The 55,990-nt window shown below is 70.8% G+C and carries 55 protein-coding genes and 1 riboswitch (1 of these 56 only partly in view); of the genes, 20 read left to right on the top strand and 35 right to left on the bottom strand.

Annotated elements, in window-relative coordinates:
- The 4 genes from ABGA98_RS25250 to ABGA98_RS25235 all read right to left on the bottom strand — a co-directional run.
- On the bottom strand, nt 1–58 hold the 5' end (the start) of the coding sequence (locus ABGA98_RS25250) for a hypothetical protein (RefSeq protein WP_347620868.1). 335 nt of this gene lie to the left of the window's left edge; 58 of the gene's 393 nt are visible here — the first part of the coding sequence; the start codon lies at nt 56–58; its stop codon lies off the left edge, out of view.
- Nucleotides 59–151: 93 nt separating this feature from the next.
- Nucleotides 152–1,300, bottom strand: a complete 1,149-nt coding sequence (locus ABGA98_RS25245) for an ArsA family ATPase (RefSeq protein ID WP_347620867.1) — start codon at nt 1,298–1,300, stop codon at nt 152–154.
- A gap of 1 nt (nt 1,301) precedes the next feature.
- Complete coding sequence (locus ABGA98_RS25240; protein ID WP_347620866.1) at nt 1,302–1,739, bottom strand: SRPBCC family protein; 438 nt, start codon at nt 1,737–1,739, stop codon at nt 1,302–1,304.
- 58 nt (nt 1,740–1,797) lie between these two features.
- Entirely contained in the window at nt 1,798–2,565 is a 768-nt protein-coding gene (locus ABGA98_RS25235; protein WP_347620865.1) for a metallophosphoesterase, read from the bottom strand.
- A 119-nt stretch (nt 2,566–2,684) separates the two neighbouring features.
- Here ABGA98_RS25235 and ABGA98_RS25230 point away from each other — a divergent pair, with 119 nt between their 5' ends.
- The gene (locus ABGA98_RS25230) at nt 2,685–4,433 is read left to right on the top strand and encodes an AMP-dependent synthetase/ligase (RefSeq protein WP_347620864.1); all 1,749 of its coding nucleotides are present in this window, start codon (nt 2,685–2,687) and stop codon (nt 4,431–4,433) included.
- 76 nt (nt 4,434–4,509) lie between these two features.
- On the opposite strand, the gene ABGA98_RS25225 is transcribed toward ABGA98_RS25230, so the two are convergent.
- A complete protein-coding gene (locus ABGA98_RS25225; RefSeq protein ID WP_347620863.1) occupies nt 4,510–5,640 on the bottom strand; it encodes a hypothetical protein in 1,131 nt (376 codons plus the stop codon).
- A gap of 287 nt (nt 5,641–5,927) precedes the next feature.
- Here ABGA98_RS25225 and ABGA98_RS25220 point away from each other — a divergent pair, with 287 nt between their 5' ends.
- Complete coding sequence (locus tag ABGA98_RS25220; protein WP_347620862.1) at nt 5,928–6,248, top strand: hypothetical protein; 321 nt, start codon at nt 5,928–5,930, stop codon at nt 6,246–6,248.
- A 132-nt stretch (nt 6,249–6,380) separates the two neighbouring features.
- On the opposite strand, the gene ABGA98_RS25215 is transcribed toward ABGA98_RS25220, so the two are convergent.
- On the bottom strand, nt 6,381–7,178 hold the full coding sequence (locus tag ABGA98_RS25215; RefSeq protein WP_347620861.1) for a DeoR/GlpR family DNA-binding transcription regulator: 798 nt from the start codon (nt 7,176–7,178) through the stop codon (nt 6,381–6,383).
- 185 nt (nt 7,179–7,363) lie between these two features.
- On the opposite strand from ABGA98_RS25215, the gene ABGA98_RS25210 reads away from it, so the two are divergent.
- Genes ABGA98_RS25210 through ABGA98_RS25200 form a run of 3 tightly spaced genes read left to right on the top strand, consistent with a single transcriptional unit; the run spans nt 7,364 to nt 10,430 of the window.
- Nucleotides 7,364–8,644, top strand: coding sequence for an ABC transporter substrate-binding protein (locus ABGA98_RS25210; RefSeq protein ID WP_347620860.1), 1,281 nt, complete (start codon nt 7,364–7,366; stop codon nt 8,642–8,644).
- Nucleotides 8,644–9,516 (top strand): sugar ABC transporter permease, encoded by an 873-nt coding sequence (locus ABGA98_RS25205; RefSeq protein WP_347620859.1) that lies wholly within the window; start codon nt 8,644–8,646, stop codon nt 9,514–9,516. Before ABGA98_RS25210 ends, ABGA98_RS25205 begins: the two co-directional genes overlap by 1 nt.
- The gene (locus ABGA98_RS25200) at nt 9,513–10,430 is read left to right on the top strand and encodes a carbohydrate ABC transporter permease (protein WP_347620858.1); all 918 of its coding nucleotides are present in this window, start codon (nt 9,513–9,515) and stop codon (nt 10,428–10,430) included. The genes ABGA98_RS25205 and ABGA98_RS25200 overlap by 4 nt, the downstream gene beginning before the upstream one ends.
- 8 nt (nt 10,431–10,438) lie before the next feature.
- Here the strand turns inward: ABGA98_RS25200 and ABGA98_RS25195 are convergent, their stop codons facing one another.
- The 8 genes from ABGA98_RS25195 to ABGA98_RS25160 all read right to left on the bottom strand — a co-directional run bounded on the left by ABGA98_RS25195 (nt 10,439) and on the right by ABGA98_RS25160 (nt 19,821).
- On the bottom strand, nt 10,439–11,572 hold the full coding sequence (locus tag ABGA98_RS25195; protein WP_347620857.1) for a glycosyltransferase family 4 protein: 1,134 nt from the start codon (nt 11,570–11,572) through the stop codon (nt 10,439–10,441).
- Nucleotides 11,539–13,023, bottom strand: coding sequence for a M48 family metalloprotease (locus ABGA98_RS25190; RefSeq protein WP_347620856.1), 1,485 nt, complete (start codon nt 13,021–13,023; stop codon nt 11,539–11,541). Before ABGA98_RS25190 ends, ABGA98_RS25195 begins: the two co-directional genes overlap by 34 nt.
- A 12-nt stretch (nt 13,024–13,035) precedes the next feature.
- Complete coding sequence (locus ABGA98_RS25185; protein WP_347620855.1) at nt 13,036–13,851, bottom strand: hypothetical protein; 816 nt, start codon at nt 13,849–13,851, stop codon at nt 13,036–13,038.
- 118 nt (nt 13,852–13,969) lie between these two features.
- Entirely contained in the window at nt 13,970–14,494 is a 525-nt protein-coding gene (locus ABGA98_RS25180) for a C40 family peptidase (protein ID WP_347620889.1), read from the bottom strand.
- Between the two features lie 73 nt (nt 14,495–14,567).
- A riboswitch (cyclic di-AMP (ydaO/yuaA leader) is annotated at nt 14,568–14,730 on the bottom strand.
- Between the two features lie 396 nt (nt 14,731–15,126).
- Nucleotides 15,127–16,101 (bottom strand): NlpC/P60 family protein, encoded by a 975-nt coding sequence (locus ABGA98_RS25175; RefSeq protein WP_347620854.1) that lies wholly within the window; start codon nt 16,099–16,101, stop codon nt 15,127–15,129.
- An 86-nt stretch (nt 16,102–16,187) separates the two neighbouring features.
- On the bottom strand, nt 16,188–17,441 hold the full coding sequence (locus tag ABGA98_RS25170) for an NYN domain-containing protein (RefSeq protein WP_347620853.1): 1,254 nt from the start codon (nt 17,439–17,441) through the stop codon (nt 16,188–16,190).
- A 476-nt stretch (nt 17,442–17,917) separates the two neighbouring features.
- Nucleotides 17,918–18,586: a response regulator transcription factor gene (locus ABGA98_RS25165; protein WP_347620852.1), complete on the bottom strand. Its 669-nt coding sequence runs from the start codon at nt 18,584–18,586 to the stop codon at nt 17,918–17,920.
- On the bottom strand, nt 18,583–19,821 hold the full coding sequence (locus ABGA98_RS25160; protein ID WP_347620851.1) for a histidine kinase: 1,239 nt from the start codon (nt 19,819–19,821) through the stop codon (nt 18,583–18,585). The genes ABGA98_RS25165 and ABGA98_RS25160 overlap by 4 nt, the downstream gene beginning before the upstream one ends.
- Nucleotides 19,822–19,931: 110 nt before the next feature.
- Between ABGA98_RS25160 and ABGA98_RS25155 the strand changes: the two genes are divergently transcribed.
- Genes ABGA98_RS25155 through ABGA98_RS25145 form a run of 3 tightly spaced genes read left to right on the top strand, consistent with a single transcriptional unit; the run spans nt 19,932 to nt 22,281 of the window.
- On the top strand, nt 19,932–20,159 hold the full coding sequence (locus ABGA98_RS25155) for a hypothetical protein (RefSeq protein WP_347620850.1): 228 nt from the start codon (nt 19,932–19,934) through the stop codon (nt 20,157–20,159).
- Between the two features lie 8 nt (nt 20,160–20,167).
- The gene (locus ABGA98_RS25150) at nt 20,168–20,647 is read left to right on the top strand and encodes a PH domain-containing protein (RefSeq protein WP_347620888.1); all 480 of its coding nucleotides are present in this window, start codon (nt 20,168–20,170) and stop codon (nt 20,645–20,647) included.
- Entirely contained in the window at nt 20,644–22,281 is a 1,638-nt protein-coding gene (locus ABGA98_RS25145) for a PH domain-containing protein (RefSeq protein WP_347620849.1), read from the top strand. Before ABGA98_RS25150 ends, ABGA98_RS25145 begins: the two co-directional genes overlap by 4 nt.
- 206 nt (nt 22,282–22,487) lie before the next feature.
- Here ABGA98_RS25145 and ABGA98_RS25140 read toward each other — a convergent pair whose 3' ends face one another.
- From ABGA98_RS25140 to ABGA98_RS25130, 3 genes are all read right to left on the bottom strand, one after another.
- On the bottom strand, nt 22,488–24,083 hold the full coding sequence (locus tag ABGA98_RS25140; protein ID WP_347620848.1) for a hypothetical protein: 1,596 nt from the start codon (nt 24,081–24,083) through the stop codon (nt 22,488–22,490).
- 73 nt (nt 24,084–24,156) lie between these two features.
- Nucleotides 24,157–25,614: a serine/threonine-protein kinase gene (locus ABGA98_RS25135; RefSeq protein WP_347620847.1), complete on the bottom strand. Its 1,458-nt coding sequence runs from the start codon at nt 25,612–25,614 to the stop codon at nt 24,157–24,159.
- Nucleotides 25,604–27,112 carry a serine/threonine-protein kinase gene (locus ABGA98_RS25130; RefSeq protein WP_347620846.1) on the bottom strand — a complete coding sequence of 503 codons (1,509 nt, stop codon included), beginning with the start codon at nt 27,110–27,112 and terminating at the stop codon, nt 25,604–25,606. The genes ABGA98_RS25135 and ABGA98_RS25130 overlap by 11 nt, the downstream gene beginning before the upstream one ends.
- Before the next feature lie 157 nt (nt 27,113–27,269).
- Between ABGA98_RS25130 and ABGA98_RS25125 the strand changes: the two genes are divergently transcribed.
- Together ABGA98_RS25125 and ABGA98_RS25120 are read left to right on the top strand one after the other, a co-directional pair.
- The gene (locus tag ABGA98_RS25125; RefSeq protein ID WP_347620845.1) at nt 27,270–28,994 is read left to right on the top strand and encodes a DEDD exonuclease domain-containing protein; all 1,725 of its coding nucleotides are present in this window, start codon (nt 27,270–27,272) and stop codon (nt 28,992–28,994) included.
- 17 nt (nt 28,995–29,011) lie between these two features.
- The gene (locus ABGA98_RS25120) at nt 29,012–29,299 is read left to right on the top strand and encodes an Lrp/AsnC ligand binding domain-containing protein (RefSeq protein WP_347620844.1); all 288 of its coding nucleotides are present in this window, start codon (nt 29,012–29,014) and stop codon (nt 29,297–29,299) included.
- A gap of 165 nt (nt 29,300–29,464) precedes the next feature.
- Here ABGA98_RS25120 and ABGA98_RS25115 read toward each other — a convergent pair whose 3' ends face one another.
- From ABGA98_RS25115 to ABGA98_RS25100, 4 genes are all read right to left on the bottom strand, one after another.
- Nucleotides 29,465–31,126: a ubiquinol-cytochrome c reductase cytochrome b subunit gene (locus tag ABGA98_RS25115; RefSeq protein WP_347620843.1), complete on the bottom strand. Its 1,662-nt coding sequence runs from the start codon at nt 31,124–31,126 to the stop codon at nt 29,465–29,467.
- The gene (locus ABGA98_RS25110; protein ID WP_347620842.1) at nt 31,123–32,235 is read right to left on the bottom strand and encodes a Rieske 2Fe-2S domain-containing protein; all 1,113 of its coding nucleotides are present in this window, start codon (nt 32,233–32,235) and stop codon (nt 31,123–31,125) included. The genes ABGA98_RS25115 and ABGA98_RS25110 overlap by 4 nt, the downstream gene beginning before the upstream one ends.
- Entirely contained in the window at nt 32,232–32,978 is a 747-nt protein-coding gene (locus tag ABGA98_RS25105) for a c-type cytochrome (RefSeq protein ID WP_347620841.1), read from the bottom strand. The genes ABGA98_RS25110 and ABGA98_RS25105 overlap by 4 nt, the downstream gene beginning before the upstream one ends.
- Nucleotides 32,979–33,055: 77 nt before the next feature.
- Entirely contained in the window at nt 33,056–33,694 is a 639-nt protein-coding gene (locus tag ABGA98_RS25100; RefSeq protein WP_347620840.1) for a heme-copper oxidase subunit III, read from the bottom strand.
- A 205-nt stretch (nt 33,695–33,899) separates the two neighbouring features.
- Here ABGA98_RS25100 and ABGA98_RS25095 point away from each other — a divergent pair, with 205 nt between their 5' ends.
- Together ABGA98_RS25095 and trpD are read left to right on the top strand one after the other, a co-directional pair.
- A complete protein-coding gene (locus ABGA98_RS25095; RefSeq protein ID WP_347620839.1) occupies nt 33,900–34,325 on the top strand; it encodes a hypothetical protein in 426 nt (141 codons plus the stop codon).
- A 6-nt stretch (nt 34,326–34,331) separates the two neighbouring features.
- Nucleotides 34,332–35,378 (top strand): anthranilate phosphoribosyltransferase, encoded by a 1,047-nt coding sequence (gene trpD, locus ABGA98_RS25090; protein ID WP_347620838.1) that lies wholly within the window; start codon nt 34,332–34,334, stop codon nt 35,376–35,378.
- Between the two features lie 241 nt (nt 35,379–35,619).
- Here trpD and ABGA98_RS25085 read toward each other — a convergent pair whose 3' ends face one another.
- The 4 genes from ABGA98_RS25085 to ABGA98_RS25070 form a co-directional block, all read right to left on the bottom strand.
- A complete protein-coding gene (locus tag ABGA98_RS25085) occupies nt 35,620–36,843 on the bottom strand; it encodes an Ig-like domain-containing protein (RefSeq protein ID WP_347620837.1) in 1,224 nt (407 codons plus the stop codon).
- Between the two features lie 210 nt (nt 36,844–37,053).
- Nucleotides 37,054–37,467: a cytochrome c oxidase subunit 4 gene (locus ABGA98_RS25080; protein WP_347620836.1), complete on the bottom strand. Its 414-nt coding sequence runs from the start codon at nt 37,465–37,467 to the stop codon at nt 37,054–37,056.
- Complete coding sequence (gene ctaD, locus ABGA98_RS25075) at nt 37,467–39,128, bottom strand: cytochrome c oxidase subunit I (protein WP_347620835.1); 1,662 nt, start codon at nt 39,126–39,128, stop codon at nt 37,467–37,469. Before ctaD ends, ABGA98_RS25080 begins: the two co-directional genes overlap by 1 nt.
- Nucleotides 39,125–39,787, bottom strand: coding sequence for a cytochrome c oxidase subunit II (locus tag ABGA98_RS25070; RefSeq protein ID WP_347620834.1), 663 nt, complete (start codon nt 39,785–39,787; stop codon nt 39,125–39,127). Before ABGA98_RS25070 ends, ctaD begins: the two co-directional genes overlap by 4 nt.
- Nucleotides 39,788–40,106: 319 nt before the next feature.
- Between ABGA98_RS25070 and ABGA98_RS25065 the strand changes: the two genes are divergently transcribed.
- Nucleotides 40,107–41,249 carry an aminotransferase class V-fold PLP-dependent enzyme gene (locus tag ABGA98_RS25065; protein WP_347620833.1) on the top strand — a complete coding sequence of 381 codons (1,143 nt, stop codon included), beginning with the start codon at nt 40,107–40,109 and terminating at the stop codon, nt 41,247–41,249.
- Nucleotides 41,246–41,491: a sulfurtransferase TusA family protein gene (locus ABGA98_RS25060; protein WP_043638353.1), complete on the top strand. Its 246-nt coding sequence runs from the start codon at nt 41,246–41,248 to the stop codon at nt 41,489–41,491. Before ABGA98_RS25065 ends, ABGA98_RS25060 begins: the two co-directional genes overlap by 4 nt.
- 60 nt (nt 41,492–41,551) lie before the next feature.
- On the opposite strand, the gene ABGA98_RS25055 is transcribed toward ABGA98_RS25060, so the two are convergent.
- A complete protein-coding gene (locus tag ABGA98_RS25055; protein ID WP_347620832.1) occupies nt 41,552–42,538 on the bottom strand; it encodes a carbohydrate kinase family protein in 987 nt (328 codons plus the stop codon).
- Nucleotides 42,539–42,644: 106 nt separating this feature from the next.
- Complete coding sequence (erpA, locus tag ABGA98_RS25050; RefSeq protein ID WP_043638338.1) at nt 42,645–42,998, bottom strand: iron-sulfur cluster insertion protein ErpA; 354 nt, start codon at nt 42,996–42,998, stop codon at nt 42,645–42,647.
- Between the two features lie 163 nt (nt 42,999–43,161).
- Here erpA and nadA point away from each other — a divergent pair, with 163 nt between their 5' ends.
- The gene (gene nadA / locus ABGA98_RS25045; RefSeq protein WP_347620831.1) at nt 43,162–44,322 is read left to right on the top strand and encodes a quinolinate synthase NadA; all 1,161 of its coding nucleotides are present in this window, start codon (nt 43,162–43,164) and stop codon (nt 44,320–44,322) included.
- A gap of 34 nt (nt 44,323–44,356) precedes the next feature.
- Here the strand turns inward: nadA and ABGA98_RS25040 are convergent, their stop codons facing one another.
- Nucleotides 44,357–44,950 carry an SIMPL domain-containing protein gene (locus ABGA98_RS25040; RefSeq protein ID WP_347620830.1) on the bottom strand — a complete coding sequence of 198 codons (594 nt, stop codon included), beginning with the start codon at nt 44,948–44,950 and terminating at the stop codon, nt 44,357–44,359.
- Between the two features lie 180 nt (nt 44,951–45,130).
- On the opposite strand from ABGA98_RS25040, the gene ABGA98_RS25035 reads away from it, so the two are divergent.
- Entirely contained in the window at nt 45,131–46,315 is a 1,185-nt protein-coding gene (locus tag ABGA98_RS25035; RefSeq protein ID WP_347620829.1) for a transposase, read from the top strand.
- A gap of 283 nt (nt 46,316–46,598) precedes the next feature.
- Here ABGA98_RS25035 and ABGA98_RS25030 read toward each other — a convergent pair whose 3' ends face one another.
- The 5 genes from ABGA98_RS25030 to ABGA98_RS25010 are packed head-to-tail and all read right to left on the bottom strand — an operon-like array spanning nt 46,599 to nt 50,894.
- Nucleotides 46,599–48,275 (bottom strand): alpha/beta fold hydrolase, encoded by a 1,677-nt coding sequence (locus ABGA98_RS25030; RefSeq protein ID WP_347620828.1) that lies wholly within the window; start codon nt 48,273–48,275, stop codon nt 46,599–46,601.
- A 48-nt stretch (nt 48,276–48,323) separates the two neighbouring features.
- Nucleotides 48,324–48,884, bottom strand: a complete 561-nt coding sequence (locus ABGA98_RS25025; RefSeq protein ID WP_347620827.1) for a hypothetical protein — start codon at nt 48,882–48,884, stop codon at nt 48,324–48,326.
- Between the two features lie 6 nt (nt 48,885–48,890).
- Nucleotides 48,891–49,790, bottom strand: coding sequence for a zinc metalloprotease HtpX (htpX, locus tag ABGA98_RS25020; protein WP_347620826.1), 900 nt, complete (start codon nt 49,788–49,790; stop codon nt 48,891–48,893).
- Between the two features lie 4 nt (nt 49,791–49,794).
- Entirely contained in the window at nt 49,795–50,073 is a 279-nt protein-coding gene (locus ABGA98_RS25015) for a hypothetical protein (protein ID WP_132519798.1), read from the bottom strand.
- Entirely contained in the window at nt 50,070–50,894 is an 825-nt protein-coding gene (locus tag ABGA98_RS25010; RefSeq protein WP_347620825.1) for a PspA/IM30 family protein, read from the bottom strand. The genes ABGA98_RS25015 and ABGA98_RS25010 overlap by 4 nt, the downstream gene beginning before the upstream one ends.
- Before the next feature lie 150 nt (nt 50,895–51,044).
- Between ABGA98_RS25010 and ABGA98_RS25005 the strand changes: the two genes are divergently transcribed.
- Nucleotides 51,045–51,629 (top strand): DUF3043 domain-containing protein, encoded by a 585-nt coding sequence (locus tag ABGA98_RS25005; RefSeq protein WP_347620824.1) that lies wholly within the window; start codon nt 51,045–51,047, stop codon nt 51,627–51,629.
- 45 nt (nt 51,630–51,674) lie between these two features.
- On the opposite strand, the gene ABGA98_RS25000 is transcribed toward ABGA98_RS25005, so the two are convergent.
- The gene (locus ABGA98_RS25000; protein WP_347620823.1) at nt 51,675–52,694 is read right to left on the bottom strand and encodes an SMI1/KNR4 family protein; all 1,020 of its coding nucleotides are present in this window, start codon (nt 52,692–52,694) and stop codon (nt 51,675–51,677) included.
- A 57-nt stretch (nt 52,695–52,751) separates the two neighbouring features.
- Between ABGA98_RS25000 and ABGA98_RS24995 the strand changes: the two genes are divergently transcribed.
- Entirely contained in the window at nt 52,752–53,753 is a 1,002-nt protein-coding gene (locus ABGA98_RS24995) for an aldo/keto reductase family protein (protein ID WP_347620822.1), read from the top strand.
- A gap of 65 nt (nt 53,754–53,818) precedes the next feature.
- Here ABGA98_RS24995 and ABGA98_RS24990 read toward each other — a convergent pair whose 3' ends face one another.
- The gene (locus tag ABGA98_RS24990) at nt 53,819–54,025 is read right to left on the bottom strand and encodes a hypothetical protein (RefSeq protein ID WP_347620821.1); all 207 of its coding nucleotides are present in this window, start codon (nt 54,023–54,025) and stop codon (nt 53,819–53,821) included.
- Between the two features lie 82 nt (nt 54,026–54,107).
- Between ABGA98_RS24990 and ABGA98_RS24985 the strand changes: the two genes are divergently transcribed.
- A complete protein-coding gene (locus ABGA98_RS24985) occupies nt 54,108–54,794 on the top strand; it encodes an SCO2322 family protein (protein ID WP_347620820.1) in 687 nt (228 codons plus the stop codon).
- A 58-nt stretch (nt 54,795–54,852) separates the two neighbouring features.
- The gene (locus tag ABGA98_RS24980; RefSeq protein ID WP_347620819.1) at nt 54,853–55,959 is read left to right on the top strand and encodes a bifunctional adenosylcobinamide kinase/adenosylcobinamide-phosphate guanylyltransferase; all 1,107 of its coding nucleotides are present in this window, start codon (nt 54,853–54,855) and stop codon (nt 55,957–55,959) included.
- The last annotated feature ends 31 nt before the right edge of the window (nt 55,960–55,990 follow it).

Genomic DNA, 55,990 nt, shown 5'->3' with positions numbered 1-55,990 from the left:
GCTTGCGCGCCTCGTCGGCGACGGTCCCGATCGGATCTCTGTCGTTGCTCTCGGTCATCTGGCCCTCCCTGCGTATGGGGTCGCTCATCCTCCTCAACTCGTCAGGTTGCGGATTCGCTCCCCGACCTGAACGGTAATGCAGAAATCGTCGTCACGCGGGATCGCCGAACCGCACGCTGAGCACGCCGTCGCGGAGCGCGGCCGCGCTGATCTTACGACGGGCCAGCGCGGCGGGCAGCGCCAGAATCCTGCGGTAGGGGCCGGCGGTGACGATCAGCTCGTCGCCCTTGCGGGCCAGGTCGATGTCGTCGCGGTCGGCCCCGGGCAGGGCGAGGGCCAGCTCGTCGGCGCTCATCCGCAGCGGAGGCTCGATCGCGTGCGGGGCGAACGGGTCGGACTCGCCGTACATCGACGCGCCGAGCTCGGCCAGGGCCTTCCTGCCGACGGGCTCGGCGGGCAGATAGGGGACGACGTGGACGGGCAGCGGCGCGAACGACTCCTCCGCCTCGGCCAGCAGCCTTCCCTGCGCCTCCACCCACCGCGCGCGCCACGCGTCGGCGTCGCCGGCGGGGAAGACGCGGTTGGCCACGACGGCGTCGACGCGGTAGCCGTACAGGTTGAGCGAGGTCATGGTGCGCCTGGCCTCGGCGAGCACCACGGCCTCCGGCGTGAGCACGAGCCGCACCGAGGCGTGGTCGCCGGTGAGCAGCTCGCGCACCTCCATCAGACCGCGGTGGAAACGCTCGGCCGCGCTCATGACCTCCTCGCCCGGCGCGCTGACGTGAGCCACGCTGCGCACGAACGGCGAGACCAGCCGCACGAGCTTGCGGCCCACCGGCATCAGCCTGCTGACGTGCCAGTCGAGCGCCTCGGGCAGGGCCAGCAGCCGCAGCGTCTCAGCCGTCGGCGCGCAGTCGACCACGATCACGTCCCAGCGGCCCTCACGGGCGTGCTCGCGCAGCTCCAGCAGGGCGATGATCTCCTCGGCGCCGGGCAGGACGGTGATCTCCTCGGAGGTGACCTCGTCGAGGCCCAGCTCCTCCAGCACTCCCCTGGCGTATTCGCGCAGCTCGCCCCAGTGGCGTTCGAGTGTCTTCTGGGTGTCGACCTGGTGCAGGTGCAGCCCTGGCGCGATCTCGCCCGGCTCGGCGGCGAGCGCGTCGGCCAGCGAGTGGGCGGTGTCGGTGGAGACGATCAGCGTCTTGAGGCCGCGGGCCGCGGCGAGCGTGGCGGTCGCGGCGGCGGCCGTGGTCTTGCCGACGCCGCCCTTGCCGGTGAAGAGCAGGACCCGAGGGCTCAACTCAGCGGCCCTCGACGCGCTTCTTGAGACCCTTGAGCGCGGTGTCCACGATCACCTTCTCCGCCTTGCGCTTGATCATGCCGATCATGGGCACGCTGAGGTCGACCGTCAGCTCGTACGTCACCTCGGTGCCACTGCCCGCGTCGGCGAGCCGGTAACTCCCCCTGAGGTCGGAGACCATCTTGCCCGGCTCGACCACCTGCCAGCTCACGCCGTCGTCGTCCTGCCAGGCGTAGCCGAGGGTGTAGGTGTCGCTGATCGGGCCGGCGTCGAGGGCGAATCGCACCTGCTCGGGCCTGCCGTCGGGGCCGGTGGAGAGGACCTCCGCGCTCTTGACCTGCCCGGCCCATTCCGGGTAGGCGGGAAAGTCCGCGATGACCGCCAGGACATCGGCGCGACCGGCGCCGATGGTGGTGCTCGAAGTGGTGCGATCAGCCATGCGACCACCGTAGTGCACAACACGCCGCTCGGGACGGACCGGAGGGCGCCGCCCGCGCTCACCACTCGAGGACGTACGGAACGCCCCTCCCCCGGAAGTGGCCGACGTTCACGCACTCGGTGCGCCCGACGCGGGTGCGGCGGTGAAGGGGGTTGTGCACGTGTCCGAACAGGGCGTAACGCGGCTGGGTGCGCCTGATCGCCTCCAGCGTGGCCTCGCTGCCGCGCTCGAACCTCCTGGCCACCACGTCATAGAGCAGTTCGGGCAGGGCCGGCGGGATGTGGCAGCACAGCACGTCGACCTCGCCGACCGCCTCGACCTTGGCCGCGTACTCCTCGTCGCCGATCTCGTACGGGGTGCGGTAGGGGGTCTTGAGCCCGCCGCCCACGAACCCGAACCGCAGCCCGCCGATCTCCGTGACCTGCCCGTCGAGCACCTCGAGCCCCGGCCTGAGGTAGTCGGCCCACAGGGCGGGGATGTCGACGTTGCCGTAGGTGAGGTAGGCGGGGGCGGGCATGACGGCGAAGAGGGTCTCGTACTGGGCGCGCACGTTGCGTTCGATGTGCTCGCGCCGGTCGCCGCCGAGCGTGGCCCACAGCCGCGCCGACATGGCCCTGGCCTCGTCGAACCGTTTGGCCGTGCGCAGGGCGATGAAGGCGGACGCGTTCTCCGCCCCGAACAGGTCGGCGAAGATGCCCTGCGCGTGGTCGTCGTAGTCGATGAAGAGGATCAGGTCACCGAGGCAGATCAGCGCGTCGGCGCCGTCGCCGGCCCTGGCCAGGGCGTCGGCCCTGCCGTGGACGTCGCTCACCACATGGACCCTCATGGGGGAAATCCTAAGAGCCCCGGCTGCTAGCGTGACATAACGCCTCAGCGACGGAGCTACCGGCGCGTAACTTGGCGCGGTAACGTCCAGGCCAGGTCGTCACGAAGAGGAGTTGATCCGTGCGCGAGTACAGCGTCCCCGTCCTGGTCGACGTGCCCGCCTCCGCCGGCCTGGCCGACACCGTCTTCGCGCGGGCCGAGGAGCGGCCAGGGGCCGTGGTCATGCGCCGCAGGACCGACGCGGGCTGGCCCGTCGTCACCGCGGCCGAGTTCCGCGACCAGGTGGTCGAGGTGGCCAGAGGGCTGATCGCGGCGGGCGTCGAGCACGGCGACCGGGTCGCGCTGATGTCGCGCACCCGCTACGAGTGGACCCTGGTCGACTACGCCATCTGGTCCGTCGGAGCGGTCACCGTGCCGGTCTACGAGACCTCGTCGGCCGATCAGGTGGCGTGGATCCTCGCCGACAGCGAGGCCAAGGCGGCGTTCGTCGAACTCGACTCGCACGAGGAGACCGTGCGGGAGGCGGCGCCCGGTCTGAAGGCGGTCTGGCGGATCGACGGCACGCTCGACACCGAGGGCGTCCCGGCCTCCGCCGTCGACGAGCGCAGGAAGCGGGTCGCCTCCTCCGACCTGGCCACGATCGTCTACACCTCGGGCACCACCGGCCGGCCCAAGGGCTGCCGGATCACCCACGACAACCTGCTGTTCACCGCGCTCAACGTGCTGCGCGGGCCTCTCGAGCCGCTGTTCGCCCGTAAGGACCCGGCCGCGCTGCTGTTCCTGCCGCTGGCGCACATCTTCGCGCGGATGATCCAGGTGGTGCTGTTCGAGGCGGGCGCCGTCATGGCGCACACCCCCAACATGAAGAACGTCGCCCCCGACCTGCAGGGCTTCCAGCCGACGTTCCTGCTGGGCGTGCCGCGCGTCTTCGAGAAGGTCTACAACTCCGCCGAGCAGAAGGCCAGCGCCGGCGGCAAGGGCGCGATCTTCGCCCGCGCGGTGGACGTCGCGGTGGCCTGGAGCCGCGCCGAGAGCTCCGGTGGCGCGCCGCTCGGGCTGCGGCTGAAGCGGGCGGTGTTCGACCGGCTGGTGTACGCCAAGCTGCGCGCCGCCACCGGCGGCAGGCTCTCCGCGGCGGTGTCCGGCGGCTCGGCGCTCGGCGACCGGCTCGGCCACTTCTTCAGGGGCGTGGGCATCGAGGTCTTCGAGGGCTACGGCCTGACCGAGACGTCGGCCCCCTGCTCGGTCAACATGCCGGGCGCCAACAAGATCGGCACCGTCGGAAAGCCGCTGCCGGGCGTCACGCTGCGCATCGCCGACGACGGCGAGGTCCTGGCCAGGGGCAGGAACGTCTTCGCCGGCTACTGGAAGAACGACGCGGCCACGGACGAGGTGATCGACTCCGAGGGCTGGTTCCACACCGGCGACATCGGCGAGCTGGACGCCGACGGCTACCTGCGGATCACCGGGCGCAAGAAGGAGATCCTGGTGACGGCGGCGGGCAAGAACGTCGCCCCGGGGCCCCTGGAGGACGCGCTGCGCGCCCACCCGCTGATCTCCCAGGCCATGGTCGTCGGAGACGGCCGGCCGTTCGTGGCCGCGCTGATCACCCTCGACCCCGAGGCCATGCCGGCGGGGGCGACGGCCGAGCGGCTGCGCACCGATCCGGAGGTGCTGGCCGGCATCCAGGCGGCCGTCGACCGGGCGAACCTGTCGGTGTCGAGGGCCGAGCAGATCAAGAAGTTCGCGATCCTGGCCGCCGACATCACCGAGGACAGCGGCCACCTCACGCCCACCCTGAAGATCAAGCGCAACCTGGTGCTGCGCGACTTCCAGAAGGAGATCGACGACCTGTACGGCGGGCCCTGACCCGCCGCACAGGTCCCGGCGGCGCGGGCGGGCCCTGCCCCGCAGTACAGGTCCGGGGGCGGGGTCCACGCGCCGGTCAGCCCAGTGCCTCCCCGACGCCCTCCACGTCGCCTCTCCTGCTCATGACCTGCTCACTCTCGCCGGTGGCCGGGTCGAAGACGGTCACCCCCATGGGCGGCGCATCGCGGGGCATGCCGAACACCAGCCGCGTCCCGTAGAAGGCCACCGGCAGGTTGCCGCCCGGCAGGGCCGGGACGATGGAGGTCCGCCCGCCCTCCTGCGCGGGCAGCACCTGCGCGGAGTCGCCCCAGGCCACCGCCACCCGGCCGTCGGGCGCGGCGGCCAGGGCCGCGGTCCCCCCGCCCGTGCTCCCGGCGCAGGCGCCGCACGTCGTGGAGCCGGCGAGTCCGGCGTCGTGGAAGAACTGCACCTTGCCGCATCTCGGCTGGGTCGCCGCCCACCTGCCGCCGGGCACGTAGACGACGGCCTCGCCGAACGCGCAACCGTCGCCGCCGTCGTGCTTGACGGCCTCGATCTGGCTCGCCCGCACGTCCGGGATCACGGTCACCGCGCCGTCGCGTGACCCCGTCCGGGACTTCCGCTGCCTGCCGCCGCCGTCGTCGCGTTCCCCCGGCGCGCCGGCCACGAGCCCCATCCGCCCGTCGCGCAGCGGCCCGACCGCCACCGCGGCGCCGAAGCCGTCGAAAGGCTCGCTGTTGCCCGGCACTCCCTCGGTGTCCTGGGTGATGCGCCGGGGCGGCGTGCCGTCGCCGGTCACGTAGATGGCGCCCGCCGACTGCGAGCCGCCGTCCTTCTCCTGCGGGGCGCCGACGGCGATCGTCCGGCCGTACGCCGCCACGGCCGCCCCGAACCGCGCCCCCGCCTGGGGTTGCGGCGAGACGACCTTCTTGACGGGCTCGGCGTTCCCGCCGTACAGGACATAGACGGCGCCCGCGGCGCCCTTGCCGTCGACCTTGGTGTACGGGGCGCCGACGACGAGATCCGCGCAGTTGTCCGCGTTGACCCGGGCCAGCGCCACCGCGGCGCCGATCCCGTCGGCGGCCTTGTCGGGGATGGTCAGGGGAACGAGCCGGTCCGCGCTCAGGATCGACACCTGGCCGCCGATGATCATGCGGTTGCCCACCGCGACGTCGTCCTTGCCGTCCCCGTCGAAATCCCGCGCGGTCGCCTTGGAGCAGTCCTTCACCGAAGTGGTCTCGGTGGGACGATTTGACGATTCTTCAGAAGCCGTGGGATTTATGTCCGACTCGCACGCGGAGATAGCGAGAACGAGCGCCGGAACCAACGCAATATGTCGCCGTAACATACACGGATCATTTCGGTTTAAAGCTCCCACGTGCCACCTGAACAGGGGAATCTCCATTCGATTCCGGCTTGCAGCCGGCAGTTCGCGGAGTATTCTCGTGGCAAAGAAACAGGACCGGAGATCCTTCACATCCCCGGTCCCTACCCACCACCGTAGGGGAGATTTCCATGAGCATCAAGGACACCTGCATCGAGCTCGGCGACAAGATCCAGGGCGAGCTGGTCAAGATCCGCACGGAACAGCGGCTGCTGGGGGAAGACCTCACCCATCGCATCAACGGCGTGGACAATCGCGTCAAGGATCTCGACCGCAAGATGGACGCGGGGTTCGCCAGGGTCGATGAGAGGCTCACAGGCCTGGAAGGCCGCATGGACTCCATAGAAGGCCGCATGGAAGTCGTGCAGGAGGGTCAGAAGACCATGCAGGCCACCCAGACGGAGATATTGCAGATTCTCGTCGGCATCCAGCGCAAGCTCGACGCGGCCTGATCGCTGTGACGAGGGCGGGTCCGCGTTCGGCGCGGCCCCGCCCTCGTCACGTCCGTCGCCTGGTCCGTCGTCACGGGCGCGCCGGCACCGCACCGGCGAGCCGGAGTGTGCCGGGCCTGCCTGATCTCCCCGTCACGCCGGCGGCACAGGCGGGCGGCGCTGGTTCGCCCCCGCGATGACGAGTTCGCCCACCTGACCGGCCAGCGCCTCCCTGGCCGGGGCCGCGAGCCCGGCGTCGGAGATCACCATGTCGGCCTCGCCGAGCTGGGCGATGGTGCTGATGCCCACGGTGCCCCATTTGGTGTGGTCGGCGAGCACCACGAGCCGGCCGGCCGACTCGACCAGGGCGCGGTCCGTCTCGGCCTCCATCATGTTGGGAGTGGTGAAGCCCGCTCTGACGGTCATCCCGTGCACACCGAGAAACAGCATGTCCACGTTGAGCTCGCGGATCGCCGCCACCGCCACGGGGCCGACGAGGGCGTCGGAGGGCGTGCGCACTCCGCCGGTGAGCACGACCGTCTGGTCGGCCCGGCCGCAGCGCCGGAAGACCTCGGCGACGCGCACCGAGTCGGTCACGACGGTCAGGGCGGGGACTCCGGCCAGATGGTGCGCGAGCGTCCAGGTGGTGGTGCCCGCCGACAGGGCCACGGCGGTGCCGGGTCGGACGAGAGCGGCGGCGCGGCGGGAGATGGCCTGCTTCTCCGCCTCCTGCCGCACCGACTTGGCGGCGAAGCCGGGCTCGTCCGTGGACCCGATGACGGTGGCGCCGCCGTGCACCTTGGTCAGCAGGCCGCGCTCCGACAATGACTCCAGGTCACGTCTGATGGTGATGTCGGAGACCCCGAACACCCGCACCAGCTCGACCACCCGGACGCCGCCGTGCTGCCTGACCAGTTCGAGAATCGCCTGCTGACGCTGCGGAGCGAGCATCGCATCACCAGATCCCAACAGGTTCCGACACCATCCCGATCGCATCATGACACGGCGGCGGCGGCGCGGCTGCCGGGGATTCGTCATGAAACCGTGCGTTGACAGTCCGAAATGTTGGCTTTTCGATGAAGGAAGATGCGCGAACTCGGGGGAATCTGAAGGGTCCGGCAAGGAGGAAACCCACGATGGCCCAACAGCTACCCATCTCCCGCCGTCATGTCCTGCTGGGAGCCGCCGCCGCGTTCGGCGTCCCGGCCGTGCTCACCGGGTGCGGCTCCGGCGACCCCGGCCCCGCCTCCGGCGGCGGAGGGCTGGGCACGGTCACGATCGGCTCCAACGCCTCCGACGAGATCCCGAAGAAGACCCTCGAAACCGTGGTAGGCGGCTTCACGCAGGCCACCACGAAGATCAACACCGTGGACCACAACACGTTCCAGGAGAACATCAACCGTTATCTCCGTGGCACGCCCGAAGACGTGTTCACCTGGTTCGCGGGCTACCGCATGCAGTTCTTCGCCCAGCAGGGGCTGGCCGTCGACATCTCCGACGTGTGGCGGGAGATCGGCGGCGACTACACGCAGGCGTTCAAGGACCAGTCGACCGGCACCGACGGCAAGCAGTACTTCGTGCCGTTCACCTACTATCCGTGGGCGGTGTTCTACCGCAAGAGCCTCTGGCGGGAGAAGGGGTACGAGCCCCCGGCCACGCTCGACGAGCTGACCGCGCTGGCCAGGAGGATGAAGGCCGACGGGCTCGTCCCGATCGCGTTCGCCGACAAGGACGGCTGGCCGGCGATGGGCACGTTCGACATCCTCAACATGCGGACGAACGGCTACGACTTCCACGTCTCGCTCATGGGCGGCAAGGAGTCGTGGACGGATCCGCGGGTCAGGCAGGTGTTCGACACCTGGCGCGGGCTGATGGAGTTCCACCAGCCGGCCGCGCTCGGCCGCACCTGGCAGGAGGCCGGGCAGTCGCTGGCGCAGAAGAAGACCGGGATGTACCTGCTGGGGATGTTCGTCGCCCAGCAGTTCCCGGAGGCCGACCGGGACGACCTCGACTTCTTCACCTTCCCCGAGATCAACCCTGCGTACGGGACCGACTCGATCGACGCCCCCATCGACGGCTACATGATCTCCGCCAAGGCCAGGAACGTCGACGGCGCGAAGGCGCTGCTCAAGCACTTCGCCCAGGCCTCGTCGCAGAACGTCGCCACCAAGCTGGACCCCGGCACGCTGGCCGCCAGTTCCAAGGCCGACACGTCCGGTTACAGCGCCCTGCAGAAGCGCGGCGCGGAGCTCGTGTCGAAGGCCACCCACATCGCGCAGTTCCTCGACCGTGACACCCGGCCCGACTTCGCCTCGACCGTGATGATCCCGTCCCTGCAGTCGTTCGTCGGCGAACCGGACGAGATCGACTCCTTACTGGCGAGCATCGAGAAGCAGAAGGCCAACATCTTCCGCTGATGGCCGCCAAGACCCGGCGCTACTCCGCCCGCGACGTGACCGTCCTGGTCATCGGGCTGGGGGTGGCCATCGTCGTCAACGTGAGCCTCGTCTGGGGTCCCACGCTGGCCTCCGTAGGGCTGTCCGGCACCGCCTGGAACGGCATCGGCCCCATCGAGTGGGTCGGCGGGCGCAACTATCACGACCTGGCCGCCGAATATCCTCCGTTCTGGTCGGCCGTCCGCAACAACGTGTTGTGGCTGGCCTTCCTCGGCCTGGTCGCGACGCCGTTCGGCCTGTTCTGCGCGGTGCTGCTGGACCGGCGGCTGCGGTTGTCGCGCGTCTACCAGAGCGCCCTCTACATGCCGGTGGTGTTGTCGCTGGCCGTGGTCGGCTTCATCGCGCAGCTCGTCTACTCCTCCGACTACGGCGTGCTGAACGCGGTGACGGGGCTCGGCGTGGACTGGCTCGGCGACAGCTCGATCAACATCTGGGTCGTCATGGCCGCCGCCGCGTGGCGGCACGTCGGGTACGTGATGATCATCTATCTGGCGGGGCTGAAGGCCGTCGACCCGGCACTGAAGGAGGCGGCGGCGATCGACGGAGCCAGCGAGCGGCAGGCGTTCTTCCGCGTCGTCTTCCCGACGCTGCGGCCGATCAACGTGATCGTGCTGGTCATCACGGTGATCGAGGCGCTGCGGGCGTTCGACATCGTCTACGCCATCAACAAGGGCAGGAACGGGCTCGAGCTGCTGTCGGTGCTGGTCACGGAGAACATCGTGGGCGAGGCCAGCCGGATCGGGTTCGGCTCGGCGATCGCGGTGATCCTGCTGGTGATCTCGCTGGCGTTCATCGTCACCTACCTGTCGCAGCTGTTCAGGGAGGAACGATGACGCTCACCGCCCCCGCCTCCGCTCCCCCGTCCCAGGCACGCGGGCCCGCCGCGCGGCGCCCGGTGCGGCCGCTGCGGATCCTGCTGCACGCCTTCCTCGCGCTGGTGGCGCTGGGCTGGCTGCTGCCGCTCGCGCTGGCCGTGTACGCGTCGCTGCGGCCGTACGAGGAGACCGCCCGCCTGGGCTACTTCTCGCTGCCGGAGGATCTCACGCTCGGCTACTACGCGGAGGCGTGGATCCAGGCCGAGCTGCCCCGCTACTACCTGAACACGCTGATCATCGTCGTCCCCGGCGTGCTGATCACGTTGCTGCTGGCGTCGTTCACGGCGTTCGCCATCGCCCGGCTGCGCATCCCGGGGCGCAAGGCGCTGCTGATCGTCTTCACCGCCGGCAACCTGCTGCCGCCGCAGGTGCTCATCACGCCGCTCTACTCCCTCTACACGCTGGTCCCGCTGCCCGCCTGGCTGTCGGACTCGCAGTCGCTCTACGACTCCTACCTGGGCCTGATCCTCATCCACGTGGCGTTCCAGTTCGGCTTCTGCGTCTTCGTGATGGCGAACTTCATGCGCACCATCCCCGAGGAGATCAGCGAGGCGGCGCTGGTGGACGGGGCCGGGGTGTGGAAACGGTACTGGCGGCTGACGCTGCCGCTGTGCCGGCCGGTGCTGGCGGCGCTGTCCACGCTGCAGTTCACGTGGATGTACAACGACTTCCTGTGGGCGCTGGTGCTGATGTCGTCGGGCGACAAGCTGCCCGTCACCTCGGCGCTGAACAACCTGCGCGGCCAGTTCTTCACCGACTACAACCTGCTGGCGGCCGGGTCGGTGCTGGTGGCGCTGCCGACGCTGATCGTCTTCCAGCTGCTGCACAAGCAGTTCGTGGCGGGCCTCACGCTGGGGTCGACCAAGGGTTAGGCCAAGGGCTAGAGGAGAGCCCGGAAGCGGGCGGCCACGTGGTCCCACGCCCATTCGCGGGCCACCCAGTCACGGCCGACCGCGCCCATCTTGCGCGCCTTGCCGGGATCGCTCAGCAGCTCGACGAGGGCCCGGGCGATCTCGTCGACGTCCTCGCCGTCGACGACCAGCCCGGTCTCGCCGGGCCGCACCGCGTCGATCGTGCCGCCGGACGCGCCCACGACCACCGGCAGCGCGGTCGCCGACGCCTCCAGGAACACGATCCCGAGCCCTTCCACGTCCAGGCCCTTCCACCGGGTGCGGCACGGCATCGCGAACACGTCGCCGGCGGCGTAGTAGCCGGGCAGGCCCGCCGCCGGCACCGCGCCGGTGAACCTGACCGACTCGTGCCCCGCCGCCAGCCGCTCCAGCGTCCTGCGGTGGGGCCCGTCGCCCACCAGCAGCAGGACCGCGTCCGGCACCGCGCGCAGCACCTGGGGCCAGGCCCTGATGAGCTGATCTTGGCCCTTGCGGGGCACCAGCCGCGACACGCACACCACCACCGGCCTGTCGCCGAGGCCCAGCTCGGCCCTGATGGACCGGCGGGCCGTGCCGGGGCGGTACTGGCCGGTGTCCACGCCGGGAACGAGGCGTACGAGCTTGGCCGGGGGGATGGCGGTGGCCAGGCGGGCTCGTGTGTACTCGCCCAGATACGTCACCACGTCGGCGTGCTCGCCGATCCTGCGCAGCACTGCGCGGAATCCGGGCGTGCTCGCCCACGACGCCTCGTGGCCGTGGGTGAGCATCACCACGCGCCGCGCGCCCGCCGCGCGCAGGCGCGGCGCGAGCAGGCCGAGCGGCGCCGCCGCGCCGAACACGACGGTCCGCACGCGATGCTCGGCCACCAGGGCGGCCGCCCTGCGCGCGACGGCCGGGGCCGGCAGCATGAGCCGCGTGGGATGCCGCACGATCCGGTACGGCTGGCGCAGGTCGAAGTCCGCGCACCCCGGCCAGGCGGGGGCGTAGACGGTCACGCCCGGCGTGCGCAGCGCGAGCCCGTGCACGAACGACTGGATGCCGCCCGGCCTGGGCGGGAAGTCGTTCGTGACGAAGAGCACGTCCGCATGGGTCACGGCACCGGGACGCCGTTCAGCTCGGCCCATGAGCGGGCCAGGGCGATGCGCTCAGGGCTGGAAGGATGGGAGGCATAAAGCACATATTCCACCGGATTCGGCGACAAGTCGGAAATATTGGTAATTGCCAGCCGTTTTTGCATGGCGATGAACGTGGCCGGATCCCGGGTGAGGTCGAGCGCGTGCACGTCGGCCCTGGCCTCGACGTGGCGGCTGATCACGTTCTGGGCGGGGCCCATGATCAGCGAACCCAGCGTCATCAGGCCCATGACCACACCCACCGCGCGCGGATCGGCGATCGAGGTGACTCCGGTGCGCCGGCGTACCGCGCCGAACACCAGGAACAGCAGGACCACGCCGAGCGCCGCCCCCAGGGCGCCGAGGAGGGTTCCGAAGAGCACGTCGTCGGCCTCGGCGTGGCCCAGCTCATGGGCGACGACCAGCTCGACCTGGGGCTGCGGCGCCTTGAGCAGCGTGTCGTAGACGACGATCCTGCGGGTGGCGCCGAAGCCCGACACGTACGCGTTGAGCGCCGTCGTGCGCCGCGAGGCGTCGGCGACCAGCACGTCCTGCACCGGCACGCCGTCGCGCTCGGCCATGTCCAGCAGGTTGTCGCGCAGCGAGCCCTGCGGCATGGACGTGAAGTCGTTGAACAGCGGCTCGAACACCACCGGGTAGACGAACGACATCACCACGGTCAGCGCGCACGCCCCGACGGCCGCCGGGATCCACCAGCGCCGCACCCGGCGGGCCAGCCCCACGAGGACGAGCAGCATGAGGCAGAGCAGGAAGGCCTCCACGCCGAGGCTCTTCAGCCGGTCGGCGCTCCAGCCCGCCCAGTCCTGGGTGGACAGGCCGTAGTCGCGCAGCAGCGTCTCGAACCAGACGCCGAGCGGCCACCTGACCGCCTCGACGATCGCGGTGAGCACCAGGACGCCGAGGACCACCCGCACCCACCAGGGGCCTTTCAGCCGGCCCAGCACCCTGGCCCCGAAGGGGGTGGCCACGAGCAGGGCCGCGAAGGCCAGCGTGAGCGCCAGCCCGAGATAGCTCGGCAGGGACGTGGCCGCGTCGAAGGCCCGCGCCCTGGCGATCTCGGCGGCGGTGAAGTCTCGCGCCGGGTCGGGCGGCCCCGCGGCCAGGACCCGCCACGGCGTGCTGAAGGCGGCCACGGCCAGGATCACCGCCGCGAGCACCGCCAGGACCACGGCGGCCTGCCGCCTGAACCGGCGCTCGGCCGCGTCCACCACCGGCTCCTCCCCCGGGTCCTGCGCCGGGCCGTCCGTCGTCGCGGGCACTCCATCACCCTGCCCCCGTTCGCGACGTCTCCACGCCCCCGCCGCGCCGCCGTCCGTCCGCGCGGGGTCCTCCGCGCTGACGGCGCCCGCGGGAACACCGTCACCGGGCCCTGTGGCGGTCACCTCGCCGCCGCCCGCCCCGGCCTCCTCAGAGGGGCCGTCCGCGTCCCGCCGTCCGCTCATCTTTCTCCCCACTCACGCGAGCTGCTCCCGCACGTACGCGCGCCACCGTGCCGTCAGCGTGGCCACGGAGAGCCCGAGCGCGGCGAGCGCCTCGTCGACGCCGGCCGCCTGCGCATCACGGTAGAGCCTCACCAGGCTCCTCTCACCGAAACGGCGGGAGAGGAACCGACACGCCAGCCAGGCCTCCTGGTACGCCAGCGCGAGGCGTCCGGGGTCGGGCCCGCCGACGGCGAACGCCTCAGGCCCCGGCAACGCGGCCGGCACGCGCCCGGCCCGCACCTCGGCCGCCAACTCGGCGGCGGCCGTGCGCACGGGCAGCCCGGCGTCCCGGTAGGCGACGTAGTCGGCGAAGCCTTCGTAGAGCCAGACGGGCAGCCCGCCGGTGCCCGCGGCGACGTGGGTCAGCTCGTGGGTGAGGACGACGTCCTTGCCGGTGGAGGTGAGCCTGCCGAACGACTCGGGGACGACGATCACCCGCCCGTCGTCGGCCACCGCCGCCAGCCCGTCGAGGCGCTCCACACCGGCCAGCCGGGCGGCGTCCTCAGCGGAGCCGGGAACGATGACCACGGGCCGCACCGGGCGGCCGAGCACGGCCGTGACCCGCAGCCCGGCCGAGTCGGCGCGGCGGGCGAGATCGCTGAGCGTGCCGGGCGCGGCGCGGTGGCCGGTGACGAGGGAACGTGCCCCGCGGGCGGTGGCCTGGCCGTCCGGCCACAGGTCACGGGCTTGCGCGGGGAAGACGGGCGATCCGGGGGCGGGCGCGTCGGCGGCGAGGCCGAGGAGGAGGAGCGCGGCCAGCGCAGTTCGTCGGCTCACCTGCTCGGACACGCTGCCGATCGTAGTGGGCCCGATCGAGGGGCCGGCCGCCTTACGAGGGGAGGGGCGGGCTTCCACGGGAGCCCGCCCGGGCCCCGGAAGATCTCCCGGGGGCCCGGGCGGGGCTTCATCAGAGGCCGGGACGGACCGCGCCGACGAACGACGACTTGCGCCATCCGCCCAGCTTGTCGATGCGCACCCGTTCGCCTGTCCGCGGCGAATGGATCATCTTGCCCTTGCCGATGTACATGCCCACGTGGCCGAGCCCGTTGAAGAACATGAGGTCACCGGGCTTGAGGTTGCGCCAGGAGACCTTGTTCCTGATGCCGGCGAACTGGCTGCTCGCCACGCGCGGGATTTCCACCCCGGCCTTCTTCCAGGCGTACTGGACGAGGCCGGAGCAGTCGAACGAACCAGGGCCTGTGGCGCCGTAACGGTACGGGTCACCGATCTGGTTCTTGGCCACGGCGATGGCCTTGCCGGCCTTCACCTTCTGCCGAGCGATCTTGGCTGCTCGCTTGCGAGCCGCCTTGGCCGACGTCGCGGTGGCGGCGGCCGTGGCCGCCCTCACCGAGGAGACGCCGGCCGTGTCGCTCGTCGTCGCCGCCTGAGCCGTGGGGGCGTGGAGGACCAGACCTCCGGCCGTCACGGTCATCGTGAGCACGACGCCAGGCAGGGCAAGGCGGGACAGGCGGGGGTTGTGCAGGGAGGTAGACAGGATTTCTCCTTGGGTCTTCCACGAACGCCTACCGGGTTAGCTGTCGGATTCGGGCCTGGAAGTCGCCCTACGGCGCGATGGCGCGCCGATTCACCCCTGATCCCTGGGGAACTGGGATCGCTGGGTCCCCGGTTCCGTGCCTCCTGACTGCACGGATTCGGCAGGTCATCGCCCGCGTCATGGGGATATCGCGGCGATGACCAGCGGATCTTCATCTGCCTTCACATCGGGAGGGACCGATGTGGGTTCGCGGCGCCATGGCTTGTGCACCGCGACGACGCCAGAAGCTACGCCGGACGGTCAAGGATCGGCAAAAGCCGAGTCAGGCTGTAAAGATCGACAAAGGCCCCAGTAAACGTCCGAACCCCTGCTGGAACAGGGGGCACCGTTACCAAAAAGTGACCCTTCTCACATTTCGCGAAACACCGGTCTTGTCAGGGACCAAATGTCGCGTTTGTCACATTCCGCCTCGCATGCGCTGGACCCACGGTGATCAAAAGGAAGCAGAACGTGATCAAGGGCCGCCCGCGCGGGCGGCAACGATGGCGCATCGTAAAAGGCGGACGAAATTACGGGCGGACGGCGCCCACGAGGTTGCGGCCGTAGGCGGAGAGGCTGACGACCTTGACCACGTCGCCCGTCTGCGGCGCATGGACGATCTTCCCGTTGCCCGCATAGATGCTGACGTGCCCCAGGCCCTCGCTGAAGATGAGATCGCCGGGCTGGAGCGCGTTCAGCGACACCTTGCGGCTGGCGCCCCACGCCCACTGCGCCCACGTCGTCCTGGGCAGCGACACGCCCGCGGCCCGCCATGACGCCTGGGTCAGCCCCGAGCAGTCGTAGCCGCCCGGCCCCGTCCCGCCGAACACGTACGGCTTGCCGACCTGCGCGAACGCGAACCGCAACACCGCCGCGGCGTTCCCCGACGCGGGTCCCGTGTACTCGATGCCGGTGCTGTTCGGATTGCCGGTCTTGTAGGCGCCCAGCTTCTTCAGAAGCTTCTTCTGCTCGGCGATCAGCCCGAGGATCTCCTTGCGCTCCTTCTCGACCTCGCCACGGACCTCGTCGGCCGACCGCAGGGCGTCCTGCGCCTTGTCGCGTTCCTTCTTCAGCCCGCGGTTCTCCCGGTCGAACGCGGCCAGCTTCTCCGAGCGCTCTTTGGCCATCTGCCCGGCCAGCGCCATCCCGGCCAGCCGTCCCTGCGGGTTGTCGGCACCGACCAGCCCCGGCATGGTGGTGGCGTAGCCGCCGGCCCGATAGACGGTGGCGGCCATGTCGGCGATCTGGGTGCGCAGGTCGGCGACCGTACGGAGTTTGCGCTTGTAGCTCGTGTTCAGCTTCGCGTAGGTGCCCTTGGCCTTCTTGTAGCGCTCGGTCGCCGTGTTGTAGCGGTCGACGACCTTGTCGGCCTTGTCGTTGAGCTTGTCGAGCTTGGCCTTGGCCTGCCCGATGGTCGGCTTCGGATCAGCGAGCGCCGCCCCCATGGGGGACACCACAAGCCCGAACGCGAGACCCACGGCCACCGGCACCCGGCCAAACCTCACTGCGTCGCCTCCCAGGGGATCTTTACTGGGGCGAAATAGTACAGAAGTGGCGGGCGAGGTCTCACCCGAACATACCAATTCGTAACTTAAGCCCGGCCCAGCCGGCGCAGCAGCAAGCCAGAGGGAACGGGTCTGGCTCCCATCCGCCTGACGGACTCGGCCACCTCCCGGTCCGACGACACCACGGCGATGGCACGGCCGGGCGGCTCGGCGCGGACGAGCTGGCGGATCAGGTCGTCGGCGATCTCCCCGGGCGCGCTGAACAGCACCCTCACGCCGCGCGGCGCCACGACCTGCACAGGGGCGTTGAGCTCCGCCCCGTCGAACACCGCGGTCACCTCTACCCTCGTCTGCGCCACCAGCCCGCCCAGCCCGGTCATCAGCCGGTTGCGCTGGTCAGCGAGGGTGAGCGTGCCGTAGCCGGTCTTGGTGACGTTGTAGCCGTCGATGATCAGGTGGACCTGCGGCAGCGCGAGGAGCTGGTCGAGGAGTTGCGGGTCGTCGTCGGCGAGCGCCCGCGCGGGCACGCGCACACCCGGCCGTTCGCCGGTGACCGCGGCGACCGAATCGGCCGGCCGGCTGATCGTGGTGGGCAGGGCCAGCTCCCTGCGCAGCCCGGCCGACGCGTCCTGCAGCGCGTCGAGCAGCACCCTGATGCGGGCGTCCTCGATGCTCCTGCCCTCGCGCGCGGCCCGGCGCGAGGCTTCGAGCTGCTTCTCCACGTCGGACAGCCGCTCGCGCAGCCGCCGCAGCTCGGACTCCCCCGCGCTGCCGGCGGCCGAGGCGGCCGTCCTCGCCTCATCGGCGGCCCGCTCCATCTCCTCTGCCCTGCGCACCGCGGCCTTAGCCCGTTCGCGGGCGTCGTGAAGCCTGCGGCGCAGGTCGGAGTTTTCCGCGCGGGCGGCCCTGACCTGCTCGCGCAGGCGTTCCGCCTCCTCCTTGGCGGCGCTCTTCTGCGCGGCGAGCTGCTCGCGCAACCGGGCGACGACCTCCTCGCGCTCGGAGTCCTCGGCGGCCGCGAGCGACTGCTCCAGGTCGGAGCGGGCGGCCTCGATCATCTCCGCCCAGCCGGGCGGGCGGGTGAGATAGGCGGCCGCGGCCACCAGCACGGGGTCGGCGGCGGGCGGCACGTTGCCCTCGGCGAGCGCGGCGACCAGCTCGGGCCAGCCCGCGGTCACCGACTCGGCGACCAGCTCGCGGAACTTCTTGTCGTTCTCCAGCTGCGCCGCGATGGGGGCGCTGCCCAGCTTGGCCCGCTTACGAGGGTCGAACTTGGCGATGCCCCGCAGCGGCGGCGGAATAGCGGCAGGGGGCATCGTGCCGAGGACTTGAGACGCCAAGTCGACGACATTGAGCCGCACCTGCTCGGGAAGCGGGCGAGACAGGCCTTCACCCGCTGAACTCATCCCACTTGTCCCTTCGTGACATGCCCTTTCAGACAAGGGTACGGCTGCCGCGTACCTGACCGTAACGGCCACGCCGATATGGGCAAGCGCTTGGTTGGGAAGGATCGGCCACGCCGGTACGGGCGTCCACCAGGGAGGCCGACCCTGGCGGAACAGTCTCGCACCGCCGCTCGTGACCTCGCAGAACCGCGTCGACCCGGCACCCCGCGGCGCCGCTGCAGGCCCGGCGAGCGCGCACTCGTCGGGGTCGCCGCCACCCGGCGCGAAAAGCTGGGATTCCAGCGCACCGGCCCGTCCGAGCCCGGCCCTCTGGGGCTGCTCGGTCCGGCGGCTCGCCGCGCCATGATCGGGACCTGCCGGCGCGGTGGCTCGCCGCGCACGATCGGGGGCCTGCCGGCGCGGTGACCCGGCTACGAGCCCGCGTCGTAGACCAGCAGCGCGACCTGGACCCGGTTGTTGAGGTCGAGCTTGGTCAGGATCCGCGACACGTGCGCCTTGACCGTGGGCACGCTCATGAACAGCTCGCGCCCGATGTCGGCGTTCGACTTGCCCTGGCCGACGGCCGTCGCCACCTCCCGCTCCCGCACGCTGAGCCGGCCGAGCAGCTTCCTGGCGCGTTCCGTGCGCTCGTCCGCCCCGCCGTCGGACACGTGCGTGATGAGCTGCCGGGTGACCGCCGGCGACAGGATCGGCTCGCCCTCGGCCACCTTCCTGATCGCCTGGACCAGGTCGCCCGGCGCGATGTCCTTCAGCAGGAAGCCGGCCGCCCCCGCCCGCAGCGCGCGCAGCACCTGCGCGTCGGCGTGGAACGTGGTCAGCACCACCACCTCGGGCGGCGCGGAGGTGCGGCGCAGCGCCTCGGTGGCGGTGAGCCCGTCGACGCCCGGCATGCGGATGTCCATCAGCACCACGTCGGGCCGGTGCTCGGCCACCATGGGCGGCACTTCCGAGCCGTCGCCCGCCTCGCCGACGATCTCGATGTCGCCGGCGCCGCCGAGGATCATCGACAGCCCGGCCCGCACCATCGCGTCGTCGTCGACGATCAGCAGCCTGATCGGCCCGCCGGCCGGAGTGGTCACGCGTCCTCCCGAATCGTCTTCGCCGGCCACGGTAGCCAGGCGCGTACCAGGAACTCGCCCTCCGGCGTCGCGCCGTGCTCCAGCCTGCCGCCCGCCAGCTCGGCGCGTTCCGTCAGCCCGATGAGCCCGGCGCCCGCGCCGGGGATGCGCAGGCCGTGGCGGGCCCGCAGCGGATTGCGCACCTCCACCGACACCCCCCTGCCCCGCCTGCCCGCCACGGTGACGGCCACCGGCGCGCCGCCCGCGTGCTTGCGGGCGTTGGTGAGCGCCTCCTGGACGATGCGGTAGAGATTACGGCCCAGACCTTCCGGCGCGTCCTCCACCCCGAGGCTCAGCCACACGTCCATGCCCGCCTGACGGCATTCCTCGGCCAGCTTGGGCAGGTCGGCGAGCGTGGGCTGCGGGCGCTCCGGCACCGGTTCGGCCTCATCGCCCTCCTCGCCCGGCCTGGCGGCGCGCAGCACGCCGATCACCTCGCGCAGGTCCTGCAGCGCCAGGTGGGCGTTGTTCCTGATGGCGCCGGCCGCCCTGGCGATCTCCTCGGTCGGCGCGTCCGGGCGGAACTCCAGCGCGCCCGCGTGCAGGCTGAGCATCGAGATGCGGTGGGCGAGCACGTCGTGCATCTCCCTGGCGATGCGCTCGCGTTCGCTCCGCCTGGCCTCTTCCGCGGCCACCCCGGCCTGCCGCCTGAGCGACCAGATGACCTGCCGCCTGGCCCTGACCACGATGCCCCACGCGAACACGGTCAGCACGATCGCCACCCCGAGTACCGCCGTCCAGCCCCGATCGAGGTCGCTCTGCGGCCGCAGCCAGACGTAGGGCGCCAGCGTGACGAGGGAGAAGAGCGCGAGCGGCCCGGAGATCCTGAACGGCCGGTGCACCGCCACCGTGAACAGCGCCACGACCGAGGGCCCGCCGGGCAGCTCCAGGTAGGACGCAAGCAGCGTCGTCACCACGGCCAGGCCGACCGGCCACCTGCGCCGCAGCCACACCGCCGCGCACGACAACGCCCCCATGACCTGCTCGATCACCAGCAGCGGCGCCGGCTCGTCCTGGATCTCCGTCAGGGACAACAACGTCAGGCCGCAGGCCAGCAGGAACATGACGGTGTCGACGATCCAGTCGCGCGTCGAGCGGCGCACGCGCCCGCCTTCCCGGGCGTCTCCGAGCAGCACCGACGGCAGCGCCCACCGATATTCGGGGACGGGAACGCCGTCCTGCCGGTGTGCCGTCACGTCCACCGAGGTTAGGCCCTGCCAGGGGCGGGGCGACAGCGACCAAAGTCGATGCCGGCCGAGACCTACGGCCGACGCGGGCCGCGCGGCCGCGCGGCGAGGCTGGAGCCATGCAAGCGGTTCTGACGGTATCGGGGTGGGTGCTGCTCCTGCAGGGTGTGGGCGGCCTGGTCAACGCCCTGTTCGGATGGTGGCGGTGGGCGCACGACCTGCTCGTGGTCAACCTGCTGCCGGTCCTCAAGGGATACGAGGTGTTCGCGGCCATCGTGCTCGGGGTGCTCGGCTTCGTGCTGCTGGCCGCGGCCGACGCGACGAAGAAAGCGAAGGAGGAGAAGTGAGCTCGACCATGCTCAGGCCGCCGCGCAACCAGGCCGATCCGCGGGTGATCCCGTGGTGGACGGTGCAGTGGCTGCTCCTCATGGCGCCGCTCGCCGTCGCGGCCGTGGCGGCGTACTGGATCTTCACCGAGCGGCCGCTCTGGCTGGGTGCGGCGGTCGCCGTGTTCGGGGTGGCGTGCGTGGCGCTGGCGCTGGTGGCGCCGCGGGCGTACTACCGGGTGGAGCGGTGGGAGGTCACCGGCGAGGCGGTCTACACGCGCAAGGGGTGGCTGACGCACACCTGGCGGGTGGCGCCGATGTCGCGGATCCAACGGGTCGACACCGCGCGGGGGCCGGTGCAGCGGCTGTTCGGTCTGGCCGACGTCACGGTGACCACCGCCTCGTCCGCGGGCGCCGTCAAGATCGAGGGGCTGGATCACGAGGTGGCCGCCGAACTGGCCGAACGCCTGACCGCCCTCACGCAGGCGACGCCCGGGGACGCCACATGAACGCGCCCGGGCTGCGCGGGCAGGACATGAACGCCCCGGAAGCGGCACAGGAAGCGGCACACCACCGCGACGGGCAGGACCGCTGGCGGCGGCTGTCAGGACGGAGCCTGTGGGTCTCGGGCACCAAGTCGCTGGCACTCGTGGCCGGCGCGGTCGCCGGGCTCACCCGCTTCCTGCTGGGCCTGGACTGGCAGCCGGGCTGGATCGTCGCGGCCTGCGCGGGCGCCGCGGTGCTGATCCTGGCCACCGTGCCGGCCTACGACCTGGCCAGGCTGCGTACGACCCGCTGGCGGCTCACCGCCGAGCGGCTCGAGCTGCGCTCGGGCCTCACCACGCGCCAGCACCGCTCGATCCCGCGCGACCGGGTGCGCAGCGTGGACCTCAGGGCCGATCCGATCCTCCGGATGTTCGGCCTGAGCGTCGTCAAGGTGGGCACCGGCGAGCACGCGGGCGACCACACCGAGCTGACGCTCGACCCGCTGGCCAGGAACGACGCCGAGGCGCTGCGCCGTACCCTGCTGCACCGGGAGGAGGAGCGGGAGTCGCGGGACGGGCCGCTGGCCGAGCTGCGCTGGTCGTGGATCAGGTACGCGCCGTTGTCGGTGTGGACGTTCACGGCGTCCGCGCTGGTGCTCGGCGCGCTCTACAAGCCGCTCAACGCGATCGGGCTCAAGTCCGTCACCAGCAGAGCGGCGAGCCACCTGTGGGGCTGGATCGTCGCGCAGCCGCTGACGGCGGTCCCGCTGCTGCTGGCGGTCAACCTGGCCGTCGGCGTGCTCGGCGCGGTGCTGCTGTTCGCCGAGTCGTGGGGCCGCTACCGCCTGGAGCACGAGCCCGGCCGGCTCAGGCTGCGCCGCGGGCTGCTGACCGCCCGGTCGCTGACCCTGGAGCTGCGCAGGCTGCGCGGAGTGGAGATCAGCGAGCCGCTGCTGCTGCGGCTGGGCGGTGGCGCCCGCGTCAAGACCGTCGCCACAGGGCTTGGCAAGAAGGCCGGGAACGAGACGGAGGACGCCGCCGCGCTCGCCCCGCCCCTCCCCCGTGACCTGGCCTGGCGGCTCGCCGCCGAGGTCGCCGGGGCCGGCGGGCCGGGGTCGCGTGTCCCCGCCGCCGAGGTCGCGGCGGCCGGCGTGCCGGGGTCGCGCGTGCCCGGCGCCGGTAGCGCGCTGATCCCGCATCCCCTGGCGGCGAGGCGGCGGCGCGTCGTACGGGCCCTGCTGGCGACCGCGCTCCTGGCCGCCGCGGCGGGGGCCGCGTCCTGGCCGGCGCCGTGGGTGCGCGCCTGGGTGTGGCTGATCCCCGTCGTGGTGCTGGCGGCCGGGATGTGGGGCGCCGTCGAGGGCGCCAGGAACCTCGGGCACGCGCTGGGCCCCCGGCACCTGGTCAGCCGGGGTGGCGCGGTGGTGCGGCGGACCGTCGCGCTCGACCGCAGGGGCATCGCGGGATGGACGATCACCGAGTCGTACTTTCAGCGGCGCTCGGGATTACTGACCGTCTCCGCCACCACCTCCGCCGGCCGCGGGCACTACGAGGTGATGGACGTCGGCCGCGAGACCGGCCTGGACCTGGCCTCCCGCGCCGTACCCGGCCTGCTGGAGCCGTTCCTCATCAGGGGGACGACGGTGGCAAAGCAATGAGCCGCGAGATCCCCCGTCGCTTGCCCATGCCCCTGTACTGGACAAACGTGATCGCGCGGCTCAAGTGCTTGCGGTCCTAACCGTATTTGTCACACTTGCAACCGGGTTGCAGGCTCTTTAACCGTTGACGCGAACCGCCGTCAGGAGAACACGACAACGCCGCCCCTCCCCTTCCCGACAGCGGGGCGAGGCGGCGTCACGTGAGGTCAGCTGCCCTTGGGCTGCCTGGTCAGCGTGGCCATGTAGGACTTGGCCAGGGTGAGCGCGCCGGCCATGGCCTCCTTCTCCGGCATGAACTCGACCTTGGACGAGTTCGTCGCCTCGCCCTCCGGCCGCTGGTGGCCTGAGTAGTCGACCCGGACGACCATGGCGCCCTTGCGGATCATCACGGTGGCGCTGGAGGCCGAGACCTCGCCCCGCCTGGTCTCCACGTACTGCTGGTAGGCCTGTTCGCCCAGCCCGTCGACCTCGGTCAGCTTGCCCCAGGTGATGCCTTCGAGCGATGAGTCGGCGGTGCTCTTGTCGCCGCCGTACTCGCCGACGTAGTAGGCCTTGGCAGCGGCCGCGTCGACCGCGCCGGCCCGGTTGGTGAAGCGGTGCACGGTGATCAGCACGCTGCGGATCTTCTTGGTGCCCTCCCCGCCGGGCAGGTCCAGGTTGAGCCAGCGGCACTCGGTCTGGTTGTCACCCCCGGCCGTGGTGCCGCGGGCGCGGGTGGTCGGCTTGGGCACGAGCTTCGTGGCCGCCTCCGTCACGGCGGAGCAGTCGGCGGGGAAGACGGTCAGCACGCTCGGCGAGGGCGTCGGGGTGGCGCTCGGCGACACCGTGGCCTCCGACGACTCCGCCCGGGCCAGCACGCCGGGATGCTTGGCCTGCCAGGCCGCCACGCCCTTCGCGAAGTGGCCGGCCAGTTTGGAGACCTCGCGGATCGCGTTGGCCTCGGTGATCGACTGGGTGGTCTCGTTGGACAGGATCTGGGCGTCCTTGCGCTGCTGGCTCGCCTGGTACTTGACCTCGATCGTCATGTCGCCGACGCGGGCGTAGGCCTTGCCGAACGAGTACCACAGCAGCTTGCCGTCGCGGCGCCAGGTGTACTGGGCGAACGCGCTGTCACCGACGCCCTGGATGTCCTTCACCGGCGAGGTGTAACTCTTCTCGCCGGGCTTGAGCGACGGGGTGGCGGTCTCGCCGTACTTGCCGCCGCGGTAGTCGACCTCGTAGGAGTTCTGGGCCAGCGCCCTGCCGGTCTTGGCGCCCTCGCCCTTGTGCTGTTCGATCCGGACGTCGATCTCCCTGCTGCGCCAGAACTCGCCGTACGAGATGCGCTGGTTCTGCCAGTTGCAGGTGAAGCTGACCGTGTAGTGGCCGTCCTGGGACCTCTTGGCGATGGTCGCGTCGGGGACGAGCCGGTCGGCCTCGTCCTTCGGCAGCATGGCGCACACGTCGGGCCTCGTCGCGGCGGCGGCCGAGGTGGCGGCCGGTTGCGCCGGCCCGTCGTCCGTCGTGTCGCCCGGCTGCGCGAACGGCGGCGTGGAGGTGCCCGCGACCTTGCCGTACACGAAGTAGGCCCCGACGCCGCCCGCCGCGACCAGCACGACGAGGGCGGCGGCCAGCGTGGGTAGCAGCCAGGCGGGCCGCCGCGGGCGCTGCGGCGGCGGCACCTGCGGCATCGGCGACATGGCTGGAGGCAGGTACGGTGGCGTGTTCCGTGGCGTGCCGGGCGGCATGTCGGGCGGCTCGAACTGCCTGCCTGGCACCTGGTAAGGGCTGGTAGGCGGCTCGTGCTCGCTGCCGGGATTCACAAAGACTCCTGGGGTTGCCTTGGCGTGCGGGGGTACATGGTAGTCACACCCCTTGCGAGAGGCTTGCAGGCGTTCACTTCGCCAGCGCCGCCGAGACCAGGCGTGCCGCGGCGACGGCCGGCTCCTTGTCCGCGGGGTCGGAGGACGGCACGTCATCACGATGCCAGACCACCTCGCCCAGCAGGTTGCTCATCCGGAAGAGGATGACGCTGTCGGACGAGCCCGTCTCGTTGCTGTTGAGGTGGAACTTGAACCTGTTCTGCATGATCGCCGCCTCCCCGACGCCCTTGACCTCGCTGACCGTGCCGCGCAGCTCGCGCATGTGCCTGCCCTTGGAGGCGGTGCGGGTGGTCCTCTCGCTGTCGAAGCGGCGCTGGGCGACCTGCGGCCCGCCGAGATCGGCGCCCGGCTTCTCCGCCCAGGCGCGCACGATGAGCCGGCGGCCGGGCGCCGAGCCGTCACGGACCAGCCACTGGCACTCATCCAGCCTGCTGCGCATGCGTTCCGGCTTGCCCTTCACCAGTTGGGCGGCCTCGGCGCCGGTGATCAGCGTGCACGGGTCGGGAGCCGTGGCGAACCTGCCGGTCTCCGGCCCGTCGACGAGAGCGCCGGCGGCGTACCAGCCGCCCGCGCCCAGGAGCACGACGGCCGCGACCGCCGCGGGCAGCAACCAGCGCCGGGACCTCGCGCCCGCCCGCCCGCCATGGGCGCCCGTGGTGACGCCGGTCAGGCCGCGCAGCACGTGGCGCACCTGGGCAGCCGTGGGCCTGGCCGCCGGATCCTTCGCGAGCATGGCCATCAGCAGGCCGCCGAGCTCCCGCCCGGCCCTGGCGGGGAACGGCGGCTCGTGCAGCAGCACCGCCGCCGCGACCGCCGCGGACAGCTGCCGCTCGAACGGCGCCCTGCCCTCCACGGCCGTGTAGAGGCTGGCGCCGAGCGACCACAGGTCGGAGGCAGGGCCTGAGGGCTGCTCGTTGAGCCGCTCCGGCGCCATGTAGCCGGGCGAGCCCGCACTGCCGAACCTGTCGGCGTGCCCGCCCATCGGCGCGGCGATGCCGAAGTCGGTCAGCATGGCCGAGCCGTCGGCGTCGAGCAGGATGTTGGCCGGCTTGACGTCCTGGTGCACCATGCCGTGCGCGTGGGCGACCTCCAGCGCGGAAAGGACGCGCAGCCCGATCTCGGCCACGTACGCGGCGGGCAGCGGCCCCCGCTCCTTGATCACCTTGTCGAGCGAGCGGCCGGTGACCAGGTCCATGATGATCCACGGCTGGTCACTCTCCAGGACGACGTCGTGCACGAGCACGATCGCCGGGTCGCGCAGGCGTCCCGCCGACCTGGCCTCGTGGATGGCCAGGTTGGCGAAGTCCGCCCGCTGGGGCGGGGTCAGCCCTTCTGGCACGCGTACCTGCTTGACCGCGACCTGCCGGTCGAGCACCTCGTCGATGGCGCGCCACACCGTGCCCGCGCCGCCCTGTCCGAGCCGCTCGATCAGCCGGTAGCGGCCCGCCAGCAGGTAGAGGTCACCCGGCATTGCGCAACGCCTGTTCGCTCGCCTGCGCCACCCTCAGCGCCGCCTGCTTGACGTCGTCGTCGGTCGGCTTGTTGGCCAGCGTGGAGTATTCGACGCTCACCACGAGGTTGGCCAGCCGGTAGTAGATGTGAGCGGTGTGCACGCGGCCGGTCGGGCCCTTCAGCTCGAAGGCGAAGGCCTCCTCACCCACGCCGCCGACCGGGCGCACCGGCGTGCGCGTGGCCTTCCTGGAGTCCTTCACGCCGATCTCGGGCCACGTCCAGGTGATCTCCTGGTATCTGGCCCAGTAGCGTTTCTGGTTCTCGAACAGCCTGCGGGCGGAATCATCGGTCATCGACCAGGGATCGACGGTGTCGGAGTCCTTCTGCACCTGCAGGCCCACGCCGCTGCCCGACATCGGCCAGCCGCACTTGGGCCCCACCTCGTCGGCGTCGGGGCTCCCCTTCGGCGGGCTCTGCGTACGCAGCACGCTGCCGACCTCCTGAGAGCTGAGCAGGGTGCACACGTCCATGGGCACCGTGAACGCCGACGGCACGCCGTCGTCCTCCCCTCGCAGGAAGAAGAAGGCCGTGGTGCCCGCGGCGACCACGACCACCGCCGCGGCGGCGATGGCGATCCAGCGGGCCGCGCCGCCGGGCCGCTTCGTTCTGGTCGGCGCGGTCACGGTCTGGGTGACCGGCAACTGCGGCGCCGCCCCGCCCGCGGCGACCTGGCGCAGCGCCTCCCCTGCCGTGCCCGCGTCGGGCCGCGCCGCGGGGTGGTGCGCCATCATGGCGGCCAGCAGCGGCCCCAGCGGACCGGGCGCGATCGGGACGGGCTCCACCAGCGTGGCCCGTACCCGCTGAGCCGCCGAACCGGAGTAGGCGGGCCCGCCCGTCACCGCGACGTAGAGTGTGGCGCCGAGCGACCACAGGTCGCTGGCGGGGCCGCCGGGCCGGCCCTCGAGGCGCTCGGGCGCGATGAACCCTGGAGAGCCGATCATGAGCCCCTGCTCGGTGAGGGTGGCCTGGCCCTCCTGCCTGGCGATGCCGAAGTCGGTGAGCACGACCCTGCCGCTGTCGGTCAGGAACACGTTGCCCGGCTTGACGTCGCGGTGCTGCACCCCCTGGGCATGCGCCATGCCCAGCGCCTCCAGCACGTCGGCGCCGATCCGCGCGGCGTAGTCGGGAGGCATGGGCCCGAACTCCCGCACGGTCTCGGCGAGGGTGCGCCCGCGCAGCAGTTCCATGACCAGCCACGGCCGCTCGTTCTCGACGACCACGTCGTGCAGCGCCACGATGCCGGGGTGGCGCAGCCGCGCGGTGGCCTGCGCCTCGCGCACGGCCCTGGTGATCGAGTCGGACCGTTCCTTGGGCGACATGCCCTCGGGCAGCGTGAGCTCCTTGACCGCGACCTCGCGGTCAAGCATCTCGTCCCTGGCCTGCCACACTGTCCCCATGCCGCCCGCGCCCAGCGGGCGCAGCAGGGAGTAACGGCCGGCAAGTCTTCCCGCGGACATAAAGGGAAGGGTAACTACTTATGGGGGTTCTGCCGAACAAAATGGCGGTACGGGGCCTGGCCGCCCGGTGACAACAGCGCCCCTCCGGTGACCTGTCCCGGTGATCGGGGGCGCCGGTCGTGGTTCCTGTCGGTCGGCCTCTCTATGGTCTTGGTTCGTGGACCCGGTTCAAGGCACTCTCGACGAGCTCGGCACCCCGCTGAGTGACGTCACGTTCGTCGTGTTCGACCTCGAGACGACGGGGGGCGCCCCCGCCGAGGACGCCATCACCGAGATCGGCGCGGTCAAGGTGCGGGCGGGCGAGGTGCTCGGCGAGTTCTCCACGCTGGTCGATCCCGGCGGCCCCATCCCGCCGTTCATCTCCGTGCTGACCGGCATCACCGACGCCATGGTCATGGCCGCGCCGCGGATCGACGCGGTGCTGCCGAGCTTTCTCGAGTTCATCCGCGGCGCCACGCTGGTGGCCCACAACGCCGGTTTCGACACCCGCTTCGTCAAGGCCGCCTGCGCCTCGCTCGGCTATCCCCCGCCGGCCAACCCGGTCGTCGACACCGTCGACCTGGCGCGGCGCGTGCTGACCCGCGACGAGACGCCCAACGCCAAGCTGTCCACCCTGGCCAGGTTCTTCCGCAGCTCCACCGAGCCGTGCCACCGTGCCCTGCAGGACGCGAGGGCCACTGTCGACGTGCTGCACGGGCTGATCGAGCGGGCCGGGTCGTTCCAGGTCCACACGCTGGAGGAGCTCAAGTCGTTCGTCCGCGCCCCCACCCCGGAGCAGCAGCGCAAGCGCCACCTGGCCGAGTCCGTCCCGCACGCCCCCGGCGTCTACCTGTTCGAGGACGACCGCGGCGAGGTCCTCTACATCGGCAAGAGCACCAACCTGCGCAACCGCGTGCGCTCCTATTTCACGGCGAGCGAGACCCGCCCGCGCATCCGCGAGATGATCGGCATCGCCGATCGGGTGCGCCACATCGTCTGCTCGACCGCCCTGGAGGCGGAGGTCAGGGAGCTGCGCCTGATCGGCGGCGCCAAACCGCGCTACAACCGCCGTTCCCGCTTCCCCGAGAAGGTGGTCTGGCTCAAGCTCACCACCGACCTCTTCCCGCGCCTGTCGATCGTGCGCGAGCTCAAGGACGACGGCGCCACCTACCTGGGCCCGTTCGGCAGCTCCCGCCTGGCCGACGACGCCCGCATCGCCCTGCACGAGGCGGTCCCCCTGCGCCAGTGCACGCAGCCGATCACGCTGCGCACCCGGCGGGCGGCCTGCGTGCTGCACGAGATGGGCCGCTGCGGCGCCCCCTGCGAAGGGAAGACCAGCCAGGAGGAATACGCGATGCACGCAGAGAGCGCCCGCCGCGCGATGACGCTCGACGCGTCGCCGGTCTTCTCCGCCGTGTCGGCCCGCATGGAGCGCCTGTCGGTGGAGCAGCGCTACGAGGAGGCCTCCATCGACCGCGACCGGCTGGCCGCGTTCGTCCGTGCGGCGGCCCGCATGCAGCGGCTGAGCGCCATCACCCGCATCCCCCAGTTAGTGGCCGGCAGCCCCGCCTTCGGCGGCGGCTGGGACATCCACGTGATCCGCTACGGCCGGCTGGCGGCGGCGGGCGTCATGCCGAAGGGCGCCCATCCGACCCCTTTCGTCGCTTCGCTGACGGCCGCCGCCGAGTCCGTCATTCCGGGGCCCGGGCCCGTCCACGCCGCCAGCGCCGAGGAGACCGAGTGCATCCTGCGCTGGCTGGAGTCGCCGGGGGTGCGGCTGGTGGAGGTCGACGGCGAGTGGAGCCTGCCCGCCCGGGGGGCTGCCCGGCACAAGGCGCGCATCGATCTCGCGTACCAGCGTCCTGATCGGCCGCGCCCGCAGGAGGGGCGACCTTTGAGGTGAAACGATAGAGTTGTTACATGGTCACGGCTATTGTCCACATCAACGCAGAGGTAGACCGCATCCCGGAGGTCGCCCAGACGATCGCCGAGATCCAGGGGGTCAGCGAGGTCTACTCCATCACCGGCGAATACGACCTGCTCGCCATGGTCAGGGTCTCCGCCTACGAGGAGATCGCGGAGGTCGTTCCCGGGCGGATCAACAAGGTCTCCGGTGTCCTGCACACCGAGACGCACATCGCCTTCCGCGCCTATTCCAAGCACGACCTCGAAGCGGCTTTCTCCATCGGCTTCCCCGAGGCCGACTGACCCCCGTACCCTGACACCGCCACCCCGGCGTATACCAGGGCGTTGTCCACGCGTCCTGTCGCGGTAGCGCCCATCCCGGCGCCCCACCTGAACCACCGCACAAGGCCGAGGACGCCGACGGGCCCGGACGAGCGGTGCTCGTCCGGGCCCGTACGGTGTGCGGCGTCAGCGCGTGAGGCTGTGGTCGTCGTCGGCTGAACCGACGGCGGCGTGCTCCTCCTCGTGCCCGTGGCCGTCCCCATGCCCGCCGTCCAGCGGGATCTTCTCCCCGCCGTACGCCTTGGACATGCGCGCACGCAGCTTGCCCAAAGGCCCGCGCATGCCCTTCGGCGGGATTCCCGAGCCGTCGGGCGCGACCGGGAGCATGAGCACCGGCTCCTTGCCGCGCATGTGCGCCTCGATGTCGTCGGCCGGGGTCGTGTGGACCTCGATGAACTCACCGTGCGGCAGCCGCTTGATCACGCCGGACTCCACACCGTGCGAGATGATCGCCTGGTCGGAGCGCTGCAGGCCGAGGCACATGCGATAGGTGATCATGTACGTCAGCGCCGGCGCCACGAAGATCAGCACCCGTCCTGCGTAGGTCGTCCAGTTGAGGCTGACGTGGAAGAACGCCGCGATCTCGTCGTTGGCGCCCAGCAGCCAGAGGACGCCGTAGAACGCGATGGCCGACATGCCGATCGAGGTGCGGTGCGGGTTGTTGCGCGGCCGGTCGGCGATGTGGTGCTCGCGGTTGTCGCCCGTCACCCAGCGTTCGAGGAACGGATAGAGCGCCAGACCGGTCATGATGATGCCCATCGGCACCAGCGCCGGGATGATGACGCTCAGCGGCAGCGTGCCGGCATGGGAGGTGCCGAAGAGGTTGATCTCCCAGGCGGGCATGATGCGCAGCGCGCCTTCGAGGAAGCCCATGTAGAAGTCGGGCTGCGAACCGGCCGACACGTCGGCGGGCGTGTAGGGGCCGAACAACCAGATCGGGTTGATCTGGGCGAACGTCGCCAGGCCCGCGACCACGGCCAGCGTGAACAGGAAGTACGCCCCGCCCTTGGCCATGAAGGCCGGGTAGAACGGTGCGCCCACGACGTTCTTGTTGTCGCGCCCCTTGCCGGGCATCTGGGTGTGCTTCTGCACCCACATGAGCACCAGGTGGGCGGAGATCAACGCCAGCAGGATGCCGGGGATGAGCAGGATGTGCAGCGAGTAGAACCGGGAGATGACATCCTCACCCGGATATTCCCCGCCGAACAAGAAGAACGTGATGTACGTGCCGACCAGCGGCAGCGAGATCGCCACGCCCTCGGTGATCCGCAGACCGGCGCCGGAGAGCAGGTCGTCGGGGAGAGAGTAGCCGGTCAGGCCCTCGGCCAGCGCCAGCGTCAGCAGCAGCACGCCGATGACCCAGTTGAGCTCGCGCGGCTTGCGGTAGGCGCCGGTGAAGAACACCCGGAGCATGTGGACCATCATGCCCGCCACGAACAGCAGGGCCGCCCAGTGGTGCATCTGCCGGATGAGCAGACCGCCACGGACGTCGAAGCTGATCTCCAGCGACGACGCGTAGGCCTCGGACATCATGACGCCCTTGAGCGGCGCGTACGAGCCGTCGTAGGCGATCTCCATCATGCTGGGCTTGTACCAGAACGTCAGGAACGTCCCGGTCAGCAGCAGGATGATGAACGAGTAGAGGGCGATCTCGCCCAGGAGGAACGACCAGTGGTCGGGGAAGATCTTGCGCAGGTTGCGCTTGAGGGCGTTCGCACCGCCGAGGCGGTCGTCGAGGAACGTCGACGGCCCGGAGACGGCCTTCGGAACATTCGTGAGCTCGCTCACGTCTGGCCTCCTTCCCTGACCGCGGCCTCGGCGTCACCGCGCTCCCAGTAGCTGGGGCCGACGGGCACCTCGAAGTCGTGCTGGGCGATGAGATAGCCCTCGGCGTCGACGGTGATCGGCAACTGCGGCAGCGGCCGGGCCGCGGGACCGAAGATGACCTTGGCACCGTCGGCGGCGTCGAACGTCGACTGGTGGCAGGGGCACAGGATGTGGTGGGTGTTCTGCTCGTAGAGGGCAGCGGGGCAGCCCACGTGGGTGCAGATCTTGGAATATGCCACGATGCCGTCGTGCGTCCAGTTCTGGCGGGTGCCGCTCTTGATCTCTTCGGGACGGAACTTGATCAGGATCAGCGTCGCCTTGGCGAGGGCGTTGAGGTCGTGCTCGTAGCCCTCGGGGACGACCGACAGGATGCCGCCGGGCGAGTTGAAGTCGGCGGCGCGGATCGGCTGGCCCGTGCCCTCGACGACGAGCCTCAGCGGCTTGCCCTCCTTGGTCTTCTCGCCCCAGACGGTGTGGCGCAGCGTCTGGTTGAACTTGGCGCCGGGCATCTTGCTGTTGTCGAGATCGCGCAGCAGCACCAGCGGCACCAGGCCGAGCGGCGCGGCCGCGAGCAGCAGCGTACGGCGCAGCAGCTTGCGCTTGACGAAGCCGCTCTCGTTGGCGCCCTGGACGAACGTGGCGGCCACGACGTCGCGGTCGGGGGCGGCGGAGGCCATCTCGTGGCGCTCCTGGATCAGGGAGTATTTCGGCATGATCTGGCGGACCCAGATCACGATGCCGATCGCCAGCCCCAGGATCGCCACGGTCAGGGTGCTGCCCAGCGCGAGGTTGGACACCCCGGTCGCCTCGGGCCCGCCGACCTGGAAGACCACGTAGGAGACGATGAACCCGATCGACGCCAGGAACGTGATCATGAAGCACAGGGCCACGAGCTTCTCGGCCTTGCGGGCCTTGGCTTCGTCCTGCAGCGTGACGCCGGGGACCTCCTGGCCGGCCTCCTGCGGCTTCTCGGTGGCGCCGAGCATCGAGGTGCCCGGCGCGGGGGTGCCGATGACGCGCTTGGGAACGCGTTCGTCCGGCTGCTCGATCTCGTGCTCGTTGTCTGTCATGACTTCTGTCGCTTCTTCGCGGTGATCCAGATGGCGGCCAGTGCGAGGGCGCTGAGACCCACAATCCACGCTACGAGACCCTCGGTGACCGGGCCGATCCGCCCGAGGCCGAAGCCTCCCGGGTCTTTCTGCGCGCGCACCTGCGTGATGTAGGCGATCATGCTGCGCTTCTCTTCCGGCGTGATCGTCGTGTCGTTGAAGACCGGCATCGCCTGCGGGCCGGTGACCATCGCCTCGTAGATCTGCGTGGGGGTCGCCTCGTTGAGGTTGGGAGCGTGCTTGCCCTGCGTCAGGGCGCCACCGGCACCGGCCCAGTTGTGACACTGGATGCAGTTGGCGCGGAACAGCTCACCACCCTTGCCCGCGTCGCCCAGCTTCGGGTCGACCTGCTCGGCGCCCGGCACCTGCGGGCCGCCGCCGAGCGACTGCACGTAGGCGGAGATCTGCGTGATCTTCTCCGGGGTGACCCACTCGGGCTGCGGCTTGCGCGGCGCCTGGGGCCCAGGGTTGGCGGCGGGCATGCGGCCCGTGCTCATCTGGAAGTCGACGGCCGCGGCGCCGACGCCGATGAGCGTGGGCGCCGTCTCGGTGCCCTCGGCGTTGGTGCCGTGGCAGCTCGCGCAGTGCGCCACGAACAGGCTCTTGCCCTCGGCCACGTCATCGACCTTGCCTGCCGCCAATGCCGCGTCGGCAGGCTTACCCGCCTGGACAAAAGCGGTGTATGCCATCCCGACCAGCGCCAACGCCAAAATCAGGACGGCGTATCTCGCTAGGGGATGCCGCCGCCAAGCGGTGATCCTAGTCACAGAAGTCCCGTTCCTTAACGAATGATGTAGATGGTCGCGAAAAGACCGATCCAGACGACGTCGACGAAGTGCCAGTAGTAGGACACGACGATCGCACTGGTGGCCTGCTCATGCGTGAAGCGCTTCGCGGCGTACGTGCGTCCCAGCATGAACAGGAACGCGATCAGGCCACCGGTCACGTGCAGGCCGTGGAAGCCCGTCGTCAGGTAGAACACCGAGGTATAGGCGTTGGCGGACAGGGTCGCGCCGTCCGACGCCAGCTCGCCGTACTCGTACAGCTGCCCCGCGATGAAGACCGCGCCCATGAGGAAGCTGACGATGTACCAGAAGCGGAGCTTGCCGACCTGCCCCTTCTCCGCGGCCCACACGCCAAGCTGGCACGTCACACTCGACAGCACCAGAATGATCGTGTTGACCGTCGCGAACGGGATGTTCAAGTCGTGCTCGGGGTTCGGGACCATGAGCGGATTCCACGCCAGGCCCTTCCCCTCGCTCACCGACCGGATGGTGAAGTACATCGCGAACAGCGCCGCGAAGAACATGAGCTCGGAGGACAGCCAGACGATCGTACCGACGCTGACCAGGTTGGGTCTGCGGTACGGCTGGGCTGCCGTCGTCGAAGTTATTGCGGATGCTGTCGCCACGGGCAGCATTATTGCGGCTCCAGTGGTCGGTCCGGCGCACGACCCCCCGTTAGAGGGCACGAACCGCGCACCAACCTGGGATAATTAGGGCAAACCACACCCAAACCGCCCAGCCTGCGCGGCACGCGCTCGGGCGGCCTGGGATTGCACACCGCCGCACCGGTACGATCCCAGGTGACCATACTGCTACGACACGATAGTGAGCGCGACAGCGATGTCCACTGGGAGCACCGACGACACGATGAAGGTCCTCGTCTACAGCGACGACGCCGCCACCCGGGCCGAGGTGAGCGCGGCCATCGGCAGGCGCCCGGCCGCCGACGTGCCTTTCGTCGAGCTCGTGGAGTGCGCCACCGAGCCCAAGGTCCACCAGTGGCTGGGCTCCGGCGAGATCGACGTGGCCGTCCTCGACGGCGAGACCCAGCCGGCGGGCGGCATGGGCGTCTCCCGCCAGGCGAAGGACGAGGTCTACGACTGCCCGCCCATCTGCCTGATCATCGCCAGGCGCGACGACCGCTGGCTGGCCGACTGGTCCAAGGCCGACGCCGTCGTGTCGCAGCCCCTGGAGCCGATGGTGCTGGCCGACACGGTCGCCGACCTCATGCGCCGCCGCTCCTCCACCCGACTCAACGCCAAGTAGGTGCCCATGGACTCCCGGACGACCTGGCCCACCCTGCTTTCCGCTCTCCTGTCAGGCGAGCACCTCACCTCTGACGAGACGGCCTGGGCGATGCGGGAGATCATGTCCGGCACCGCGACGTCCGCGCAGATCGCCGGCTTCGCGATCGCGCTGCGGGCCAAGGGCGAGACGGTGGCCGAAGTGGCCGGCCTGGCCCGCACCATGCTGGAACTGGCCACGCCGCTGAGCGTCGAGGGCCCCGTGGTCGACGTCGTCGGCACGGGCGGCGATCGGGCCCACACCGTCAACGTCTCGACGATGGCCGCCATCGTGGCCGCCGCCGCGGGCGCCAGGGTCGTCAAGCACGGCAACCGCGCCGCCTCGTCCTCGTGCGGCGCCGCCGACGTCCTCGAGCACCTGGGCATCCGGCTCGACCTGACGCCCGAGCAGACGGCGCTGGTCGCGCGCGAGGCGGGCATCGCGTTCTGCTTCGCCCCGGTCTACCACCCCGCGCTGCGCTTCGCCGGGCCCACCCGTAAGGAGATCGGCGTTCCCACGGTCTTCAACTTCCTGGGTCCGCTCACCAACCCGGCCCGCCCCGCCGCCCAGGCCATCGGCGTCTTCGACGCCGCGATGCTGCCCGTGCTGGCGGGCGTCTTCGCCGAGCGCGGAGTCTCCGCCCTGGTGTTCCGCGGCGACGACGGCCTCGACGAGCTGACCATCGCCGGCACCTCCACGGTCTGGGTGGTGAAAGACGGCACCGCGACGCAGACCGGCTTCGACCCGTCCGTGCTCGGCATCCCGCGCGCCGACGTGGGCGCGCTGCGCGGCGGCGACGTGGCGTTCAACGCCCAGGCCGTGCACGACCTGGTACGCGGCAAGACCGGCCCGGTGCGCGACGCCGTCCTGCTCAACGCGGCCGCGGCCCTGGTGGCCCTCGACGGGCCCGGCGACAACCTCGACTCGGCGATGATCGACGGCTACGCCCGCGCGGTGCAGGCGGTCGACTCGGGGGCGGCCGCGGCCACCCTCGACCGCTGGGTGGAGGTCAGCGGCGCCTGCGGCCCCGCCTGACGTCCTGGCCATGCCGAACCCCCGGACGCCACCGCCCCTGCCGGACGCTCCCGGCCGCGCCGCTCGGTCCGCCTGACGTCCTGGTCACCGGACCCCCGGGACCGATCCGACCGGGCGGCACATCGTGTGGCGGTCCGGCCGTCATGCCGGGGCCCGCGGTCGGGCGGAAGGCGGGTCTGGCGGCAGGAACCGCCGGACCGGGTGGCGTGACCCGGTCCGGCGGTCGTCGTACGGTGGCCGGCTACGGCAGGGTGACCGTGGGACCCGACTTGATCGAGCTCCACTTGAGCCACTGTTTCCAGCTTTCCTGCCAGTGCCCCCACCCGTTCGTGGGCTCCAGCTTCCGCGGCGAGCCCGTGATGACGATCGGGTCGCCGATCAGCGTGTTCTTGATGAACCACGCGGCGTTCGCCGGGCTGACGTTGACGCATCCGTGGCTGACGTTCGCGTGGCCCTGCGACCCGACCGACCAGGGTGCGCTGTGCACGTACTCGCCGCTGTTGGAGATGCGGACCGTGTTGTAGACCGTCAGCCGGTAGTAGCCCGGGGAGCCGGGCCCGATCCCCGGAGAGGTCATGATCGTCACTGGTTCGCGCGACATGGCCAGGTGGATGCCCGAGGTGGTGTAGTACTTCCACTGGCCGCCCTGGCCGGCGCTCATCGGCATCGTCCGGATCTTCTTGCCGTTCCGCCTGACCGTGAGCACGTGGTTGTTGGTGCTGCCCTTGGTGATCTGCTCGCGGCCGATCTTGAAGTTGAGCCGGACGTCGCGCTTGCCGTACATGCCGGGCCCGCCGCGCACTCCCGCCAGATTGGCTTCCACCCGCACCTTCGTGTGCGCGGGCCAGTACTTCCGCGGCCGGAAGTCCACGTGGGTGTCGTCGAACCAGTGCCAGGCGCCCTCGACCGGCTTGGACGTGCGGACGATGAGGTTGCGCTCGACGGACACGCGGTCGGCGACCGGCTGGTCGAACTCGATCATGACGGGCATGCCGACGCCGACCGTCAGCCCGGTGTAGTCCTTGTTCGGGGTGATCGTCTTGATGTCGAACGTCTTGTTGCTCCTGACCGTCTTGAACGTGCTCTTCGCCTGAGTCTGCTTGCCCGCGGCGTCCACCGAGAGCGCGGTGACCGTGTAGGTCACGCCTGGCCTCGCCGTGACGGTGCTGCGCCATCGCGTACGGTCGCCGCTCAGGACACCGTCCAGCGAGCCGGACTTGTCGCCCTCCACGCGCACGCTCCTGAGCGTGCCCCCTCGGGCCGACACCACGACGGGCTGGTCCGTGGGCACGTCGGCGGCCTTGTCGGCCGGAGAGAACGTCACAGAGAGCGCTCGCACCCCCGCGCCCGCCATCGCGACCCCGTCGGGCTTGCCCTCCGCGCCGCCCACCGTGCCGCCTTCCGAGCACGCGGTGAGCAGCGCCAAGGCCAGCAGGCCGGCCGATCCATACGCTACGCGCCCCACGAGTGACTCCCTTGTCCCGCTCCATTGCCTTACCTGATGAGAAATCCGCTCGCTTGGCGCCCCGTACCTGGTTAGGGCCATAGAGGCAGTCCGCATAGCAGATTTCTCATTAGTACCCTGAGTGATCGAATGACCACATCCGGGAACCGGTAAAGAACACCAAAAAGCGGGCGTCCTCCCTCGTGGAAGCACGCCCGCCTCAGATGTGGCTCAGTGCGAGAAGTTGCCCCGGTAGTACTGGAACACGAACCCGATCATGGCCATGATGACCAGGAACACGCCGATCAGGAACATCCAGAAGCCGATCACGAACCCGGCGAAGGCGAAGGCCGCCGCCAGGCAGAGGAAGAGCGGCCACCAGCTGCTCGGGCTGAAGAAGCCGATCTCCCCCGCGCCGTCGCTGATCTCGGCCTGCTTGCTGTCCTCCGGCTGGGCGCCGATGCGCCGCGCGGTGAACATCAGGTAGTAGCCGACCATGAACGCGAACCCGACCGAGATGGCCATGGCCGTGGTGCCGACCGGCTCGCCTCTGCCCATCTCCGCCTTGGTCCAGAACCAGTAGGCGATGTCGACGCCGGCGAAGAACAGGCCGCACAACAGGAACAGCCAACCCTGGACCTTCATCAGGCCTCGACCTCCTGGGCGGACTTGGCGGACACGTGCGGATAGTGCAGGTCGAACGCGGGACGCTCGGACCTGATGCGCGGCAGCGAGGTGAAGTTGTGCCGCGGCGGCGGGCATGAGGTCGCCCATTCGAGCGAGCCGCAGTAGCCCCAGGGGTCGTCGACGGTGACCTTGGGCGCGCTGCGCCAGGTCTTCCAGACGTTGTAGAAGAACGGCAGCGTCGAGGCGCCCAGGATGAACGCGCCGACCGACGAGATCATGTTGAGGTCGGTGAAGCCGTCGGCCGCGCTGTAGTCGGCGTAGCGGCGCGGGAAGCCCACCACGCCCAGCCAGTGCTGGATGAGGAACGTGGTGTGGAAGCCGATGAACAGCAGCCAGAACTGCAGCTTGCCCAGCTTGTCGTCGAGCATCTTGCCGGTGAACTTGGGCCACCAGAAGTAGAACCCGGCGAACATGGCGAACACCACGGTGCCGAACACCACGTAGTGGAAGTGCGCCACGACGAAGTAGGTGTCGCTGATGTGGAAGTCGAGCGGCGGCGAGGCCAGGATGACACCGGTCAGGCCGCCCAGCAGGAACGTCACCAGGAAGCCGACCGAGAACAACATCGGCGACTCGAACGTGAGATGCCCGCGCCACATCGTGCCGACCCAGTTGAAGAACTTCACACCTGTCGGCACCGCGATGAGGAACGTCATGAACGAGAAGAACGGCAACAACACCTGCCCGGTCGGGAACATGTGGTGCGCCCAGACCGTGATGGACAGACCGGCGATGGAGATCGTCGCGGCCACGAGGCTGATGTAACCGAAGATCGGCTTGCGGCTGAAGACCGGCAGGATCTCCGTCACGATGCCGAAGAACGGCAGGGCGATGATGTACACCTCGGGATGGCCGAAGAACCAGAACAGGTGCTGCCAGAGCAGCGCTCCGCCGAACTCCGAGTCGAAGATGTGGGTGCCGAGCTTGCGGTCGGCCTCCAGCGCCAGCAGCGCGGCGGCCAGCACCGGGAACGCCATCAGCACGAGCATGCTGGTCAGCAGCACGTTCCAGGTGAAGATCGGCATGCGGAACATGGTCATGCCGGGAGCGCGCATGCAGATGATCGTGGTGATGAAGTTGACCGAGCCGAGGATGGTGCCCAGACCCGACAGGGCCAGGCCCATGATCCACAGATCGCCGCCGACGCCGGGCGAGTTGATCGCGTTGGACAGCGGCGTGTAGGCGAACCAGCCGAACGACGCCGCGCCCCCCGGGGTGAAGAAGCCCGAGACCGCGATGATGCTGCCGAACAGGTAGAGCCAGTAGCTCACCATGTTGAGGCGCGGGAAGGCCACGTCGGGGGCGCCGATCTGCAGCGGCATCAGCTCGTTGGCGAAGCCGGCGAACAGCGGCGTCGCGAACATGAGCAGCATGATCGTGCCGTGCATGGTGAACAGCTGGTTGAACTGCTCGTTGCTGGTGAACTGCAGGCCCGGCTGCGCCAGCTCGGCCCGCATGACCAGCGCCATGACGCCGCCGATGAGGAAGAAGGCGAACGACGAGATCAGGTAGAGGTGCCCGATGATCTTGTGATCGGTGGAGGACAGCCACTTGGCGATGATCTGGCCCTTGGTGACGGGCCTGATCGGCGTCCTGAGTGGTTCTTGGATGGCGGTCACTGGGCACTCCCAGCCTGTTGGGTCGCGATGTACTGGTCGAACTCAGCCTGCGGAACGAGCTTCACCGAGAAGAGCATCCGGCTGTGGTCGACACCGCACAGTTCGGCGCAGCGGCCGGCGAACACGCCGGTCCGGTCGAGCGTCGTGATCTCGAACTTGCGACCCGGGTTGTCCTCCGGGATCCCGGGGATGACGTCCCGCTTGAACAGGAACTCCGGCACCCAGAAGGAGTGGATGACGTCGTCGCTCTGCAGCTCGAACTCGACCTTGGTCTTCGTCGGCAGGACCAGCTGGGGGCCCTTGTTGTAGTCGCTCACCGGCACGCCGGCGACCGGCGGCAGCGTCTTGCCGTTGACGGTGGTGGTGAAGCGCCAGCTCCACTGGTACGCCTCGACCTTGACCTTCACCGGCGCGTTGCCGGAGACCTGCTCCAGACGCTCACTGTCGCGTGCGGTGAAGAAGAAGAACACCGACACCATGACGAGCGGGATCAAGGTGTAGAGCATCTCGATCGGCAGGTTGTAGCGGACCTGCGGCGGGAGCTCGGCCTTCGCCTTGCGCTTGCGGTGGAAGATGGCCGCCCACATGATCAGGACAATGACGACGGCACCCGTGGCGAGCGCGGCGATCCAGGCCCCGTTCCACAGGCTTTGGACCACATTGCCCTCTTCGGTGATGTGGCCGGGAAGAAGGCCGCGAGACCAGTCGGCCTCGGGGACGTCATTAGCACACGCCGTAGCAGTGGCCAGCAGCAACGCCAAAGCGGCGGCGCGTGGCACCCTGCGCCGGGCCAACGAACGCCGCGTCGTACGGCGAGTCGGACTCACGGATCGCCTACCCCACAGATGTAGCCCAAGAGTCTTTCCCCTGGGCGCGTATTGCTGTTTCTGATTCATGCACAGACTGACAAGCAGACACATTAGCGTGCAGGGGCCTTGCCCCACCGCGCGACCCCTCCATGGCGCCGGAAGTGGGACGATGAGTCTCGTGGCGTATTTCGACGCGGCCTCGAGTGAGCCGCTCCACCCCCAGGCACGCGAGGCGCTGCTGGCGGCGATCGACGTCGGCTGGGCCGACCCCGCGAGACTCTACGGCCAGGCCCGCCGCGCGCACCTGCTGCTCGAACAGGCCCGCACGGAGGTGGCCGAAGCGCTCGGCGCGCGCCCCGACGAGGTGTCGTTCACCTCCTCGGGCACGCAGGCCGTGCATCTCGGCGTGCTCGGCACCCTACACGGCAGGCGCAGGGTCGGGCGTCATCTGGTCACCACGGCCGTCGAGCACTCCAGTGTGCTGCACGCCGGCGGCGTGCACGAACGCGACGGCGGCACCGTCGAGACCGTCGGCGTCGGCCTGACCGGCCGGGTCGACCTCGACCGCTTCACCGAGGCGGTGGCCCGTCCCGGCACGGCGCTGGCCTGCCTGCAGACGGCCAACCACGAGGTCGGCACCCTGCAGCCGGTGGCGGAGGCGGCCGCGGCGTGCCGCGCCAACGGGGTGCCCCTGCTGGTCGACGCGGCGCAGACGGCCGGCCGGATGCCGGTTCCGCCCGGCTGGTCGGTGCTGGCGGCCAGCGCCCACAAGTGGGGCGGCCCCGCCGGGGTCGGCGTGCTGGCGGTGCGCAAGGGCACGCGGTTCCGCTCGTTCCTGCCCGAGGACGAGCGGGAGCGGCGGCGGGTGCCGGGCTTCGAGAACGTTCCCGGCATCGTGGCCGCGGCGGCCGCGCTGCGCGCGATGGCCGCGGAGGCGTCGCAGGAGCAGGCGCGGCTGGCCGAGCTCGTCGGCAGGATCAGGGAGACGGTCCCGAAGATCGTCCCGGACGTGGAGGTGATCGGCGACCCCGACGAGCGGGCGCCGCACATCGTGACCTTCTCGTGCCTGTACGTCGACGGCGAGGCGCTGCTGACCGAGCTGGACAAGGCCGGGTTCGCCGTGTCGTCAGGAAGCTCGTGCACCGCTAGTACGCTTCGTCCATCGCACGTTCTGGAAGCGATGAGCGTGCTGACGCATGGGAATGTCCGGGTGTCGCTGCCCAGGGGCGCTTCCGCGGCCGAGGTCGACCGGTTCCTCGCCGTGCTGCCCGAGCTGGTGCGCCGCATCCGGCAGGACGCAGGAGTCGCATGACCGAGGTTACCCAGCCGGCTCTGACGATCGACGCGCTCGGGAAGAAGTGCCCGATCCCGATCATCATGCTGGCCGAGCAGATCAACTATGTCCCGCTCAACGCGGTGGTGGCGGTGCTGGCCGACGACCCGGCCGCCTACACCGACGTGCCGGCGTGGTGCAGGCTGAAGTCGCACCGCCACGTCGGGTCGTACGAGTTGCCCGAGGGCGGCTGGGCGATCCACGTCAGGCGCAACTACTGACTTTCTCGCGCCGAAACGGCGTAGAGCCGTCCCGCCCGGCGGCGGGACGGCCTGCGGCGCTCAGGGGTGGTAGCAGCGGATGTGCTCGGCGATCTCCGCGGCCGCCTCGGCGCCGTAGGCGGCGCCGAACCGCTCGAGGAAGACCTGCTGGCCGAGCTCATATTCCTGGCCGCCTACGCGCTCCAGCACATGGGTGGCGGTGAGGTTGCCGATCTGGCCGCAGCGCTCCAGCGGCAGGCCCCAGGCCAGGCCCGCGAGGAAGCCGGCGCGGAAGGCGTCGCCGACGCCGGTGGGGTCGGCCTTGCCCCGCTCGGGGGCGGGGGCGACCATGATCGACGGCTCGCCCTTGCGGTCGATGACGGCGCCCTTGGGGCCGAGCGTGGTGATCCGGACGCCGACCCGGTCGAGGACCTCCGCGTCGGACCAGCCGGTCTTCTGCTCGATGAGCCCCTTCTCGTAGTCGTTGGAGAACAGGTAGGAGGCGCCGTCGACGAGGGCGCGGATCTGCTCGTCCTCCATGCGGGCGAGCTGCTGGGAGATGTCGGCGGCGAAGCCGATGCCGCGCTGGCGGCACTCCTCGGTGTGGCGCAACATCGCGTCGGGGTCGTTGGGGCTGATGAGCACCAGGTCGAGGCCGCCGGCGCGGGCGGCGACGGGCTGCAGCTCGATCAGCCGGGCCTCGGCCATGGCCCCCGTGTAGAAGGAGGCGATCTGGTTGTGGTGCTCGTCGGTCGTGCACAGGAAGCGGGCGGTGTGCCGGGTCTCCGAGACGTGCACGGATCCGCAGTCGACACCGTGGCGCTCCAGCCACGAACGATAGTCGGCGAAGTCGTTGCCGACGGCACCCACCAGGATGGGGGTCAGGCCCAGACAGCCCATCCCGAACGCGATGTTCGCGGCGCATCCACCGCGACGGATCTGCAGGTCATCGACCAGGAACGAAAGCGACACCCGGTCGAGTTGCCCGGCGATCAGCTGATCGCCGAAGCTTCCGGGGAAGGTCATCAGATGGTCTGTCGCGATGGAGCCGGTTACGGCGATGCGCACGGGGTTCTTCTTCCTCGTTGTCAGCAGGCCAGTGGGCCCAACGAGAATACGCGAAGGTCCCGCGCGCACAAAGGCGCGCGGGACCGGCGACCAGTCGCCCGTCGCTCTAGTTGAACGAGTCGCCGCAGGCGCAGGAGCCCGTGGCGTTGGGGTTGTCGATGGTGAAGCCCTGCTTCTCGATGGTGTCGACGAAGTCGATCGAGGCGCCCATCAGGTAGGGGGCGCTCATCCGGTCGGTGACCACACTGACGCCGCCGAAGTCGGACACCACGTCGCCGTCCATCGACCGGTCGTCGAAGAAGAGCTGGTAGCGCAGGCCGGAACAGCCTCCCGGCTGCACGGCCACCCGCAGCTGCAGGCCCTCCTCGCCCTGCTGCTCGAGCAGGCTCTTGACCTTGGCCGCGGCCGCGTCGGTCAGGATCAGGCCCTGTGCCGTGGTCTCGCTGCTCTCAACCGTCATCTGCTGACTCCCTAACCCGGCTGTCTGTTTTCGACGTCCTACTGATGACGCTACCAACACCTCGGGGATGCCACACATTCCCGGGCCCACCTCCCCCTGATTGCCCGCTTTCTTCCGTGTGCCATGATGAGTATCGTCAATTCGACGATAAGGGGGTACGGCCATGGCCACCCAGACTGGACTGCCGCTTTTCGTCCTCGGCAGTGGCGCCGATCCGCACAGTGAGAGGGGGGTCGAGTGTCCCGGCGATCTGCCGCCCGCCTCCGACCCCGGCCTCGTGGAACGCGCCCGCAAGGCGAAGGAGGCCCTCGGCGACCGCCTCTTCGTGCTCGGTCACCACTACCAGCGCGACGAGGTCATCCAGTTCGCCGACGTGACGGGCGACTCCTTCAAGCTGGCCCAGCAGGCGGCGGCCCGGCCCGAGGCGGAGTACATCGTCTTCTGCGGCGTGCACTTCATGGCCGAGTCCGCCGACATCCTGACCGGCGACGCCCAGAAGGTGATCCTGCCGGACCTCGCGGCCGGCTGCTCGATGGCCGACATGGCCACGTTCGACCAGGTCGAGGAGTGCTGGGACGCCTTGGAGGACGCCGGGCTGGCCGGCCAGGTGATCCCGGTCACCTACATGAACTCGAGCGCCGACATCAAGGCCTTCTGCGGCAGGAATGGGGGCGCGGTCTGCACCTCCTCCAACGCCCGCCGCGCCCTCGACTGGGCGTTCGAGCAGGGCGGCAAGGTGCTGTTCCTGCCCGACCAGCACCTCGGCCGCAACACGGCCGTCCTGGAGATGGGCATGTCGCTGGACGACTGCGTGGTGTGGAACCCGCACCGCCCGGGCGGCGGGCTGACGCGGGAGCAGCTTGAGCGCGCGCGGATGATCCTGTGGCGGGGCCACTGCTCGGTGCACGGCCGCTTCACCGCCGAGTCGGTGGACGACGTACGCGCGCGCATCCCGGGCGTCAACGTGCTCGTGCACCCCGAGTGCCGCCACGAGGTGGTGCTCAAGGCCGACCACGTGGGCTCGACCGAGCACATCATCAGGACGCTCGAAGCGGCGCCGGCGGGCTCCAGCTGGGCGATCGGCACCGAGCTCAACCTGGTCAAGCGCCTGGCCCAGACGTTCCCCGACAAGAACGTCTCGTTCCTGGACCGCACGGTCTGCTACTGCTCGACGATGAACCGGATCGACCTGCCCCACCTGGTGTGGGCGCTGGAGTCGCTGGTGCTCGCCCAGGACGGTGCGGTCGTCAACCAGATCACGGTGGACGACGACACCGCCCACTGGGCCAGGGTCGCCCTCGACCGCATGCTGGCCCTCCCGTGACGCGCCGCCCGAGGCCCAGGACCGGGCCTCGGGCCTACGCGAAGTCGTAGCCGACCCGGACCCTCACCGAGAGGGTCTGGCGGCCGGGACTGATCGAGGCGCCGCTCTCCGCGGCGGCCATCGTGAGCGGCTGCGGGCCGCTCACGACCTCCTCGCTCACCGACACGACGCGGCCCAGCGGGCGGCCGGACAGCTCGGCGTACTGGGCCGCCTTGGCGGCGGCGTCGCGGAACGCCAGGGCCCGGGCCTCCCGCAGCGCGCCGGCCGGGTCCGACACCTCGAACACCACGCCGTTGAGCCGGGCCTCCTCGCCCACCCCCGCCACGGTGTCGATGACGCCGTCGGCCCCGGCCAGGTCGCGGACGACGACCTCCACGCCCCGCGCCCCGCGGTAGGCGGCCACCTTCGGATAGGACTCGTACTCGGGCCCGAGGGAGAGCTCGGCCGTGCGGACGTCCTCAGAGGCGATCCCCGCCCCGCGGAGCGCCTCGGCCAGCCGGGCGGCGGCGGCCCTGACGGCGGTGTAGGCGTCGGCGGCCGACGCCCTGCGCACCTCGACGCCCGCGTGCAGCCGCAGGATGTCGGGCACGGCCAGGACGGCGCCCTCGCCGACGACGGTGATGTCCATCAGAGTCTCCCGAGGGGACTGTCGCCTTGAGGCGACGGGTGCATCGGGAGCGGGAGGGCCGTCAGGGCCCGAGTGTGTCCTGACCTGTCAGGTCTGCGCTTCACGGATGTCCTTCCTGGTTTTGTCGGCGCCAGCCGATATCGTGGTGGTGTCATTACCGAACGTGACGGGAGGTGGGGTGTGCGCAGGTCGTTCCGATTCCTGCTGCGCCCCACCACCCGGCAGGCGGCGGCGCTCGCGGCGTGCCTGGAAGACCACCGCACGCTCTACAACGCCGCTCTGGAGCACCGCCGCACCGCCTACGCAAAGGCAGGGGTGAGCGTCCGGTACGGCGAGCAGTCGGCCGAGCTGAAACACATCCGCGCCGACGACCCGGACGGGCAGGCCCGCTGGTCGTTCTCCTCCCAGCAGGCCACGCTGCGACGGCTCGACAAGGCGTTCGCCGCGTTCTTCAAGCGGGTCCGCGAGGGTCGCGCGCCGGGGTTCCCGCGGTTCAAGGGGCGTGGCCGGTTCAACACGGTCGAGTGGCCGAAGGACGGCGACGGCTGCCGGTGGGACTCCCAGCCCGAGCACCCTACCGTCACCTACGTGCGCCTTCAGGGTGTCGGGCATGTCCGCGTCCACCGGCACCGCGCGGTCAGGGGCCGGGTGAAGACGATCGCGGTGAAGCGGGAAGGCAGCCGGTGGTTCGTGGTGCTGTCGTGCGACGACGTGCCCGCCGGACCGCTGCCCGCTTCCGGCGCGGTCGCGGGGATCGACATGGGCGTGGCGTCCCTCGTCACTACCAGCGACGGACAACATCTGAGCAGCCCCCGTCGCCTGGCCGCGTCCGCCGGCCGGCTGGCCGCCGCACAGCGGGCCCTGGCCCGGAAGAAGCGGGGCTCCAAGCGGCGGCGCAAGGCGGTGGCCCGCGTGGCCGCGCTGCACGCCAAGGTGCGCAGGCAACGTCTGGACGGCGCGCACAAGGCCGCGCTCGCCCTGGTGGCCGCCTATGACGTGATCGTGCACGAGGACCTGCGGATCGCGAACATGACCCGCTCGGCGTCCGGCACGATCGAAGCCCCCGGCCGCAACGTCGCCGCCAAGTCCGGGTTGAACCGGAGCATCCTGGACGCGGGCTGGGGGGTGTTCCTGACGATCCTCGCGCACAAGGCTGAAAGCGCCGGTCGCAAGCTGATCGCGGTGAACCCCGCCGGCACCTCCCGCACCTGCGCCCGCTGCGGGCACAGCGCGAAGGAGAACCGCCTCACCCAAGCCGACTTCGCCTGCACGGCGTGCGGGCATGCCGCGCACGCCGACGTCAACGCGGCGATCAACATCCTCAGGGCAGGGCTTGCCCTTCGCCAGGCTGCGCAAGCGGCTTAGCGAGAAGCCGCTTCCCTCAGGGAGCGGAGGAGTCACGCGGTGTCCTTCCCGGCCCGGCGGTCGTGTCCCTCACTGCGTATCAGATCCCCTGGCGGCTTACGAGGCGTTCCCGCTGAACCGCAAGCAGATGCGGTCGATCTCCCCCTTCTCCCGCGCCGTCGCCGGCACCCGGCTGACCTGGCCGGACAGGCCGATCACCACGGCCTCGCACCCGGATCCCCTGGTCCGTCGCCCCGCCAGCCGATGAGCCGCTTGCCGGCGAACGGGATGGCGACCGCGCCGGTCACCCGTCAACGTGACCACCTCGGCGTAGGCCTGAGACGGCGTCCACGATCGCCTCCGGGGCTTCGAGCGGCACCTGGCGGCCGATGGCCGGCAGGCGTACGAGCTCGGCCGCCAGGTCTCGCGCGAGCCGCTCCTGGCAGGCGTGCCGCTCGCCCGCGCTGATCACGGTGACCGCCACGCCGGGGACCGGCTTCTCCTCCCTGAGCCGGTGCAGGTCGGCCGCCATGTCGCGGCGGGCCAGCCACTCCCCCACGACGGCGGCCGGCACCTTGCCCATGCTGTAGACGCCCGCCGGGTCGGAGCAGCCCGCGAACAGCCGGTGCGCCGGAGGGCCGATCAGGCGGGCCAGCGCGGTCGCCCCCCAGGTGCCGCCCAGGGCGGGCAGCCACCGGCCCGCGGACCTGGCCAGCGCGAGCGGCCGCCGCTCCCTGGCGCAGGCCGGGGCCACAAGGACGAGCCCCGCCACGCAGAGCGGGTGCAGCCTGGCGAACGCCTCCGCGTGCCAGCAGGCCACGCCGTGGGCGACGACCGTCACCTGCTCGGGGTGGGCGGGGGCCAGCGCGGCCAGCCTGGCGACCTCGGCGTACAGGGTGGGCGGGGCCGGCGTGCGGGGACTGAGGCCGAGCCCCGGGCGGTCGAAGCGGATGACGCGGTGACGCCTTCCGAGCTGCGCGGCCACCGCGTCCCAGTGGAACCAGGCGCCCGCGGCGCCCGCCGTGATGAGCACCGCGGGCCCGGTCCCCTGCTCGACCACGTGGGGCGGCCCGTACCCGTCCACCGCTCCGAAGTCCGGCCTCATGCCCGGCGCCCTTCCCGGCGCGCTCGTCCCCGGCGGCACGCCCGCCACCGCGCCGAGGGCGACGCCGGGGCCCGCGTTCAGCGCCATGCCGGTGCCCGCGGACAGCACCTCGCCAAGGTCCGCGTCCGGCGGCACGCCCCCCGCGGCCTCCCCTGCCGCGCCCGGGGCGGCGCCCGGCGCGACGCCGGGGGCGGTGGCCGGCGCGGGTGGCGCGGGTCGTGCTTCGTGTGCCCGCGGGATGGGCGCGGGGACCAGGTTGGGGACCGGCGTCTCGTGGTCGTCCGACACGAGCAGGTGCAGGGCCGCGTACACGAGCCAGATCGCGAACATCGTCAGCTGGGCCCGGTGCGCGATCCCCACCCCCTGCCCCGCCGCGAGCGCGCCCACCGTGAGCAGCGTGGCGGCCACGCTGAGCCAGGTGAACAGCCACGACACCCACGACCGCCACCGCGCGCCGAGCAGCACCATCGCCGCCAGCCCGCAGACCGTGGAGAGCGCCGCCGCCAGCGTGTGCGCCCGGTGCGACCAGGACGGCTCCCGCAGCCCGCAGACCGGGTCGCTCAGCGCCGCGCAGTCGAGGGGGAAGACGCCCGAGGCGAAGGTGAACAGCCCGAACGCGGCCACCGCCAGCCAGCCCCGCCACTCGCGCGCCGTCCTCGGCAGGAGCAGCACGCCGGACACGCATGCCAGTCCGGCCAGCCCGTCGCTGACCCGGAACAGGCGCGTCCACGGCTGGTCGCGGGCGGCCAGCTCGCTGACGTACCCGTGGGCCCTGTCGACCGCCGGCGTGGTGAACTGGCCGGTGATCCACGCGCTGCCCAGCACCGCCGCCACGATGAGCGCGGATGCCGCAAGCACGACCAGTCTTCGCTCCACGTGAACATTAGACCACTGTGGGTAATTATCGCCAGAAACGCCCCCTGGTCAAAGGCCGGGCGCACCCCAGACGGGGAACCACCGGCTGAGGTCCTTCTCCAGCGGCAGCTCACCCTCCAGCGCGCCTCTGGCCTGCAGTTCGAGCGCGTTGTCACGCCGCTGCCCGGACAGCGGCGCGAACGGGTAGAACGTGCCCCGCTTGTACAGGTAGACGACCGCCAGCCGGCGCCCGCCGTCCGGGGCGGCGAACGACACCAGCGAGCACAGCAGCGAGGGCCCGAACCCGGCCGACTCCAGCGACGAGTTGACCGCGTGCAGCTCGGTGACCAGGTCACTGAGCGCGTCGGGCGCGCGGCGCACCAGCAGCCAGGTGTAGCCGTAGCCGTCGTCGGACTCCTCGACGCGCTCGCCGAGCAGCGCCTTGACGTCGCGTTCGAGCGTGGCGAACGCGCCTCCCTCAGCGGCCCTGAACGCCACCGAGCCGAGGCCCGTGGGCGTGAGCCCGGTCGCGGCCTGCAGCGTCACGGCCGCGGACGGCAGCGCGAACAGCGCGTCGAGGTTGGGCTTGACCGGCTTCGACCGGCCGAGCAGCGCATCGAGCCAGCCCATGCGGGTTCAGCCCCTTCCGAGCTGCTTGGAGATGTCCGTCAGCTGCTCCAGCCGCCGCTCGAGCCGCGGGTGCGTGGAGAACAGGTTCGCGAGCGTCTCACCGGGGGCCAGCGCCGGGGCGAAGTAGAAGGCGTTGAACGGCTCGGCCTCGCGCAGGTCGCGCGTGGGGATCCTGGCCATGTCGCCGGTGATCTTGACCAGCGCGCTGGCCAGGGCCGACGGCCTCTGGGTGAGCAGCGCGCCCGCGCGGTCGGCGGCCAGCTCCCGGTAGCGCGACAGAGCGCGGGTGAGCAGGAAGCTGATGGCGTACACGAGGACGGAGACCAGAACGATGATCAGCCCGATCGGCACGCCGCCCTGGCCGCCGTTGCGGCGGCCGCCGAGCCCGGTGTAGAGGGCGACCCTCGTCATGAGGCCCGCCACGATGCCGAGGAACGAGGCGATCGTCATGACGGCCACGTCACGGTGGGCGACGTGGGAGAGCTCGTGGGCGAGCACGCCCTCGAGCTCCTGCGGCTCGAGGCGCCGCAGGATGCCCGTCGTCACGCAGACGACGGCGTTCTTCTGGTTGCGGCCGGTGGCGAACGCGTTGGGGACGTCGGACTCCGCGATCGCCACCCGCGGTTTGGGCATGTCGGCCAGCGCGCACAGCCGGTCGATCAGGCCGTGCAACTCGGGGGCCTCCTGGGGCGAGACCTCCCGCCCTCCCATCGCGAACAGCGCGATGCGGTCGGACAGGAAATACTGCACCAGCAGCAGACCCCCTGCCAGCACCAGCACGGTCAGCGCCCGCACGCCCAAGGCGATCAGGACGCCGACGAACACCACGTAGAGCAGCCCGAGCAGGAACATCGTCACGACCATGCGGCTGGTCAGGCCGCGGTCGGACGCGAACCGCGTACGCACGGGCTCAGCCCGGGATGAGGCCTTGGTCGCCCAGCATCTCCCGGACCTCCTCGATCGAGGCGTCCGCGGGGGGAAGGATCAGCTCTGACGGCTCAAGGCTGTCGTCGGGGAGCGCCTTGCCCACGTGGCGCACCTTGTCGAGCAGTGCGTGCAGCTTGACGCGGAACGACTTCTCGTCGCCCGCGTCGATGGCCGCCTCCAGCTCGGTGTCGAGCTCGTTGAGGACCGAGATGTCGTCGGCGGAGATCTCCACCTGACCCTCGCCCATGATCCTGACAATCATGCGCCCTCCCCTGGCTGACGCAGCTGCTGGGTCTGGCCGGGCTGCTGCTGTGCCTGCTGCGGGGCCTGCTGGGGCTGCTGCTGAGGCTGGCCCTGCTCGATGGCGCCCTGCGGCGCCGGGCCCTGGCCCAGCTCGGACTTCATCCTGGCCAGCTCGAGCTCGACGTCCATGCCGCCGCCCATGCGGTCGAGCTCGGCCTGGATGTCGTCGCCCTTGGTGCCGCTGTAGTCGTCGAGCGCGCCGCTGGCCAGCAGCTCGTCGATGGCGCCCGCGCGGGCCTGCATCGACGCCGTCTTGTCCTCGGCGCGCTGGATCGCCAGGCCGACGTCGCCCATCTCCTCGGAGATGCCGGAGAACGCCTCGTTGATGCGCGTCTGCGCCTCGGCGGCGGTGTAGGTGGCCTTGATCGTCTCCTTCTTCGTGCGGAAGGAGTCGACCTTGGACTGCAGCCGCTGGGAAGCCGTGGTCAGCTTCTCCTCCTCGGCCTGCAGGTTGTCGTGCTGCACCTTCAGGTCGGCCATCTGCGCCTGCAGATTGGACCTGCGCTGCAGCGCCTCACGGGCGAGGTCTTCACGCCCCACGGACAGCGCCTTGCGGCCCTGCTCCTCGTAACGCTGGGCCTGCTTCTCCAGGCCGGTGATCTGCAGCTCCACCCTCTTGCGTGACGTGGCGACGTCGGCCACGCCCCTGCGCACCTTCTGCAGCAGCTCCAGCTGCCGCTGATAGGAGTAGTCGAGGGTCTCGCGCGGATCCTCCATCTTGTCCAAAGCCTTGTTGGCCTTCGACTTGAAGATCATCGAAAGTCTCTTCATCACGCTCATGCGCGTCGGCCGTCCCCTTCTAGGTCGTGCTGGTGTTCCCAATGCAGCGCAGCCGCCTTGGGATTACCCTACGCATAACGCGCGAGGGCGTCACTAAGTTGCAGTCCAGGTAGGGTTGACGTCGTGTTGCGACGCCGTTCCCAAACCTCCGTGGACGATACCCCCGCCCCCACTGACGATCCTAAGCCCAAGGGCAAAGGTCGTCCCACACCCAAGCGCCGGGATGCCGAAGGCAAACGGCGCCAGCCGGTCTCCGCGCCGAAAGACCGCAAAGAGGCCTATCGGCAGATGCGGGCCAAGCAGGCCGCCGAGCGCGATAAAGCCCGCAGGGGCATGCTCGCCGGCGACGAGCGCTATTTCCCCGCCAGGGACAAGGGCCCCGCGCGCAAGTTCGCGCGCGACTGGGTCGACTCCCGCCGCCTGCCGAGCCAGTATTTTCTGCCGTTCTCGCTACTGATCCTGCTGGCGACGTGGGTTCCCTGGCCGATGGAGATCCGTGCGCAGGTGCTCAACCTCGTCATCGCGGTCGGCTGGCCGATCATGATGATCGGCGTGCTGTTCACCTCCGTCTATGTCGCCTGGAAGGTGAAGCGGCAGGTGGCGGAGAAGATGCCGGACGAGAGCCTCAGGGGCGTGGGCTTCTACGCGGCCATGCGGGCCCTGCAGATCCGCAAGCTGCGCTTCCCCCCGCCGCAGGTTCTGCCGGGCGGCAAGCCGGTGCAGCCCAAGCGATAACCATATTTTCCCGATTTTCCGGAAGACTCCGACAAATCGGGAAAATTATGGATTGCCGTACTCAACGTTGTTCCAGCGCAGCACGCCTCCCCTGACCGCCGGCTGCCAGCCCTCGACCGCCGTGCCCTGCTCCAGGGCGTCGGCGACGGCCCGCATCAGCGCGTAGTAGGACGGCAGCCGGGGCGTCATGCCGGAGATCGTGTCGTTCCACCCGACGGTGCCCTCCGCGGAGTCGACCACGGCGTACACCCCGTCCTCGCCGTTGCGCTCCTCGAAGAGCACGAACGGGATCATGTGCCCGTTCCAGGCTTGGTTCGCCGGACCGGGGCCCAGGTCGGTGCGGTTCCAGGAGCACTCCGACCGCCAGGCGTCCCTGATCCGGCGGATGCTGAGGTTGGCGGCGCCGTCGTAGGAGAACCCGAAACCGAACGCCCTCGCTCCTCGCGAGCCGTTGTGGCGCAGGAGCGAGGCGCGCAGGTCGTCGGGGAAGTCGACGCCCATCTGGGCTTCGGCGATCGCGATCGTGCGGGCCCTGCCGGGCGCTCCGAGCGTCTTGTACGTGCGGGGCGCGTTCGCCTTCAGCCACCGCTCGATCCGCCGCCACTGGCGGTCCACGGCCCGCCTGACCTTCGGATCGATCGGCCGCACCCGCACCGGGCGCGGCTCGGGCGCACAGCCGGGGTCGGCGACCGGCACCGGCGGGCCGGTCGGGGCCGGCGTGGGGAGCGGTGTGACGGCGGGGCCGGTGGGGAGCGGCGCCGGGGGCTGAGCGTCGTTCTCCGACACCGGCAGCGCGGCGGTGAGGGCGTCCTGCTCCGCCTGGTGGGTCCGTGCCCGGGCCGAGGACGCCTCCTGCGCCTCCGTGGGGACCAGCGCGGCCACCAGGGTGACCGCCACGATCAGCGCGATGCCGGCCCACGCCGGGCCCATCCCGGCCTTGCCCGCGGGCCGCCGCGGCGGCGGGGGCGGGGGCGGGGTCTGCGGCATGCGGGCGCGGCGGCGCAGCCGGACCACAATGGCGGTCACGACGGCGGCCGTCAGCGCCAGCCGTACGAGCTTCAGCACGTCGCGCACCCTATCCCGAAACGGATCACCCCACGTGCCGGGATTAAGGTCGGACGCATGGAATTCCGACACCTCGGTCGCAGCGGTCTCATGGTCAGCGAGATCAGCTACGGCAACTGGCTCACCCACGGCTCCCAGGTCGAGGAGGACGCCGCCAAGCAGTGCGTTCAGGCGGCGCTCGACGAGGGCATCACGACGTTCGACACGGCCGACGTGTACGCGGCAACGAAGGCCGAGGAAGTGCTCGGCCGGGCGCTGAAGGGCGTACGCAGGGAGTCGCTGGAGATCTTCACCAAGGTCTACTGGCCGACCGGGCCCGGCAGGAACGACCGCGGGCTGTCGCGCAAGCACCTCACCGAGTCGATCCACGCTTCGCTGCGGCGCCTGCAGACCGACTACGTCGACCTCTACCAGGCCCACCGCTTCGACTACGAGACCCCGCTCGAGGAGACGCTCAAGACCTTCGACGACCTCGTACGCCAGGGCAAGGTCCTCTACGTCGGCGTCAGCGAGTGGACGGCCGAGCAGATCGCCCAGGCCCTCAAGATCGCCGACGAGATGGGCTTCGACCGGATCGTGTCGAACCAGCCTCAATACTCCATGTTGTGGCGGATCATCGAGTCCGAGGTCGTGCCGCTGAGCGAGAAGGAGGGCGTCGGCCAGATCGTCTGGTCGCCGATCGCCCAGGGCGTGCTCACCGGGAAATACCTGCCGGGACAGCAGCCTCCAGAGGGCTCGCGCGCGACCGACAGCAGCGGTGGCAGCAACATGATCGCCCGGTGGATGAGAGACGACGTGCTGACCCGCGTGCAGGAGCTCAGGCCGATCGCCGCGGACCTGGGGCTCAGCATGGCGCAGTTGGCCATCGCGTGGGTCCTGCAGAACCCGAACGTCTCCAGCGCCATCATCGGCGCCAGCCGCCCCGAGCAGGTGCGTGACAACGTACGGGCGTCGGGCGTCAAGCTGGATGCCGACGTGCTGCGGCGGATCGACGACGTGCTCGGCCCGATCGTGCAGCGCGACCCCTCCAAGACCGAGAGCCCCCGCACCCGCCCATAACCGCAGAAACAGCAAAAACCCCTTGAGCCACGAATGCGCTCAAGGGGTTTTCGTGTTTCCGTCATTCACTCCGGACGCAATGACATTCCCGCGTACTCGACGCGATCCTCCTCGAGCAGGGCCACCTGCTCCACTCCGGATTCGAGCAGGTCACGCCAGTTCTCGCCGAGCCACGACTCCGCGTCCGCCTGACTCGGAAAAACCTCTCGCGGCAAAGGACGATCCGTTACCTCACCACCATTTGCCTTTTCATAACGCCAACGCCATGTCATGCCATACGCTCCTTTTCCGCGGGTTCGCCGGCGCACCCTCCGCAGGCACTGGAACCCTACTCCCGAGCTTGGAGGTCCATCGATGCTGCGCGCGTTTCGTGTTGCGGCCGGAGTCGCCCTCGGGGCGGCCGCCTCAGTCTCCCTCCCCTGCTCTGCCATCGCCGCACCGCCCGTCTCCCCCGGAGACCCCGTCCCTGGCGCGGCCGATCCCGGCGCCGCGCGCGGGTGGAGCGTCTGGCAGAGCGACGGCACCGCCTGGCTGGCGGCCGCGCCCGGCGACTCACCGCCGGACGGCTCCGTCATCGGCTGGCGCTTCTCGGCCGCCCCGGACGGGACGGCGGGCGAACCTCCCGCCGGGGAGCTGCCCTCGTTCCAGGCCGTGTGCGGCAAGGACACCGCCGCGTCCGGGCACAAGCGCGTGGTCGTGGCGGTGGACTTCGGCGAGGCCGGCTCCGACGCCTACCCCGGCGAACGGCCGCCCGCCGAGCCGTCGGCCACGTGCGTCGCGGGCGCCGAGTCCGCCACCGCCGCCCGGCTCCTCGCCTCCGTAGGCAGGGTCCGGGTGAACGCGGGCGGTGACGTCGTCGCGGTCGACGACTATCCGGGCGGGGAGAAGGGCGGCGCGGCGCTCGACGCCGCCGTCCCCGCCGCCTCCGAGGGCGGGGCGCCGGCCACGTTGATCGCGGGTGGGGCGGGCGTGCTGGCCCTGCTCGCGGGCGGCGCCCTGGTGGCCACCCGCCGCCGCACCACGGTGAAGGCCGGCGGCTGACCCTGAGGTCGTGCACCCGGGCGAGCGGGAGCGGACGCGGGTTTGTACGCTCTGCGCGGTGAAGCTCCTCATCAACGGCACAGCGGGCGGCGCAGGCTGGCCCGAGCCCGGCTGCGGGTGCGCCTCGTGCGCCGGCTTGCCTGCCGGTCATCGCCGACCGTTCGAGCTGGTCGTGGACGGCGTGGCCCGCTACCCCTTCACCGGCCCGCCCGACGGCTACCTGCCCCTTGCGGGCGGTCTGGGGCTGGCAGGCCCCGACGGCTCCGCGCTCCTTCACCTGCCGGCAGGACGAACGCCCCCGGCGGGCGGGCCGGCGCGCTACGACGTCGTGCTGATCGACCTGCTGGACCGGCCGGAGCGGCTCGGCGAGCTGCGGCGCGCGGGGCTGGCCGACGAGGCGACCCTGGTGGTGGCCGTCGGGCTCGATCACCGGGTTCGGTCGGAGGAGGAACTGGCCAGGCGCCTGCGGCTGTGGGGAGCGATCGCCGTCGCGGACGGCACCGAACTGGCGTGCCGTCCTCCCGACCGCCCGCGCAGCGACCCTGCGGGCCCTCGGCGGAGCGCCTCCGCGGCCACGCGAGCGAACGACCCCGCGAACGGGCAGGCGAACGGCCCCTCACCCGTGCGGGCGACCGGTCGGGCAGGCCCGCCGCGCCGGACGTTGTTGCTGGGCGGGTCGCGCTCGGGCAAGTCGGCGGAGGCGGAGCTGCGGCTGGCGGCGGAGCCGTACGTCACCTATGTCGCCACCGGCCCCGCGGGCGGAGAGGACGGCGAGTGGGCGGAACGGGTGCGGGCGCACCGGGCGCGGCGACCGGCTCACTGGGCCACCGCCGAGACCACCGACCTGGCCACGGCCATCAGGCGCGCCACCACACCGCTGCTGATCGACGGGCTGGGAACCTGGGTGGCGGCGGTTTTCGACGAGCACGGGGCCTGGGAGGGCGACCGCGCGCCCGTGGCCGCGCGCTGCGACGACCTCGTGGCGGCGTGGCGGCAGGCCCCGGAGCGGATCGTGGCGGTGTCCGACGAGGTGGGGATGGGCGTGGTGCCCGCCACGGCCGCCGGGCGGGCCTTCAGGGACGTGCTGGGGCGGTTGAACGAGCGCCTGGCCGCCGAATCCGAGCATGTGGCCCTGGTGGTGGCCGGGCGGCCGCTGGAGCTCTGACGGTGGCACAGGCGCGAACGCGAACACCCGG

It is taken from the genome of Nonomuraea sp. B1E8, assembly GCF_039871515.1.
Taxonomy (GTDB): Bacteria; Actinomycetota; Actinomycetes; order Streptosporangiales; family Streptosporangiaceae; genus Nonomuraea.
Note: the sequence above shows the minus strand (reverse complement) of the source record. Positions and strands in the feature narration are given on the sequence as shown.

Coding starts and splice junctions, on each gene's coding strand:
- ABGA98_RS25110 (WP_347620842.1), bottom strand. CDS start 32,235: ATGACAGACAACGAGCACGAGATCGAGCAGCCGGACGAACGCGTTCCC.
- ABGA98_RS24990 (WP_347620821.1), bottom strand. CDS start 54,025: ATGACATGGCGTTGGCGTTATGAAAAGGCAAATGGTGGTGAGGTAACG.
- ABGA98_RS25195 (WP_347620857.1), bottom strand. CDS start 11,572: ATGGGCCGAGCTGAACGGCGTCCCGGTGCCGTGACCCATGCGGACGTG.
- ABGA98_RS25145 (WP_347620849.1), top strand. CDS start 20,644: ATGAACGCGCCCGGGCTGCGCGGGCAGGACATGAACGCCCCGGAAGCG.
- ABGA98_RS25205 (WP_347620859.1), top strand. CDS start 8,644: ATGGCCGCCAAGACCCGGCGCTACTCCGCCCGCGACGTGACCGTCCTG.
- ABGA98_RS24995 (WP_347620822.1), top strand. CDS start 52,752: ATGGAATTCCGACACCTCGGTCGCAGCGGTCTCATGGTCAGCGAGATC.
- nadA (WP_347620831.1), top strand. CDS start 43,162: ATGGCCACCCAGACTGGACTGCCGCTTTTCGTCCTCGGCAGTGGCGCC.
- ABGA98_RS25015 (WP_132519798.1), bottom strand. CDS start 50,073: ATGATTGTCAGGATCATGGGCGAGGGTCAGGTGGAGATCTCCGCCGAC.
- ABGA98_RS25080 (WP_347620836.1), bottom strand. CDS start 37,467: ATGAAGGTCCAGGGTTGGCTGTTCCTGTTGTGCGGCCTGTTCTTCGCC.
- ABGA98_RS25180 (WP_347620889.1), bottom strand. CDS start 14,494: ATGACCGTGACGGCCGGAGGTCTGGTCCTCCACGCCCCCACGGCTCAG.
- ABGA98_RS25150 (WP_347620888.1), top strand. CDS start 20,168: ATGCTCAGGCCGCCGCGCAACCAGGCCGATCCGCGGGTGATCCCGTGG.
- ABGA98_RS25155 (WP_347620850.1), top strand. CDS start 19,932: ATGCAAGCGGTTCTGACGGTATCGGGGTGGGTGCTGCTCCTGCAGGGT.
- ABGA98_RS25135 (WP_347620847.1), bottom strand. CDS start 25,614: ATGCCGGGTGACCTCTACCTGCTGGCGGGCCGCTACCGGCTGATCGAG.
- erpA (WP_043638338.1), bottom strand. CDS start 42,998: ATGACGGTTGAGAGCAGCGAGACCACGGCACAGGGCCTGATCCTGACC.
- ABGA98_RS25240 (WP_347620866.1), bottom strand. CDS start 1,739: ATGGCTGATCGCACCACTTCGAGCACCACCATCGGCGCCGGTCGCGCC.
- ABGA98_RS25060 (WP_043638353.1), top strand. CDS start 41,246: ATGACCGAGGTTACCCAGCCGGCTCTGACGATCGACGCGCTCGGGAAG.
- ABGA98_RS25100 (WP_347620840.1), bottom strand. CDS start 33,694: ATGCTGCCCGTGGCGACAGCATCCGCAATAACTTCGACGACGGCAGCC.
- ABGA98_RS25200 (WP_347620858.1), top strand. CDS start 9,513: ATGACGCTCACCGCCCCCGCCTCCGCTCCCCCGTCCCAGGCACGCGGG.
- ABGA98_RS25065 (WP_347620833.1), top strand. CDS start 40,107: ATGAGTCTCGTGGCGTATTTCGACGCGGCCTCGAGTGAGCCGCTCCAC.
- ABGA98_RS25215 (WP_347620861.1), bottom strand. CDS start 7,178: ATGCTCGCTCCGCAGCGTCAGCAGGCGATTCTCGAACTGGTCAGGCAG.
- ABGA98_RS25190 (WP_347620856.1), bottom strand. CDS start 13,023: ATGAGCGGACGGCGGGACGCGGACGGCCCCTCTGAGGAGGCCGGGGCG.
- ABGA98_RS25220 (WP_347620862.1), top strand. CDS start 5,928: ATGAGCATCAAGGACACCTGCATCGAGCTCGGCGACAAGATCCAGGGC.
- ABGA98_RS25040 (WP_347620830.1), bottom strand. CDS start 44,950: ATGGACATCACCGTCGTCGGCGAGGGCGCCGTCCTGGCCGTGCCCGAC.
- ABGA98_RS25095 (WP_347620839.1), top strand. CDS start 33,900: ATGTCCACTGGGAGCACCGACGACACGATGAAGGTCCTCGTCTACAGC.
- trpD (WP_347620838.1), top strand. CDS start 34,332: ATGGACTCCCGGACGACCTGGCCCACCCTGCTTTCCGCTCTCCTGTCA.
- ABGA98_RS25025 (WP_347620827.1), bottom strand. CDS start 48,884: ATGGGCTGGCTCGATGCGCTGCTCGGCCGGTCGAAGCCGGTCAAGCCC.
- ABGA98_RS25120 (WP_347620844.1), top strand. CDS start 29,012: ATGGTCACGGCTATTGTCCACATCAACGCAGAGGTAGACCGCATCCCG.
- ABGA98_RS25010 (WP_347620825.1), bottom strand. CDS start 50,894: ATGAGCGTGATGAAGAGACTTTCGATGATCTTCAAGTCGAAGGCCAAC.
- ABGA98_RS25130 (WP_347620846.1), bottom strand. CDS start 27,112: ATGTCCGCGGGAAGACTTGCCGGCCGTTACTCCCTGCTGCGCCCGCTG.
- ABGA98_RS25210 (WP_347620860.1), top strand. CDS start 7,364: ATGGCCCAACAGCTACCCATCTCCCGCCGTCATGTCCTGCTGGGAGCC.
- ABGA98_RS24985 (WP_347620820.1), top strand. CDS start 54,108: ATGCTGCGCGCGTTTCGTGTTGCGGCCGGAGTCGCCCTCGGGGCGGCC.
- ABGA98_RS25235 (WP_347620865.1), bottom strand. CDS start 2,565: ATGAGGGTCCATGTGGTGAGCGACGTCCACGGCAGGGCCGACGCCCTG.